The following is a 57,671-nucleotide window of genomic DNA, read 5'->3' as shown; positions in this document are numbered from 1 at the left end:
GATCTTTTGTAGTAAATATTTCTTTTTTATTACACGCCCAACCTTTACGCCGATTAAAAAAATGTAAACAAAATACATTTTTCAGCAATGGATTACTTGATACCTTTATCCATTTTGCTCCTTTTTTTATTATTTGATATACACTTCCATGTTCACTATTTATAACCCAGCCATAATAGGAACTAAAAAAAGAAACAGCCGCTTTACTAGTATTTATTGTTTTATTTGAAATATGCCACGAATTCCCCTTATCAAATGAGTAATTCATTAAAAATACATCATTATTCATTTTAGTTGGTATTACTAACAAGTTATTTTTATAGATTGCTTTATAAGCCATAGAAGTCTCATTATTACTTCCTTCAAGACTTGGAATATCTTTTATAGGCTGCCAACTTGCCCCACCATCTATTGTTTTAAATACCGCTGATGTTTCATATTGTTTGTGTAATGAAATAAATCCAACTAACTCGTTTATAAATGTTATTCCTGAAATACTATCACTAATACTTATATTTTTAATTACTTTCCATACTCTCCCTTTCATTTTCATATAGTATAAATTATGTTCAAATTTATTTGATGCAAGCTTTCTAGACAATACAATCCATATACTATCCATATTCGCGGCATGCAATTGTACTTGAACATCAGTCGATTTCTCCCAATCTTCTTCAACCGGTAAAATAAACTCACTCCACCTTTCTCCTCTATTAACTGTATAAAATATAGCTGGCAATAAATCGTCATTCTTTTTTGTTAAACCATATGCCCAAGAGCTTCGAGCGTTTATTGGATACCCAAATAATACAATTGAATTAAGAGGATTGACAACATCCCATTCTACTCCTCCGTTTCGAGTATATAAGATAGCCTGCTTTTTATTTGTATATTGAATACTAGCCCAACCATATTTATCCGTTCTCATTTGTAAAGAAGTAAATTGAATATCATTATTTTCCAATATATCACCTCATTCTTATTATTTATATATTCGTATGCTATTATTTTCAAAACGTTCTATCATTAGTTGTTAGTACCACTCGTTTTATCTACTATCTTTACACATTTACTTTCTCTTTTCCTCACCAACCAAATATCAATAAATAAAATTCTACTATAAAAAGTGCACCCCAATTGTAAAACTACTTCTAACAATTAGAGTGCACTTTTTATAAAATATAGCTTTAATTTTTAAGCACTTACTACAGCAGCAACTTTATCTAAACAAATAATAAACTGATTCATAAATGCGTCAATTTCCTCTTTCGTAATAATATACGGCGGAAGTAATCGAATAATATTCCCTTGTGTTACATCGACTAACATTCCTTTATTCATTAGCTCAACCTGTAATTTCTTCACATTTTCATTCGTATCATTCAGACTAATTCCAAACATCATACCAGCATGACGTACTTCCTGAATATAATAAGAGTTTTCTTTCTGAATTTCTTGTAATTTATCATTTAAATATAGTGACGTTTCATACGCTTCGTGCATTAAACCATCTTCAATCAATGTGTTTAATACCGTTAACCCTAAAGCTGTTCCCATTGATGAATGAGCAAACGTTGTCCCGTGATCTCCTGGTGAAAATACATCACATAACTTTTTGCCTACAATAATTCCTCCTAGCGGTATCCCGCCTCCTGCTCCTTTACCAATTTGAATAATATCTGGTGTAATATTAAAATTTTGATAAGCAAATAGTTTTCCCGTTCTACCCATACCACTTTGAACTTCATCAACGACAAGAAGTACATTATATTTTTCACATAAATATTGAACACCATGTAAATATTCACTTGATAAAGGATAAATTCCTCCACTTCCTAAAACAGGCTCTAGCATAATCGCAATTGGTTTTTCTTTAATAATAGTCTCCTCTAATTGGTCTATATTTTCGCGCTCTACTTCATATACAGGAATCAATGTTTTAGGGAAATTTTGATATACACTTTCTTGTCTCGTAAAATGAAGTGCCCCTAACGTACGCCCATGGAAACTATTCTTCAGCACTACAATTCCTTCACGTTCTTCATTCGTATTAGCTCTATATTTATCAATTAATTTCAAAGTTGTTTCTGTCGCTTCCGTACCAGAGTTTGTAAAAAAGACTTTTCCGCTTTTTAAAGTACACTCTACTAATTTCTTTGCATACTCAATTGCAACTGGGTTTAAGAAATGAAACGGTAAATGCAACGATTTCACAACTTGCTCCATTGTCGTTTGTACAATTTTAGGATGATTGTATCCTAGTACATTTACTCCTACGCCAGAAAATAAATCTAAATACTCTTTACCATCTACATCATATAGTTTACATCCTTCTCCTCTTTCCATTGCAACCTCTGTCCGACAATATGTAGACATCATATATTCTTTATCTAATTGAAACCAATCCGACATGTTAAATTCCTCCTAGTTATTTTTCCTTTTTTAACGTTCATTCTCTATATAATCGTTTATAAATTAAGTTTTAAGATTGAAACTTTAATAGTGGTTTTCTTCCACATTTTTTATTAAAACGTGTGCTTTCTCTTCCCGATATTCATTTTTCCATAATTTCTTCTATTTCAACAGGTCCACTACATATGTGTTTTTTTCATCTAGCGGTATGTTACTGCTTTGAACTTTGTATGTCATACATAATCGAGACTATAAAATCATATTTAGTAACAATCGACGAAAAAATTTGGAGGCTATATCGATGAATGAAAAATATGATAAACATAGGAAAGAATTATTAGAAGAAGACTTTAATAAACATCGAGAACTTACTGAACCAGCTAAATTTCACTCTCAAACAGTTGGTTCACGTGGACCCGTACTAGAGCAAGATAGTGTACTGCATGAGTCATTACAACAATTTATTCATGAAAAAATTTTAGAAAGACCTGTTCATGTAAAAGGATTTGGTGCGTTCGGTTATTTTCAAACGATATATTCGATGTCTGAACATACTAAATTAAGTTTTTTACAAAATTCTAATGAAAAAGTTCCTGTTATGGTGCGATTTTCGTTAGCTGTTAGTACGAAAGGAACACCGGATACTGCTAGAAATGTACGCGGTTTTTCTACAAAATTTTATACAAAAGAAGGCATTTTTGACCTTTTATGTAATCACATTCCTGTTTTTTCTGTTCGCGATCCGATGCGTTTCCCTGAAACGATTCAAGCATTATTGCCTTCACCTAAAAATAATTTAATAGACCCTAATAGATTTTGGAGTTTTGTCGCTAAAGCACCTGAATCTATTCATTTTGTTGTCCGTTTATACTCTAATAATGGTACGGCCAAAAGTCTTCGCCACATTCCAGGACATAGTGTTAATACATATGTATGGAGAAATGCGGAAGGTAATCGAAAGTATGTAAAGTATCATTGGTACCCGTTTGAAGGTGTACAGTACATTACTAGTAAAGAAGCAATTAAACTAGCTGCCGAAAATCCTGATTATAGCGGGAAAGATTTATATGATGCTATTGAAAATGGTAAACCAGTGGAGTATGGTTTATACGTCCAGCTCATGGATCCGAAAGATGAAGCGCATCTTTCTTATGATCCTTTAGATGACACAAAAGTATGGGATGAACAGACGTATCCTCTCATACCAGTCGGGAAAATGGTATTAAATAAAAATCCTGAAAATTTTATGGAACAAGTAGAAAAAGTCGCCTTCTCTCCTTCTAATTTGCTAGAAGGCGCTGAGTTATCAGATGATAAAATGCTGCAAGGGCGCGCTAACATTTACAGTGATTCACAAAGAAGAAGAATTGGTCCCGAATTTCGCAAATTAACGATTAACCAGCAGCAAGATTGGACACCTGCTAATCAAATTACAACCGGTGAAGGAAGGTACGTTGAAGGTAAACTTGAAAGAACTTCTATAACGAAACAGGATGACTTTACGCAGGCTGGTGAATTTTACACGAAGTTACAGCCGATAGAAAAAGAACATCTCGCTGAAAACTTAGCTAGTGATTTGAAAGTTATATCCGATGATATTAGGAAGATCGTTTTGGGGTATTTCAATCGAGTATCCACTGATTTGAAAACAAAAATCGAGACAAAAATGAAAGAGCATTAAGAAGATTAAAACATGCTTTACGAATGAGAATTCAACTCTATATTAATTATTTTCTTGTCAAAATCCAATGAGGTTATTTAATTTGAAAATATAAAGCCAACATATCCCTGTTCTATAATTAGAACAGGGATATGTTGAATTAGTTTAATGTTTAACATTAAATACTTTATTTCGCTAAAAAATGCGATAAGTAGCCTTTCAAAACAAACTATAGTAAACTATTTTACTTGTACCGTATAATTCCCTGTTCCACCACCATACTTATATACACTTAAGTAATATTTCCCTGGCTTTGCATTATAATTTCCAAGCAATTTGTTTCCATCACGTTTTGTTGCATAAGCTACATAATTATTTAAATCTGATTCAGAATATAATACCCAGTTCAGTCCAAGATTTTGTTCGTTCGTAACAGAAATTTGTAAATCTTTTTGATCCTTTACATCAATAACAAATTTATCCCCCTGATCTTGATCGCTCAAGGTTCCTCTTAACAAAATATTCAAAGATAGTGGGTTTGCTGTTTCAAATGAATTATTTGGTTCTTTTTCTACAGCCGTACCTTCTTCCGTATTCACTCCGCTAAACACAACATCATATTCAAATTGCCCAGCATTATTTACACGGTAATTTACAAAATAAGCAGTCAATGTTTTATATCCTGTCCACTCTTTTCCTGAAAGACGTTTCAACATATCATTTGTTGCTTCATTCATCACTTTCCAGTCCTCAACTTCTCCTTTAGCCGCACTTCCTGTATATGTCCCCTGTAGTGTAAATGTATTAAAGAATTGTGATGTATTCTTTGTTACTTTCACATCTTTTAATTTCGCTTCATTCGTAATATCTGAAGTAACGTCCGAAAGCGATTTTGGATCATGCTGAGTTAAATACTCATCTGATACTTGTGGAATTGTATACTTATCGCGATTATCAATAAGCATTTGCATATAAGATTGATATTCTTCATTTAACTTATTATCTTTGCTTAATGTAGCACGGTATGCATCGTAACTTGAAACATCATTTGCGCGAATTAAATCATGTACTTTATCGAACATTTCTGGGCGCTTATTATACATATATGATTGCAGTGCAAACGAATAATTATAAAAATCCCACGTTCCATATTTCGCATTTAATGTTTGTGATGCTGTATAACGTTTTGCAGGATCATTAGATAACCCACCAATTATACTTTTTCGCGGTACTACACTATCTAATCGCGTTGCACCTGCAAAGAACTCTGCATTCCCTTCTTCAAACCATGTTAAACGTTCATTTTGATACATTTCCCCTTGGCCCCATAATCCCTGAACTTCGTACCTTCCCTGTAAGTAGTGCGTAAATTCATGGCGGAACAATTCTTCCAGACTATAAATACTTTGCTCTGGTGTACGTTCATATGTAAAGAAAGTCCCTGTCCCTTCAATATAAATCCCACCATTATTCGTTTCATATCCGTACAGTTGACGATTAAATTGATACTCATCTGGGCTATTATAAATAACCATCGTTAACACATCATCAGCATGTCCACTTTCAAGTGGTTTATCGCTACCAACTGTACGATAAAATTGAGAACGCACCTCTTTTGCCGCCCAGTATAGACGTTTAATTTTCTCTTCGCTAACTTTATCCCCAGCTTTAAAGACAATTGCTCCATCATCAAACGTATACGTTTTCGGTAAATATTTCTTTTTACCTTCTTCCCGAATTTGATCTAAATTTACAGTTTTTCCATTCGCATCTATTCCTCCATAATTTGTAGTAATTTGTTCTGCCGCAACAAAGTATTGCTCTCCTAAATATGGATAAATTCGCATTGCATCTGTAACAACTTGTTGTCCTTTTGTCGGCGTGCTATGAAGCTTGCCCAATCGGCCAGCATAATAAATTCCATTATTAATTAACCATCCATTTTTATTTGTTACTGTACCAAGTAGTGCAAAACGATTTACTTCATTAATAAAGTTATCGATATTCCGAAACCACATCGTATCTTTTGGCTCTTTTCCAGTCGTGTACATATCCGTCTGAATATCAAAGTCAATTCCCTTCATCAACTCATATATAGCGTCTCCTTTTGTTCGGTCTTCAATGAAAGTTGCAAGATTATCGTTATATTGTTTAAAAATTTCACCTGTATATAAAACCGTTTCAACATCTGCTGATGCATTTCCAATTAATTTTCCATATGATGCAATTACTTTATTTTGTTCTGATGTACCAAGTTTGAAATTTGGATTTTTTGCAATTGTTTTTAAAGCTGGTAAACATTTATCATGGTAGCTACGCTCATTTAGTTTGCTTAATTCATCATGGTAAAAACCTAAATAAAACGCTGCACGTAGAGCTTCTACTAATGTTTCAATCCCTTTTGAATCATCTTGCGTATAAGCTTGTCCTTGTTCTGCTAGTTTATTAATAATCGCTTGCATTCGGCTATCATCTTGATAGAATTTAAGACTATCACTATTAAACTGAAATAATTCCGGAATTTGATACCATTTAATTGTCACAAGAAGATCAGTTAATTGTTTATTATTTAATTGATTTAACTCAGCCATCGAATACTTTTTTTCTTCAGCTAACGGCTTAATATTATCGGTTGGTGCTAGTGGACGCTGCGATAAATCCGCTAATTTTAACCGTTTTGTAAAAGATTCATTTTCTTGTACTTTTGAAGGGTGCGCCAATTCATCAACAGATTTCTGTATTCCTACCGGCTCCATTTGTAATACGTTCTTCACATTTTTCTCTTTTGTCTCTGCTTGAATTTGCAAACCATTACACGTTATTGTCACTAGTCCAACACCAAGAATCCACTTAGAAATTTTCGAATATTTAACCATACCATTGCCCCCTAGTTATTTAAATGAAAATTCAGAATTTTAAAATCAAAAAAACCACTTATTTGTATGTATTTACAGTTCCCCTATAAATACAACTATGATTAATAATGCAATAGTAGCTTGTTTTATACTATTACGAGTACAGATTCCTTACATACAATCTCCCTTCCTTACATGTAATACAAGCAAAAACCGTGCCAATCATATTTCTTATGAATAGCCAACATTCTTTTATAAATACTGTAGAATAAAATATACATAGGTGTTTCGGCAATGTATAAATCATTTGACACAAAATCTAATGTTTATGAAGAACAAATTCATTGAATGTTATAAATTCATTAGGCAGTAAATAATCCCCAATTATTAAATCTCTCAAAAAAAGGTAAACAAACATATTCCATAAAGCTAATATGTTCGTTTACCTTTTTCTATTTCAAATCAACAGCAAAATATCGTTGAATAAAAACAGCATGAATAAGTATTTTGTTATTCATTTCTCTTTTTCATATAATCTTTTTCACATTGCAACGGCTTAAATTTCACTTTTTTCCCTTTCTTCTTTTTCGTTTTTATAACGAGCCATTCCCCTTTTTCAACGTCTAGTTTTAGGCGTTTCATTACATTGATATTATCTTTTTCTTTATAAAGTAAAAATGCTTCTTGTGCCCTCACAAATAAGCTGGGCTGTTCGCTAAATCCACCACTATCATAAATTTTAGTTAGCGAATTATAATAAGAATCATTTTCCTTTCCACCATACATCAAATGAGCAGCCTCCAGATCTCTTTTACTTACTTCCCAAAAACTATGTTCATCAATATTTAAATTAAATGTGGATTTAATGTCCTGTATTATATTCTTCACATGCTTTTCATCTCTAACTTTTCTTTCTTCGAGACAATCCGAAGATAATTCTGGTGCATCTGATTGGGAATGTACAACGTGTTGTATCGATACACACAGAATAAATACGCTTAAAATGTAAAATATTTTTTTCATATTTACATATCACCTCAAATGATTTAGATACTATATCATTTGAGGCTTACAATATTCTTATGCTAATAATAAGAAAGATCCTATAAAATAAAATTTTTATAGGATCTTTCTTTTTAATATTGCTTTATCAAATTCACGGGCGGGGCAACTACCTTACTACTTTTCACATCATATAATCCTATAGGTGTTACTCGTATAAAAGGCAAGTGCGTCGCAGAAAAGAATAAAATTGTAAATGCTGGATCATCATGCGCGTAGCCACGCTCTTGTAGTAATTTCACCATCTGTTTCTCTTCCTGTATTAATTCTCTCATTTTTAAATTAGACATAATCCCGAGCAATGGTAATGCTATTTCGTGTAATACTTCATTCTTTTCAGCTATTACCATTCCCCCGCCAAGCTCTTTTACTCTACGAAAAGCTGTAAGCATATCTTCTTTTCTTTTTCCGATAAGAATGATGTCACCTGTACCAGAATAAGAGCTAGCAAGCCCACCTAGTTCTTTCGCAAAACCTTTCACAGCTATATTCACTTGCCAACTGCCATCACGAGCAATCATCATAAAGAAACATTCATCATGATCTGTGGACAATTCATCACAGTCTATATTGATTTCACTAGTGTATGGTTTTGTAATAACGTTATTTAATAAGTGTATCCCCGTTTTATTAGAGAAAATCATATCCTCTTTTTCTATGGACCAATCTAATGATAATGGAGTTACTTTATGTTTACTCCAGTCTATATGTAATGCTTCATGTGTATTTACACCGTCACGCTTCACCCATTTCCCCTTTGCAAGGACACTGATTGGTACTGGGTTTTCTTTACTTTCTAAAATATTGATATTAGCAATTCTACCTGTCGCAATCGAACCATGTACATGTTCCATATTATAATAGCGAGCAATATTATAACTTGCCATATCGTATGCATCTATTACTGGTACTCCTTGTTTTATCGCGGTAGAAATCATAACGTTTGTCATTCCATTCTCATAAAACGAAGGATGTGAGCCGTCTGTTGTAAAAAAGAATCTATCAAACTGCTTTACGCCTAGTTCCAACAATTCTTTCAGTAAAACTTCTAAATCTGGGCGGATTGAAGAATTTCTTAAGGAAACAGTGTAACCTTGCATAAGACGAGTGAAAGCTTCCTGCCCTGTCATCGCTTCATGATCACAATCTGTACCTAACAGTTTTAACTTCGCTAAAGTCGTTTCAGATGCACCCGGAAAATGTCCTTCTACTTTCTTTTGCAATCGCTTCGTTTCCTGCACCCAAGTTAACATTTCATCATCGCCATGTAATAGTTTTGGCCATGCTGTTAGCTCGCCGCCTTGAAGAACCGCTTCATGCTGCAGCCACTCTATTATTTCTTCACTATTAAACAAAGATTCCCCGTTTTGCAATTCAGTCTGTCCGTCAAAACGGCACCACCAATACACACTTGCTGGAATCTTATTGAATTCATCTAATAAACGAAATGCTTCTTCACGCTTTAATGTGAAAAATAAAGTTAAATTATCATTAATAAAAGTTGTTGTCCCAAACTGCATCGCATGATTCGCTAGCGTCTCTGGGTTATACAACTGATACGGATGTGCATGTGGTTCTATGTAACCGGGTACGACATACTTTCCTTCGCAATCAACAACTTCACACTCCGTTAATTGCTCTGGCAGCTGCTCCCCTACGTATACAATTCGATCATTATATATCCAAATGTTCGCTGTCATCCACTCGCGCATATAAGAATTTAAATATGTTGCATTCTTTAATAATATGTGTGTGCTTCTCTTACCATCTAGTACTTCAACATGTTCTCGTAATTGTTTATTACTCCATTTATAATGATTTTTCCCCATTGTATTCAACTCCAAATCAACTCATAATTATTTTGATTAAAACGAGTAATATTTAACTAACTAAAGTATTTTCCATTCATAACTCCCCAATTGGTGCCCCTATATCCTTCATTATATGTAAAAATTTTAAAAATAACAATTTTCAGAACTGTATGCATACCTCTTTTATCCAAAATAAAAAGAATGTCATGTAACTGACATCCTTTTTTATTTTGTCGTAAGCATTAAGATTGATTTTCACTTTGGAATACACTTGATGTCATATCATAAATGCAACTACTGTCCATAGTTACGAACTTAAAAAAGCACCTCTTTTAAATATAACTATAACAAAATTCCATTCACTTTCTTTTCATCTATTTATTAAATTCAATTTGCATCATTTTATTAAACTGCGGAACAATATCGACCCCACCTATAGAGTTGAGACTGATAGCCAATGTATGTTTGCCTCCAATTACTCCCCCAGCAAAAGTTGTAAATCCAGGAATTCCTCCTCCATGCCCCCAAACTGAAACACCGTTTGGAAGTTTAGTCTCATAGATTCCAAGACCGTATGCGTCACCAACCCCTTTGCCTTCTATAGGAACTGTAGTAAGCATTTCTTTTAGCTCGCGTTCCTTCAGTAACTTACCACCGAGTAAAGATGAAAAGAACTTATTTAAATCATCCGCATTAGAAATCATATCTCCAGCTGCATTAGCTAAACTCGGATTATAATACGTAATGTCTTTCAACTCGCCTGTTCCTTCCATTTTCACATATCCACGAGCATGATTCTTTCCTGGGATGACGGGTGAATTTCCTGGTAAAAACGTATTTGATAGGTCCAAAGGTTCAATAATTCGCTTTTCGATTTCTTCCGCATAACTATTTCCAGTTATTTTTTCAATAAGCATTCCTAGTATTACGTATCCTGTGTTTGAATACAACCAGTCTTTACCCGGCGAGAAATCTGGAGGCAGCGAAAGGCCTATTTTCACTATTTCTTCTGCTGTATACGTTTTTTTCGAATTCATTATGTCCGCGTCTTTTGACTTTAAGTATTCAGCGATACCACTCGTATGATTCAAAAGTTGTCGTATCGTAATTTGATTACCATCATACCCATTTCCTTGCACGAGACCCGGTAGCCACTTTTCAATTGGATCGTCAAGTTGTAAGCGATTTTCTCCTACTAATTGAAGAATAGTCGTGGCAGTAAACGTCTTCGTCACACTACCAATCCGAAAGCGATAATCCGAATTCACCGGTTTCTTTGTACTTAAGTCCGCCACGCCTGCAGTAAAACTATTAGTTTTTCCGTTATTAGACGCCTTAGCTAATATTCCTACAGCACCAAGCTGTACTGTTTCCTGCATTACTTGTTTCCAGCCATTACGATTCTTTTGATCATGTACTTGTGACGAACTAGAAATATTTTGGGTTGACTCTGCAGTCACAGTAAAACCAGGTGTGAATAGAGCAGTACCCGCTAATAAAACTGCAAAACTTGCTAACTTAATTGAATTACATTTTTTCATAAGGCTTTCTCTCCTCCATTAATATCGGATTGATTCAGGCTATACTTTCATCCTATATGATAAATCTCTCTTTTTTCTTATCCATTCCTTACGAAATACTTACGTTTAAATTTAAATAGGGTAAACTGAGGAAGAGTTATGCATGCAAATAAAAAGAGAACATGTTTTCATTTTTTATGTAAACATGTTCTCTTAAACATTTAAAATTCTATATCAACTTTTCATCCTATTCTTTACACAACTAATTTATATGCCTTTTTACCAGCCCGCACTAGCATTCATACCATTTCCAATAATAGAAAGTAATAGCGGCCATAATACTGGTCCCAATGTAAGAAATACATTTAGAAGTATGAGCATTCTATATCCAACGGTGAAATTGTGATTTTTACGATTAACAAATACTAAACTGATTAATGATATTATAGTTGTTAAAAATAATACTAACATTAGCAACCAATACCACACCATTAAACTAAGACTCCATGGTGTTAATAGCTCATGTATGATACAAAATGAGATTCCTAATACAGAAAAACTAAAACTAGTCACCGCTGTTTTTATAAGCCATTTATTTATTTTTTTATCGTATGTATTTTTACAATATAAATCTATTAAAGTATATAGAGATAAATATGCCATTAATACACCTATCCAAGACAATAACCAGTCTCCGTCCCCTTTGAATAATACGTACAGTAACCAACACATACCTACTGCAGAAAAAACAAAGGAAATAAGTATGCTTTTTAATACCGATTTCATTACATTTTCACACCCTTAAAAAACTTAAAAATTAATTATAGTTTATAAAAATTAAGTATAGGTTAACATGTAATAAAGTATAAGTAAATAATGTTAATTTTGTTTACCTATTTAAATACGGTTTCATATAAGAAAATAATTCATGTTAATCAAATTTCCGTATAAAAAAAGAAAAGGTGGATATTTATGTATCCACCTTCCCATCTCCCTCTACCCACTTCATTATTTCTTTCACATCTAAATCCGTATACGTCTTTTCCCCATAACGAACAGACTCATATAACGAGATAATATCCCTTGTTCTACAAATTCTTTTTAACCATTGTTGCATCGTTTCATAGGACCTTCTCTGTTCATGAAATGGTAATGTTCTTTCCCATTCAACTAACGTTTTTCTTATCGTATCTGTCGGTAACGGCTGTTCTAACTGATGAATGACTTTTTCATTCTTTATGCTTCTTACCGCAGTTTGCTTTGTGATCGATTCTTTCTCCTGTACTATTTCTGTTTTCGTCAATTTTTTCCTAATATACTTGTAGATGGCATATATAATTGATATTGCGATTATCACATAAAAAACTATAGTAATCCATACATTTGAAAGAACAGAAAGCACGTCATTCCATAGACTTTCTCTTTCGAAAGGTTGAAATTTTTTACCCGTTTTCGTTCTTATACCTGTATCTTCTACTTCTTCATATTCATCTTCATCTATTTTGGAATCATCAAAATTTTCACCTATACTAGTAAAGTCATAATTTCTTTCCGATATTGTCTTAGTCTTACTGAAAAAACGCTCTTTTACTATGTCTTGTACATACACAACACCTTGTGATAACGTTATCGCACTAATCGCAAAGAAAAGTATGATTAAAGTTCTTACACTCCATAACTTCACTTTCATATGCCGCTTTTTATTCACCATGACATAAGCCCCTTCTTATTCTTTCATTACAATCCATTTATTCGTTCTACTGTATTTCTTTGGTGAAGTACCAATAATTAAAGGAACCGCATCCAGTTCCTTTCGACGAAAGCCTGCTGTGTAAAAGTAAGAAGAAGATATAGGCGTATCTTGGTCTGATATCGAGGCAAGTACCCTTAATACATTTTGCAAATGTTTCCGATTATCCCCATTTTTTATATGTAGCAAACCGTTATCTTTTACACTATTGATCCATACTTCAAACGAACAGTTTTGCATAAGAAGTTGTTTGCATATACCTGCTGTTAATTCAATTAGTTCCTCTATATCATTTCGCAAAGAAACACCACTTTTATTTTGCAAGTTGAGATAAATCGCGTATTTATCACATTGTGTTCGCTCATACTTTTTCGCAATTATCGTCCCTGTTTTCGCTGTTGCACTCCAGTGGATGGAACGAAAATCTTCATTTTCATAAGACTTTACTCCCATTACTTTCGTTTCATCATATAAGGGTGAAGACATCGCTTTTCGAAATCCTCGTGACCATTCTTGTAATTCAGGAACTTGTATTTTCGGAACAGCTGGTAAGACTAAATAAGAGGGCGTATCAACTTGTTTATATGTTATATGGTTCGTTATAAATCCAAAGAGATCAGTAATAACAATTTCAACTTCTTCCCATTTCGCGATGCCTCTTTTTAACGCTACAGCTTGCAAATCAAATGAAACTGACTCCCTTCCTTTTAAATTAAAATTCATATAATAATTTGAACCTGTACTATGATTTTTGTTTATTTCATCATGATTCCAAGTTAGCTTATTTTCACATTTAAATCGAAATACGATATTAAGAATAGGAAATATCGACTTGTTTGAAATTTTCATTTTGCACATATTCGTTTCACCTATAAAAACATTCGAATTCCCTTGACTGTATTCCCATTCAACACGAGATACTTTACGTATATATACATGCATAGCACCTATTAAAATTACATATAAAAATACGAGAGATAAAAACAGTAGATTACTTGAAAATACACTTAAAATAACGGCTACAACTGACATAACCCCCATTACGAAAGGCTCCGCTAAAGGTGTATACACAAGCTGTTGATTCATCGTACATTCTCCACTGGCACACTAATCGTATGAAGAATTTCTTTCATAATTTGTTCTTTCGTCGTTTTCATCTCTCCCTCAATCGTTAACGTTAAACGATGAGCACAAACTGATGCAGCGAGCGTCTTAATATCATCTGGCGTACAGTAATCTCTTTCATTTAATATTGCCCGTGCTTGAATTGCTCTCATAAATGCCAACGTTCCCCGAGGGCTTACACCAATTTCAATTAACTCATGGTTACGAGTTGCTTCAATAATTTCAAGGAGATAATCTTGCACATCATTCCCTACTAACACTTCTCTTGCACGCTTTTGCATCGTAATAATTTCTTCACTTGAAATAATAGAATGTAACGTTTCTAACGGATCATTCATTTGAAACCGATTCATCATTTCCTTTTCAGCTTCTCTCGTAGGATAACCTTGGCGTATTGTGAGTAAAAACCGGTCTAACTGAGCATCTGGTAAAGGAAATGTGCCCGCTGATTCGAGTGGATTTTGCGTTGCTATAACTAAAAAAGGTTCTGGTAATGAATGGGTCTGTTTCGCAATTGTAACAGTACGCTCTTCCATAACCTCAAGTAACGAAGATTGTGTTCTCGGTACAGATCGATTAATTTCATCCACTAATACGATATTTGCAAAAATAGGACCTAACCTCGTTTTAAAATCCGATTCCTTCACATCAAAATATTCAAGGCCAATAACATCTCCAGGCAAAGTATCCGCTGTAAATTGTATTCTTTGAAATTTAGCGTCCACACTTTTAGCCAAACTTTTCGCTAATGTTGTTTTTCCTGTCCCAGGTACATCCTCTAATAAAATGTGTCCTCTTGCTATTAGAGCAATGGCTGCTAGTTCTATCGATTCGTCTTTTCCTATAATAACCTTCGAAATATTATTAGTAATTTTCTTTAATGTACTCATATAGTATCTACCACCTTTTAATTATCTAAAAATTAAGAATATACTTTTTTCCAAATTATAACATGTAATTCGAAGATGAAATAGAGTGAAAATGAATCTTTTATTTTTTCTTCATTGCACGCAAAAAAGCACCTATTGTCGTATATTGACAATGAGGTGCTTAACTCAATCCAACAGCCTTCTTTCCCTCTAATTTTTAGTAACAATACATCCTTTTTTCTGCCACGCATGCATTGTTTTCAATTAACTAGTAAAATGCATTCTAATATTACATATAATAAAAACCATTTCGATTTGTTCGTTATAGAACTTCCTCTACATCGACACTCTCTATCTTCACTTCATACATATTTGGGATGCTTGCTTCTTTTGGTACCCATGCATAATAATTTTGATCATTCTCTAACATAAATTGAACTAACTTTGTCTCTGATCCATTCCAGAAATTTTTAAGATTATCGATGTAGTCCTCTAAATCTTCTTTATAGTCCAATTGTAATATATAATCTCTTACCGTCAGGGCAAACACAATTAAACTTCCTAATAGATTTTTTTGCTCATTTTCTTCTTCATACTCTTGTGGTAAGAACCACACTTGACCTATTCCTATCGTTTTTTTGTATTTTTCATAAAAACTACTATCATCCATATTCTCATAATCATTTATTAATTCATTGACCAATGAATGCCATCTTGGAGGAATAATATTTTCCAATGCAGGATTATGTTCAATTCCTTCTACTATATCCTCTATTTCTTCTGTCTCATCTTCATAGTGATATTCACTTAGGTCTATATGCTTGAATTTCATTTCATTTTTATAATGTGCCAAATCATATGGATAATGATTATTATCTTTTAAACTTGTATCATCAAGTCCGAGTATCTTTACTATTGCAGCTGTCTCAAAGCTCCAATACCCTACATATCCAGGTTCTTTGTGGGCATTTTTCCATTCATAATCATAATGGCCTCTAAACCATTCTTTCTCCATATACGTTTGTAATCTTTTAGACGCTTCTTTTTTATCTATTTGTGCAAGTTCTATAATCTCTCTCGTTTTTGCATATGGATTTTCTTTAAAATAAACATTCGTCATTTTTGTGTATCCAATATCACTAGCGCATAAGAGGAAATCGATTACTGCGTCGTTCATATTTTCCTTCTCAACTAGCTTGGCTAAACTTACAAGATTTTTTTTATCTGTTTCTAATAAAATCCCTAGAGATATCATCCAAATTAGATTTAAATATCCAACTTCATTTTCCCCTATATGCCTCAAATCAATAAGAGCTTTGTCAAAATCTCCTTCTATTGTATGGATAGCTTCTCCTAGGGAATATTTTGCGTTAATATCCTCTAACTCATAATTAAAATTTAATAGATACCTTCCTTCTATAAGACTTTTATTATCTTTAGCCTTTCTTTGAATACCATTCCTTTCATCTTCTTCAAAACTTTTAATCTCCTCTCTATTTTCCTCAATAAACTCTTTATTATATTCTATTCCTTCTCTACATTTTTCTTCTATACATAAAGGATCTCTCATACTATTCAATTCCTCCTAGTGCCTTAAATTATGGCCATTCTCCAATTATGTCTCCCTTTGCATCTATTCTAAATGTTTTCACATTTCCACTACTATCAACCTTTGATAACACTCTCTCAACTTCCTGATCTTGTAATGCTTTCGTAATCTTTGATGCTAATTTTGCATCTCCATCAACTGCCTTCAATATTCTACTTTTTCGGGTCTTCGCACCATTCAACCAATCATTTGACATTTGTCTTCCATCTTTAGTTTTACTTAGTTTAGCACCACCACATAATCAATTTGAACAGACGAAAGGTGAGCCCACATTTCTCGCAAGCCCACCCTGTCTATTTCTGATGCTTCTTCATTCATTTTTGCGCAATTAATTTCTTTATCTCTAAAAATATACATCGAGTACAATCCTTGTTCTTCACAGTATACTTTAATTTCATCTTTTTAATATCTGAAGCTACATCCACCTTTAACTTGCCCTAGTGTTGAAACTGGTTTATCCCTAGAAATTTTTAACTTTCATCTTCCTATTACATAAATTGTAATTTTTGTAACGATTTTTAACAAATATTCGGACATTTACCCTATGGAGTACACTCATAAAAGTTTTCTAAAGAGGGTCACTCTTTTTAATGAGACTACATTTTCGAACTGTAATCACTTCTTAACAACTACTAATCTACCTCTATTATTTATATCCCTTCTTTGGTTTCTGCACAATCATTAATGTTTCTTTTTAATACTCATCTTCAAATAGACAATTATATATAGTAACACCTGTTTCCTTTAACTCTAACGAAACATCCTCCACTTCAATACTTAACGTTTCTTTATCAAGATTCTTTATTCCGTTACTATCTAATAATTTTAAAATACTACTTCCTATTTTCTTAGATTCATCATTGTATGGCGAGGACTCTTCAACTAGCTCGATTGTACCATTAGTATATCTATATCTTAAATATTTAACCACTGCATATGGCGCGATTGCCGAAATCATTAGCATTACACAATTAATTTCTGATTGCTTCCGAACGTACTCACTGAATTCTACACTACCAAAACGAAATTTCACATCTAGTGGTAGAAGAATGTAAGAAAAACATGTTGAATAACTAAAATCAGTAATATTATCAACGTTTATATTTGATATTTTATTAATTTCTCCATCCCAAAAATGTTTATCAACAAATTTCCCCAAAACATATTGGAAATCACCTTGTTTATATAATTTATTAACAACTTTTAGTATCTCATCACTCATAATTATTCTCCTTTATTGTACAGGGTACCCATGTATATTTCCTTTACCATCCATATGAACCTTTACCCTCGTTTCTCCATTTGGACCTATTGGCTTTCCAAAATCATGCACTCTAACACTTCCGTCTGGCTTTACTGGTGTTCCTTTCACCCATGCTTCTTGTGTCTCTACTACTCCATTTTTCCCTGCTCCCCACTGCGATTTGGTTGAGACATTATTCCCATGACCAGGAACATGTTTACCCTGTTTTCCTGCATCAACTTTTGGAGCACCTGAAACGCCAGCATCAACATGCCCTTGACTTGCTAGTTTATCATTTTTTCCAATGTTCCCTGCTACACTGGCTCCCTGACCATCAACACCTGTACCCTTACCTCCACCAGAAGACTGGATTTTTTGAAGAGTATCCTTAGCATTTTGAATCGATTTATTCCAAACAAATCCACCATGCGCAAAAAGACTAGCCCCAGCAGCTGTTGCTGCTATATCTAATGGAATAACAATTGGTGATGCTAACCCACCAGTTCCTACTTCTGCGACGATAGTTAAGAAATTAGATCCGCCTATGAGCGAAATAGCTTCAAACATTTCTACAATGGACCCGGCTATTTAATAATATTGCCCTGTTTTTCTAATGTTTTTTGACATTGAAAAACATACTATATAGCATCAATTAAAGCCTATGTGCCTGTGAAATGCAAGGTACGAAAGTGCATTCGCTCAAATAATAATTTTCAATTGAAATCAACAAAAGAGACCTCAAATGTGAAGTCTCTCTTGTTGATTATTTTCCATAAGTAACTCGCCATTTATTTGTTTATTTTAAGACAGATAACGTGGTTCATTCAAATATATATCTTAAAGAAAAAATTTTTCCTGCCGTCATAATCTAGTAGAATAGATTCAATTAATTCTTATTAATTGCGATAAACTCACTAGGAATCTCATCTGCTAACCAAACTTTTTCATTTCCTAAATAAAATTTAACGCCTTCTTCTCTAGCTTTTTCAGTATTAACTTCTAAAATAATAGGATGCTTATCTTTTCTTTGTTCAAAGCCTTCAGAAGCAAAATCATGAATAAGTTGAACTTTACTTCCTTTGCCGATTTCAAAACATGCAGTATCATCATTATCAACTCTTTTAGCAAAAGGAATCAGCTTACGATTAGGATATCTTTTCTTCATACCAGAGTATATGTTAGTAGCCTGTTCTGATTCCTTTAAAAACCATATATCAAAATTAACTAAATCTAATTTGACTAATAAGGTAACAGTTTAAATGCCACCTATTATTTACACATTTTTCTTTCCCATACTCTTTTTCCGTCAGTTAAAAACACTGCACTTGGCGGATCATCATAGAGAGAAATTTCAACCAATGAACTTTTTTCTTGTTTTAACCAATTATATACAGTACCTTCGTTTGTATTAGGTCGAGATAAAATATTATTTACTCTAAATACAGCTGCATCATATTCTGTATAATTTATATCATCCTCATCTAGTCCATTGTCTGTTTCAAAAACTGTATCTAGTTCTCCAATAATCCTCAATCCACTTTTCCATTCTAGTATCATGTCACTATGTTCATAATTTATTAATGTTCCAATTAAAGAATCGTACCCCATTTGCTTCCTCTTTTCTTATGATTTTTATGGTCTTGATGGTACTATATGAGCGCCATCTTTTCCATAATGGATCAACCCTTTAGTAGTCTCATAGTATTCACCAGTATTGCGGTCATAATATTTTCCTATTGGCTCACCAAAGTCTACTCTTTCTCTACCGTTTTTTAATAGTTCACCTTTCCCGGCGAACTTATCAAGCAATTCTTGCGCTATTTTATTATCGCCATAGAAAATGCTCTTATTTTTTCCATTTGCTAATTCTTGTTTATAGTTCGGTGTATCAGGAATATGCTTTTCTTGAGCTCCTGCTTTCACTTTTATTGGATAACCATTTACTTCACGGTATGGGCCTTTAGGTACAGAATCTTTTCCATAAGAAGGTATTCGATTACTCGCACCCTTACCTCCACCAGAAGACTGGATTTTTTGAATAGTATCCTTAGCATTTTGAATCGATTTATTCCAAACAAATCCACCATGTGCAAAAAGACTAGCCCCAGCAGCTGTTGCTGCTATATCTAATGGAATAACAATTGGTGATGCTAACCCACCAGTTCCTACTTCTGCGACGATAGTTAAGAAATTAGATCCGCCTATGAGCGAAATACCTTCAAATATTTCTACAATGGACCCGGCTATTGATATAACATTTCCAGCCAACCTTCCAGCTTGGTAAGTTGTCTTACTTTCTAATTTATCATTCTCATGCGGTTGTAGTCCAACAAAGTTTTCTAGTGCTGCATCACCAGCACCTTGAAAAAATTCGATAACTCCATGCAAAAATGATTGCGCATAAAGGGCTGTTTTTTCATGCCATGATCTATTGTCTTCCTGCTCTTGTAAGTTCATTTCTTGTTTTTGCAAAGTAATTTCTTTCATCTCGTTTTTTCGAGCTGTTTCTTCTATAATCCCCTGAATCGAACTCACCCAATCCATATTCAACCCTTGTGTACTAAATGTACCACTCACAGGACTAAATCCTTTCCCGCTTTGCACTTCAGCGAGTCCGGCTGTGATGCTAGCTGCTAATTGGAGAGCGGTGCTGTAGTTGTTGCTGGATGAATGATTGAATTCATATAAATGCTCTAGTTTTTCTTCCAGTTTTTTTCTCATTGCACCTAATACCGTTACGATTGCACTTACTCCGGGCATTGGTGTAAGTACTTCTATTGCTTCTATACTTGTAATCGATTGATTAATTCCCCGTATTTGTTCTCTTATTTCTTCTTCAATCACATCTGTCGAAGCAACTTTCGCTTGGAACTCATTTGGAAATGCTTCGTTTTGGCGAATTAATTCTTCACATAAGCATATGATTCCTTGCGCTAGTGGCCGAAATGTTTGGACAAGGTAGGCTTTTGCACTACTGTATGTTTGTCCTTGTAATACTGTGTCTATCGCAAAGGCATCAATAGATTGAATGGCTTGTTCCATACTTTGAATCGTAGCATTACATATAGCGTTCATACTTTGAGTTTGACTTTGTACTTCTCCCAAATACATGTTTAAACTCATGTATTTGCCTCCCTTTGTAGTTGCTGCTGTTCATAGGAAAGGTCGTTTTCTTTCTCACTGAGATGCCGTTTTTCTTTAAGCAACGTCTCTTTTTCATTTTCTAATTCGAATGTAAGTTTTCTTTCATACTGTCCGATTTCTTGCCGCATATTCGTAAAAAGGTGAAACACTTCTTTGTCGCCGTGCCAAGTTTCTAGTATTCGGTTAAATAAACGATTACTTCTATTTTTCCATTCATGAAAACTAACCTCAGCTCGTTCTTGATTTTGCAGCGCAATTCGGTTTTCATTTTGTTCTTCAAATATAATTCGTAATTTTTGATTACATTGACTGATTCTCGTTTCAATTTCTTGACTCATCTTTTCTCCCTACCTTTTCCCCTTTACGTAGGTTGTTACATTATTGAAAAGTCTTTTGAAGTCCTGTATCCATTTTCTCAAATTCATTTGCTACGGAATGGATATTATCAATTGTTTGTTGAAAAGCAGTACAAAATTGTTTCGTGATCTGTAAATTTTGTTGATTTGCCTCTTGTGCTTGGAAGTTCACAGATAGTGTCGTACGCGTTGCCTTATTTATAGAGCGACTAGTAGCACTTTGCATTCTATCTGAAGCATTTCTCATTTTCGTTGCAAGTTGCGTTGCCGTATGCAAATTACTTTGAAATTCTCCCATTACTTACTCCCCTCTACCTTTTATTTACAAGAAAATTATAACACGGAAAAATATCCCAATAAACCAAATGTTCGAATTTAACATACAATTCACCACAGTTACTGAGGATACGAGCAACACTTATCAATCAACATAACTGAGTCCAAAATGGATTCTACTTATACAAAAAAGATGACTTCAGCCATATGCTAAAGTCATCTTTTTCTACCTTATTATTTTACTAACTCTCCATTATAAGCTTTTATATCAAGAGGAGCAGTTAAAAATTGTGCTGCTTTACTAACGAAAGATGTGAAGTGTTCACTCGTATTATGGCTCGCAACTGCTGCTTCATCTTTCCATACTTCTACCATCGTATAAACACTTTCTTTTTCTGTATCTTTATATAAGTCATAAGATACATTTCCACTTTCTTCTCTTGAACCATGAATGAGTGGCTGAATTTCTTCTAAAAATGCTTGTTGTTTCGCTGGATCTACTTGAAATATTGCGTGAATAATAATCATGGTGTTTCCCCTTTCATATTCCACTTATTTCTTTAAAATTACTTCCACTCTGCAACTTTTTCAATTGGAAGACGTACTGATTGGTAACCACTGTCAGCAGCTTTTCCGATTGAAATTAACATAACTGGTACGTGACGGTCTTTATCTAGTCCGAAAGCTTCTGCGATTTGATCTTTCTCAAAACCACCAATTGGACAAGTATCATAACCGTGCGCACGAGCTGCTAGCATAAATTGCATTGCTACAAGACCACCGTCAATTAATACCGTATCTTTCATTACTTCTGGTGTAACCATTGAGAAGTAAGCTGAAAGTTTTTTCATTTGGTCTTCTTTTACTTCTGCTGGCATTAAGCCACGCTCTACTGCTGTACCGTAAATTTCCTCTGCGTTATCAAAATTGTTTAAATCACCAAATAAAGCAATCATTGCTGAAGATGTTTCTACTTGAGATTGATTGAATTTCGCAAGTGGCGCAAGTGTTGCTTTCGCTTCGTCACTTTCAATCACTACGAATCTCCATGGTTGCATGTTTACTGAAGATGGTGCAAGTGTTGCTTCTGTAAGAATTTCTGTCATTTCTTCTTTGCTAATTTTCACTGAAGGGTCGTACTTACGAATTGAACGACGTCCTGTTAAAATTTCGTTAAAATCATTTGTTTTTACTGAGTTAGTCATAGTTGTATTCTCCCTTTTTTATAATTCTTTTATATTTTCTTGAATGTGATTTAACATATTTAAAAGATTATCGCGTTCTTCCTCACTTAATCCTTTAAATGCAGATGCTGCAAAACGTTCTTTTTCTTCTTGAAACGCCTGAATTTTATTTCGCCCCTCTTCAGTAAGAGAAACTAACGTAATTCTGTTATCATCTGGATTTTTACGTCTTACAATCATTTCATTGGCCTCAAGCTGCTTTAAATGCCTTGTTATCGCAGCATTATCAATATTCACTTCTTGCTGAAGTGCTTTTTGACTAATTTCACCTACTTCAAATAATTGAAGTATAAGCTCTAATCGAGACTGGCTCATACCCGTACACCCTTCAAATTTCGAACTTACTTCTTTATTTAGAAAGTGTAATTTATATAAAATAATCGCTTCTTTTGAGCATGAACTTGTCAAATTAACCCTCCTTTACAATCAAAATAAAAACATTTGATGTATCAATAGTTGATATGTCAATTAATATAATCTATATCGATTTAGAATGCAAGCATTTTGTTTTCATTTTATTTTTTCCAAATTAAGGCGCTTTGTAGCGTTACAAATAATGTTAATTGCACTATAATAGTAATAATTTAAATGACTGGAGAGTGATTGATAATGCGGCAATACACAAATAGAAATGAGGAAATGAAAATGGAAAATGAAATGAGGATATTCATAAATGACAACAATAAATATAGGGATTGTCGCGCACGTAGACGCTGGCAAGACGAGTTTGACTGAGCGTATTCTTTATGAAACGAATGTGATTAAAGAAATTGGCCGAGTAGATAGTGGTAATACACAAACTGACTCAATGGAATTAGAAAGACAACGCGGCATTACGATTAAAGCATCTGTCGTTTCTTTCTTTATTGATGATGTAAAAGTAAATGTCATTGATACACCTGGACACGCTGATTTTATCGCTGAAGTGGAGCGATCATTCCGCGTTCTAGACGGTGCGATTTTAGTTATCTCTGCCGTTGAAGGTGTGCAAGCACAAACAAAAATTTTAATGCGAACATTACAGAAACTAAACATACCGACTATTTTATTCGTTAATAAAATTGATCGTAGTGGCGCAAACACTGAAAAAGTTATGAAACAAATAAAAGAGGTTCTTTCAAATGAAGCATTCCCCTTCTACTCTGTTCTAAACGAAGGAACGAAAGAAGCCCGGATCATTGAATACAAATCATATGACGATTGTATGGAATTGTTAGCACCATTTAATGAATCGTTACTTGAATCATATGTAAATAACGAAATAATACAGGACGCACTATTAAGAGAAAAACTAGAACAGCAAATACAGCAAGCAAATGTGTATCCAATCTTTTTCGGTTCAGCAATGACAGGTATAGGAGTAACTGAAATACTTGAAAAACTTCCGGCCCTAATGCCAGCTCTTACATCGGCACAAGAGGAACCATTATCTGGTGTTGTTTTTAAAATTGAACGTGAACCTTTTGGAGAAAAGGTTGCGTATATAAGAGTTTTTTCAGGTAGCTTACATGTTAGAAAATATGTTGATATACAGCGCGATGAGTCTCTACCACATAAAGAAAAGATTAAAAAAATGTGTATGTTTCATAGCGGAAATGCTGTTCAATCTACTATCGTTCCTAGCGGAGAATTTTGCAAAGTGTGGGGACTGAATGATATAAAAATTGGTGATATTATCGGTGAACGTACGGATTATATAAAAGATATTCACTTTGCCGAACCACAAATGGAAGCAGCGATTGATGCGGTACCTAAAGAGCGAATTCATGATTTATACGCTGCACTTATGGAACTCTGTGAAGAAGATCCACTCATTAAAGTGTGGAAAGATGATGTTCATAATGAACTTTATATTCGCCTTTTCGGTGAAGTACAAAAAGAGGTTATCGAAACAACACTTTATGATAAATATAACTTACAGGTTACTTTCTCAAATACGCGAGTTGTATGTATTGAAAAGCCAATTGGCATTGGGAATTCCGTTGAAGTCATGGGTGAAAAAGCGAATCCATTTTACGCAACAATTGGTTTTAAAATTGAACGTGGTGAACTTAACTCTGGCATAACGTATAAATTAGGTGTTGAGCTTGGTTCATTGCCTTTAGCATTTCACAAAGCAATTGAAGATACAGTATTTCAAACGTTAAAACAAGGTTTATATGGTTGGGAAGTTACAGATGTTATGGTCACGTTAACACATACTGGTTATGCTAGTCCTGTTACAACAGCGAGTGACTTTAGAAATTTGACACCGATCGTATTAATGGATGCTTTAAAACAAGCTGAAACATATGTATATGAACCAGTAAATAAGTTTGAATTAACTGTACCGGAGCAGGCAATTAGTACCGCAATGTATAAGCTCGCTGCCATTCCAGCAACTTTTGCAGAACCTATATTATATAATGATTCTTACCAATTAACAGGATCATTACCTGTTGCGAAAACAGAGCATTTTAAACGCATGCTTCATTCATTTACAGAAGGAGAAGGCATATTTACAACGAAGCCAGCTGGTTTCACAAAACTTATGGCTCCCTTCCCTACTCGAAAACGTGTTGATTATAATCCGCTGAATCGTAAGGATTATTTACTGCATGTTTTGAAGGCTTATTAATTAACAAATAGAAAAAGCGCCCTCTTGTATGATATGTTTATTACTAAGGGGCGCTTTTTCTATACAATATTAAGGTAACGCTGGTTCAAACTCTCCTGTAATCGTTTGATATCCACTATTGTTCTCATATTCCTGCTTCCGCTCTAACCCGAATTTTTCTAAAATAGGAAGGTCATTTGTTGAAAATACATAACTATTTTCTAGTGCAACGTGTTCGTGCCATGCCCAGTTTGGTACGACAAAGAAATCTCCTTTAGACCAGTCGAAGCGAACGCCATTAATTATCGTATATCCTGATCCTTCATGCACATGATAGATTGATGCATGTGTATGGCGATGCGCTTTTCCTTTGAATCCCTTTGGCAATTTTTGCATCCAAGCTGCTATTGTTGGACACGCTGTTTCACCATTTGATGGATTTATATATTCAACGGCATAACCATCGTATGCATCGGGGTCAAAACGACTTAATCCGTTAAGTGCCGCTTCCGTCCCTGCCCATTTGTAGGAACTAAGTGGAGCTTTCTTTGCATATCGGTCCGAAACTGGTCGAACCATTCCACCTTCATAACGCTGAGCAGTATAATTGTCAGGCACATTGGGCTGTTCAATTTTTTCTGGATATGGCTCAAAGAACGTACCACCAAGATAATAAATAGTCGGAATATCAAGGCAATCCATCCAAATCATCGGCTTGTCACCTGTATGACCATGTCCATGCCATAGTCCATTTGGAGTTGTTAAGAAATCGCCTCGTTTCATGAAAATACGCTCTCCTTGTACAATTGAGTAAGCCCCTTCTCCTTCCATGACAAAGCGTAATGCATTTTGAACGTGCCTATGTGACGGAGCGGTTTCTCCAGGTTGTATCAATTGAACCGCTGCATATAACGTTTGTGTAGTCGATGCCCATCCCCACGGTTTTCTATAATTAAGTCCCGGGTTTTGTAAGTAGATGGCCCGGCGTTCTCCCCCTCGGTCTGGTGTAAATATTTGCGTTGCTTCCGTTAACTTTTTTTGGAGCAATTCAGATTTCCAAAGGTATGCTTGTGCATGAGGTTCCGGTGTATGTTTCATTAAATCTGGGATTGCGTTCCATAGCGGGCCAAGATGGTATTGTTCGATATCACGATTGAAATCTTGTACAAGGTCACTTTCAAAAAAAGCATTTTTTTCCGCCATTTTATTTGCCTCCTTTATCTTTCATTAAACTTACTTAAATTCCGCTCGATTTGTTTATAATGCTTTTCTGTATGTTCTACGATGAGGTGATTCACAATAAAATCAATCGACTTATTGGTAAAACGAGGATTACGACTCGGAGCCTGAATATGTAACTCTTCGTCTGTTAATGTGCTTAGTACATTTTCTATAGTGAGTGGTATTAAAGAAATTTGCTGAATGATTTCTTCTATAGATTGCTTACGAATATTCTCTTCTGAAACTGCTTGCAGGCGCACTTCATCTGTTAAACCACGGCCCCATAAATTTTCATGATTTACTTTAATATTGCTAATTTCTTTCGCCCAATACGGAATAGCTTCCGCTACATGTGTAATGATCTGCATAATTGACCATTCATCTTCTGAAGGTTTCCAGTAGATGATTTCCTCTGGTAAAGGCTTAACAATCGTTTTTATCTTATTGATTGATTCATGAATAGACTCGGTCGCGTGGACTTGTAAGTTTTTCGTCATAGTACTGGCACCTCTAACTTTTGTCTCACTTTATTTTCTAGTACACCTACTCCATCAACTTCGATTCGAACGATATCTCCATCTTTAAGAAATGCTTGCGGATTACGTGCAACTCCTACACCACCCGGCGTACCTGTTAAAATGACGTCCCCTGGCTCTAGTGTCATTAGACCGGATAAAAACGAAACGAGATATTGTACCGAGAATACTAAATTAGCAGTATTAGACTGTTGACGTTTCTCTCCATTTACCGTTAATACAATTTCTAAACCAGATGGGTTCTTTAATTCATCTGAAGTAATTAACCATGGTCCCATTGGAGCACTTCCTTCAACAGTCTTCCCTTGAAGCCATTGAATTGTACGGCGCTGAATATCACGATAAGTAATATCATTTACAATTGTGTAACCAGCTACATATTGGAGGGCATCTTCTTCTGAAACATTACGAGCACGCTTTCCAATTACAAAAGCAAATTCAGCTTCATAATCTAATTGTTCTGAAATCGGATAAAATGGAATATCATCTTGCGGACCGACTACTGTATTCGCAAACTTTGCAAAGATAACCGGAAAAGCAGGTAATTCTCGTTTCATTTCCAAAATATGTTCACGATAATTGTGACCTACACATATAATTTTTCCTGGCGAAGGTACTGGAGCCTCAATCTTCACTTCACCTTCTTCAAATACCAATTTTTCTTTATGGTTTTTCATAAGTGCATAATCGATTGCCTCTTTTGCTAGATTCATACTTTCTGATCCACCTTGTAAAAACCCATTCATATCCTTTGGTATATACGCCTCTGCAATTTGAGTGGCCCGAAGGTTTCCCTCACTTGTCAGTTTTGCTTTATAAGCAGCATGTAAATCAATCAAATTCCCGTTTTCTAAAGCTGCAACTCTCGTTTCTCCATTATGTGTAAAAGTAACAAGTTTCATAGTAATCTCCCTTTCCTCTAAATAATTGAAAGTTCTACCGTCTCAAATAATCGAGAACAATGATAGCGTATAACTTTCCCGCCCCACTTTTTGTTATAAAAGATAAAAAGTTTTTCGCTCTGGACCAATTGGTATATGTCCCAATTCTAATAACTCTACTATTGGCAGAAACACATTTTTTTCTTCAGCTAATTCAGCAGCACATGCAACAGTACTTATATACATCGCATGCCCAACTAGAAATTTCACTACTTTTTCCTCACTGAAATGTTTGAACGCTTCTTTATAAACACCATGAAAAATTGCTTCTGGCACTTTATCTACAACATCTATAAGAAGTTTTTCGTTACCTACACTTATAATTTTTTCTTTCAACTGATCCGGTACTTCTGCTAGCGTCCCCCATAAATCATTATCCTCAAATGAAATTCGTTCAATTGTCTCACTTAATTGGTTTCTTGAAATCCATTTAATTTCATATTCACTAATGTGTAGAGCACGCATAAATTGATCTATTTTTTTCTCAGCCTCTACATTTTGCTTTCCAATGTCGCTATACCAGTTCATCGTCATGAACCGCTCAATCATTCCATTTGTAGAACGGGCATGGGAACCATACTTTTCTTCATTTATGAATTGAGACAAAGCCATTCCTTATCGCTCCTTTCACATTACTTATTTAATTTTTTTATCATTTTAATATTTTGTTGTCAGTTCAGGAGGTCCAAATTTCGGTCCATATGGTCCTTCGTCAAGCCATCTTCCAAGCCTCGGAACGATAGATACTAGTGAAGCAGCAATGTCACGTTTCATATTCATTTCAGGAGAACTTCCTTGAAGATGATGAAGTGCTGTAGTTGATGCATCGCGGTTCCACTGCGCTGCAATTCGGCGTTCTTTTGCAGCTGCTTCAATTGCTTCTACTCGCTCTTCTTCAGAATGAGAATGTAGTGCTTTTTCAATTCCTCTTGCAGCAAGAACAGCATCTGGAATACCAGAATTTAATCCACGTGCTCCGAATGGGGCAAATAAGTGTGCTGCTTCTCCAGCTAGAAGAACACGACGTTTTTCGTCAGTAAACGAATTTGCCACTACTTGATGGAAACGATAAGAAGACACCCACGTAATTCTCTCCGCATATTTAGCATCCATGACTTTCGGCAACCATTTCTTTACACTTTCCATATTTGTATAATCATCTGGATTATCTGATTCAAGCAGTTGTAAATCGATACGCCACCCGCCTTTAAACGGAACAAACATTACATTTCTTCCTTCCATAGCTGGATGCTGATAATGGAATATTCTTTCTAAAGGAAGTGGATCTGTTTCATCTTCTTTTGCATCCACGACTATAAAAGTATCTGCTGTACGTGGGCCTTCAAACGTTAATCCGGCTTCTTCTCTTACGATGGAACGTGCTCCATCACATCCAATTACATACTGCGCCTTTAAGATTTCGTCATTTGTGATTGTTAGTTCTACTCCAGAATCTGTAATGTGTAACTTATTGACCGGGGCATCCCAAAGGAATTCAACACCTTCTTTTATACACGCCTCATACATATGTTTTTCAATTTCATCTTGATGAAGAGCTGTGAAATGAGGTAATCGGTTAAACTTAAGGTTTTCATCCTTACCGTAATCTCTTACATATACTTCTTTCCCCTTATAAAACGTTCGTTTTACCGGCCAAATAATTCCGTTACGAGCAAGCGCGAAACCGAGGCCTTCTGCAGTTTCCTCTAGTAGTTTTAACGAAGCACTATGCAAATAAATTGCTCTACTTCCTGGACGTGGTCTTCCATATGAATCTGCCTCAATTACTAACGTTGATATCCCTTTCTTTTGTAATGCAAGTCCTGCTACAAGTCCGACTGGTCCCGCCCCAACTACAATGGCATCGTATGTTTTTTCTTTTCCCATCACTATCTCCCCTTTATTAACAATTTCTCGTTACGGTATCCTTACTCGTTCTTCTTTAACTTTCTACAGTTTTTATCTCGGGCATCATCTTCTGCCGAATATATTCAGGTATCGGTTGCGCTTTTACTTTTTCTTTAAAAGAGGTCCATGCACGAGTTTCATAGCCTTCTGCCACAACCTGTTCTCCTTTTACAAAAACATGCTGAATTGTAAAAACTTTATTATGCAATTCGTTCACAGTACTTTTCACAATTACTTGATCTTCAAAACGAAGAGGTGACTTAAATTGACATTTTGCTTCTAATAAGGGCAAACCAATTTGTTGTTCTTCGTAAAGTTCAACCGAAGGAAAACCAATTTTTTTAAAATACTCATGAGTTGCTTCATCCATCCATTTATAAAAATTAGGATAATACACAATGCCTGCCGCATCTGTATCTCCCCATCTCACTTGAAAAGTATACTCTTCCATTATTTCTTCGCCCCTATCTATTAAACTGTCGGACTAATATTTGAAGACACTTGTTCTTTCAGTTTCAATTTTTGAATTTTCCCACTTGCAGTAACAGGAAATTCATCTGTAAAGATCACTTTCTCTGGTAGTTTATAAATTGCCATTCTTTCTTTAAGGTAGATTTTTATTTCTTCTTCCGTACTTATTTCCCCGTTCTTTAATCGTATGACCGCACAGGCAACTTCCCCTAGCACTTTATCTGGAAGACCTATAACAGCTGCTTCGATTACTTTTGGATGTTTCATAATGACTGCTTCAATTTCCTGAGGATAAACGTTAAGTCCACCTCTTATAATCATCTCTTTCTTTCGTCCTACGAACCTTAAATAACCTTGAGAATCAAGTGTGCCTAAATCTCCTGAATAATACCAGTCTTCATTATCTAAAACCTGATTTGTCTGTTCAGGCATATTATAATAACCTTTCATTACTCCAAATCCCTTAACTGCAATTTCTCCTACTTCTCCTGGCGGGAGCGCTACTCTATTTTCATCTACAATTTTCAATGTTACTCCTGGGATTGCCTTTCCGAGAGTTTCTGTTATGTTCTCCTTTGTATCATCATACGAGCTCATCGTAATAGAAACCGTTTCAGTTATCCCAAATGACTGACAAAGGTTAATGCCCATCCGTTCACGAATCTCCGTCACTGTTTTTGCTGGAATAGGTGCTGCGCCAACTAACCCAGCACGTAATGAAGATAAATTATATTTATCAAAGTCCTCTAACTCTAGTTCCTTTATAAACATAGTTGGTACACCTTTTTGGATGGTTACCTTTTCTTGTTCAATTAATTGTAAAGTTTCGCGTGGGTGGAATTTTTCTTGTAATATGAACCGTCCCCCCATCGCTACGGCGCAAAGCATATTAATTGCCATACCGAAAATATGAAATAGTGGTGCTGAAATAATGAATACATCCTTTTGTGTACAATGTAGCTCTGTTCCTATCGTTCTTGCAGATTGTACAACGGCACGATGTGTAACCATTACACCTTTTGGAGTTCCCGTCGTCCCTGACGTATATAAAATGCAAAACAAATCATCGTTCACATTTATATGAGCTGGTTCAATATCCATTTTTCCTGTACGAATTAACTCCTCATATGGACAGTAATTCTCTTGTGAAAACCGTACTGTAATAACCTTTTGTACTTTATTAACGACTTTTTCAAAACCAAAATTCTTTTCAAATTCCCCTGAAGCTATTAATAATTTTGGAGCTGAACTTTCCAATATATACTCAATTTCATATGATTTATATTTTGGGTTAAATGGAACGATGATCGCTCCTAATTTCGCAGCTGCAAAATATATAACTACTGTTTCGGACCAGTTTGGTAGAGATACTGCGATACGGTCTGCTTTACCTACTCCTAGTCTCTTAAATGCCGTAGCCAAACAATCTACTTCATATTTCAATTGTTTATATGTAATACGTCTCGTTAAATCATATATTGCTTCTTTTTCACCGTAAGATGAACTCACTGTTTCTAATAGCTCATACACCGACAATAAGTTTTTATCCTTTTTCATTTTCCCACTCACTTTCTATCGTCTTACCAACTAACCCGAATTTTCCACTTTAAGAAACGATGTAGGTAAAACCAGGAAGGACTCTCCCTGGTTTTATCCTTATTACAAAGCTTCCCAAATCGCTGAAATTCCTTGCCCTCCGCCAATACAAACAGCGGATACTCCATATTTCTTATTTCTTCTTCTTAATTCATAAATTAAGGATAGAGAAATTCTCGTTCCACTCGCAGCAAGTGGATGACCTATCGCAATTGCTCCACCGTTTACATTCGCTTTATTAAGATCGAACCCCAATTCTTTTTGACAAGCTAAGTACTGCGCAGAAAATGCTTCATTAATTTCAATCAAATCTAAGTCTGCCAAAGTTAAATTTGCTTTTTCTAATGCACTTTGAATGGCTGGAACTGGACCGATTCCCATATACTTCGGTTCTACTCCTACAACAGCCCAAGAAACGAGCTTAGCAATTGGTTGTAATCCTCTATCTTTTGCAAAGTCGCTCGATGCTAAAACAACTGCGGCTGCACCGTCCACCATACCGCTTGCGCTACCAGGAGTTACGACACCATTTTCCACAAAACGAGGTTTTAACTTTGCAAGTTTTTCTAGACTCGTATGACGGATATGCTCATCCTCTTCAATGACCTGTTCTCCTTTTCTTCCTTTCACTGTTACTGGAACAATCTCTTCTTTGAAATACCCTTTTTCCCTTGCTAAAAGAGCTCGTTCATGACTCGATAGTGCATGCTGATCTACTTCATCTCTCGTTAAGTTATATTTTGCAGCTAAGTTTTCAGCCGTTTCTCCCATCGTACATTTACCATACGTATCATACAGACCATCCCACAACCAATCTTCTATTACTGGACCGCCGAGTGGACTTCCCCATCTCATTCCAGGTATTACATGTGGAACTTGGCTCATATTCTCTGTTCCTCCGGCAAGCGCAACATCTGCTTCCCCGCTAAGAATATAACGAGCTGCTGTTAAAATAGATTCAACACCAGTTCCGCAAAGACGATTGATCGTCAAAGCTGGTACATGAATAGGCGCTCCGGCTTTTAAACCAACATGTCTTGCCAATAAATGTGCATCTTTACTAGATTGCTGTACATTACCAAATACAACTTGATCAATTTCTTCTGCAGAAATGGCAGCTTTTCGTATTGCTTCCTTAGCAGCAATAGCTCCTAAATCTGTTGCATTTAATCCTCGAAACGATCCAGAAATTTCAGCGAACGGAGTCCTTGCTCCCTCTAATAAAACAATTTCTTTCATATCCTTTTCACCTCATTATTTCCCTAAATAAACTGGTTTTCTTTTTTCAACAAATGCTTGTAATCCTTCTTTACGATCCTCTGTTGCGAAAGCATTCCCAAAGCAGGTACTTTCGATGATTAAGCCTGTTTCAAGGTCAGCATTACTTCCTACATTTACCGCCGTTTTTAACATTTGAAGTGCTACTGGAGGTTTTTTTGCCAATTTATATGCCCATTCCTTTGCTTCTTCAAATAACTCTTCTGCAGGTACTATTTTGTTGATAATATGTAAATCAAACGCACGCTTCGCATCAAACATGTCTCCGAAGTAGAGTAATTCTTTCGCTATACCTTGGCCGACAATCTTTTGAAGACGCTGTGTTCCTCCGCCTCCAGGAATAATTCCAAGTCCTACTTCTGGAAAAGCGAATTTTGCTTGATCCGAGCAGATACGTAAGTCACATGCGAGTGCAAGTTCAAAACCACCGCCAAGAGCTAATCCATTTATCGCAGCAATAACTGGTTTTGACATATTTTCAATTTTGCTAAATACCGTTCGTGAAGTTTTATTCATTTTGTTTACACCGACAAGATCAAGTGCTGCCATTTCATTAATATCAGCGCCTGCGACAAATGCTTTCCTTCCGCTTCCTGTAAGAACAATAACTCGTACCTCTTCATTTGCTTCTAGTTCACTAAATAGACTGGAAAGTTCATGAAACACTTGTGTATTTAGCGGATTTACAGGTGGTCGATTAATCGTAACAATCGCAACTTTATTTTCAATATCACAAATTAAAAACTCGTAATTCATAACTTAATCCCCCATTCTTTATTCATAATCATAAAAACCTGCGCCTGTTTTTTTACCATGTCTGCCTGCTCTAACTAGCTGTTTTAAAAGAAGCGGCGGTGCATATTGATCATTGTTTAATTCTTCTTTAAAGTACTCCATCACATGGTAGCCAATGTCTACACCTGCAAAATCTTGTAGTGTAAACGGTCCCATCGGATAATTAAGACCAAGTGTAACTGCCTTATCAATATCTTCTGCAGATGCAACCCCATCTTCAAGCAATTTAATTGCTTCAATAAACTGCGGAATCATAATTCTATTTACAATAAAACCCGGTGAATCTTTCTTTACTTCAACTGGTTCTTTCGAAAGTTTTTTGGATAGCGCTTTCAATTCTTCCACTGTTTCATCACTCGTTTTATAGCCACGAACAACTTCTACAAGTTTCATAAGTTGTGCCGGATTAAAGAAGTGCATACCTGCTACACGTTCTGGACGATTCGTCGCTGACGCAATTTCTGTTATTGACATAGATGAAGTATTTGTCGCCAATATAACTCCTTCTGGAACGATTCGATCGAGTGCTGCAAATACTTCTCTCTTCAACTCTAATTTTTCTAACACAGCTTCAATAATTACATCCGCATCTTTCATATCTTCTAATGTTGTAGTGAGTCGAATACGGCCAAGCGCCTTTTCTTTATCTTCTTCCGTCATCTTTCCTCTCGTAACACTCTTCGTCATAAAACCATTCATACGTTGCATTGCACTATCTAAATAACGCTCTTCAATATCATGTAATATAACTGTAAATCCATGTAATGCTGCTAAATTTGCAATGCCAGAACCCATAGATCCTGCACCGACAATGCCAATTGTTTGAATTGCCATTTTGCTACCCCCTAAATTCTTTTTAAATATTCTGTAAATAAATTATATCTATATCCAAAAAGTTTTTGTATGTACATAGTGTAGGGAATACATATATTTCTTTCATACATTTTGAGGGTATTCATTCTAATTCAAACGGCTTTATACCTTATCAAGCGAAAAATATAGTTATTTTACATATAAAAAGTGCGCACCTCAAAACACTTGTACTCTATCAGTCGTATGTAATATCGTTTTTCCATGTTTCACTAAATAATACACACCGGCTTCTCTTCTTTCTTCTACTTAGCTCCCTCTGTTTTATTAGATGAACATCCAAACATGGAAGCTGTTAAAGACGCTACTAAACAAAACGATATAATCTTCTTATATTTGTATTTAGCTTTATGTATACTCCTCAAAAAATGTGAGCGTTTTCTTTATGGTTTCAATATAAGCTATGGTCTAAGACTAGTGTCAATATCTTTGTTCATATATTTTCTACAAATCTATTTAAACGTATGTAAAAACATCTTATCACTTCAAAAAAAGCATTTGATTGTTAGACAAAGTCTAACAATCAAATGCTTTTTTTACTTCTATATGCAATTATTCACTTTTAATTATCTTATCACTTCAAAAAAAGCATTTGATTGTTAGATAACAATCAAATGCTTTTTTTACTTCTATATGCAATTATTCACTTTTCGTTTTCATTATAGGAATCACAATAACATACTGTTCAACTGTTTTTTCTTGATTCTTTATTTCACAAACGTATCGACATAAAACATCTCCGTTTAAAGTGTAGCCAAGATCATTCATAATTTGTAACGGTTCATCTAATACCAATGCTGTTAGCGGTTCATTCACACCTTTTTCATATATATAATGTAAACACTCACCCATATCAATACGTAATACTGTTTCATCAACTGGCAATTGGTGCTCGTTCATTTTCAGTTCGGAAATAGCCATGACCCAATAACTATTATCTATATTTTTCATTTTATATTGTTCTAGGGGAATACATAATGCAGGAAACACTGTGGGTAAAAAATCCATCCATTTTTTTAATAGAGGGTTTACACATAACGTGCCTTCATTTAACTGAAAATGCTTAAAAAAACAATACGTTCCAGTCGGTTTAATTATCCATCTCTGTCCTTTTTCTTTATACTCTTTTAATACAATCATAAATTCATTTATTTGTTTTGTTTCTAGTTCTAACTGTTTTATCGCTTCATTTTTTTCAGCTATTTTATCATTACATTTTTTCATTATGTCATCATATTCTAAACCGTTAAAAATCGATCCAATCTCTTTAACATGAAACCCCATTTGTCGAAAACTTCTAATTGCTACAAATACGCCGAAATCTTCATATGTATAAAATCTAAAACCGTTATCTTTATCTTTTTGCGGTTTTAGGAATCCTTTCTTTTCATAAAATCGTAAAGCATCTATTGAGAAACCAAATTCCTTCCCTACTTCTCCTATTTTATATTTCTTCATGCCATATCACCTTCAAATATATAATTCCTACAAATACCTTTATAGTGTAAAAAGTTTTGAAAAACAATTTGATAAAAAGAGATTTCGTATGAATACAATACCTCGTTTTATCAATTTCAAACTAAAAAATTGACTTCAATTCTCCTACTACTTCGCCATGCATATCATAAAGCTTTAACGCCATCATTAAATTAAATCTAACTTCAGCATCATTTAAATCAACTGAAATGAGTGATTCAATCTTTTCGAGCCTGTACAATAGGGAACTTCGATGAATAAAGAGTTCTTCTGCAGCGCTTTTTACATTTCCATTATTTTGTAAGAATACATGTAATGTATGATATAAATCAATATTCTTTCCTTCTGAATAGGCAAGGAGCGGACCAATTTGTTTTTTTACAAAAAGCTCTACCGCTGTTGAATGATTTAAATGATGTAAAATAGCGTACGATCCTAAATCTTCAAATAGTGCATACCCTTTTTTTCTGAAGCGGCTATCTAAAATATTTAGAGCTTGCACGGCTTGCTGGTAACTCATATAGTAATCTTCTAATTGTTTTGTAACGCCACCAATCCCTAACAAAACATGACAACCAATAGGTGATGCCTGTATCCATTTTTGAATACTATGAAACATCAATTCCCAAAATGGATCGGCTCTCTTCTTCTGCTCTTCGATAGGAAAAATTAAAAGTTGCTCATCATTATGGGATACTGCTAAAATGCCTGTCCCTAGTTCAGGAAGACGGGTCTTAATTAAGTCCCATATATGTGATTTTTTCGCTTGTTGTTCAAGTAAGTTTCCTTTTTTCAATTCTTTTTCATCAAGCGATATGGATAATACGGCTACTCGATGTTTTTTGAAGAGATTCCATTGATACACGTTGGCATATTGCAAAATGTTATCTCGATCTTCAATTTTTTCAGTAAGTAATTTACTAATAAAGCTATCTTTCATTTGTTCTTTCGTATCAAGAACGAGCTTTTGTTTAATAAACTGGATGGAACATATATTTCGTGCTAAATCTACTGTTAGTTGATCAAATTCATCCATCCCTCCATTCTTTCTTCGTACTGCTAAATAACCTAAGAAATTACCGCCCCCATTTATAATCCAAAATGAAAAACAATAATCTATATGATTTGGATCAGTAATATGGAACGTATCATACATTCTTTGATTTTTACGTTCTTCTCTTGCTAAATCAGCTAAATGTTCTGCTAAGCGACTATCATTTTCATCATGAAACGCTATTGGTTGCATAAATCTATCAAAAATATACACCGTATCTTGAAACAGACTACCAAGCATTGTTGTAATACCTTCAAAGTTATTATCATCGACCGTTTCTTTTAATAAAGCTTGTTGGTAATCTAATAGAAAATGAAGTCTTTGCTTATGTTCTTTCTCACCATTATATAATCTTGCATTATCTAGTATCGTGGCCAAATGATTCGCTATCATTTCAAGTGATTTTGCATCTGCTTCCGTAAACACCCCTTCGCATTTCTTTTCAACATGTAAAACGCCAATCGGTTTCATATCAATAATGATTGGAGCTGTAAACTGTTCACCACCAACCGTTTCAAAAAACGGAAAGTGCTCTTTTAGTACATATTTATCTTCAACCATAATTTTAAATGGGCGCTTCATTTCTCCATATGATGGTGGTTGAAAAACAAAACAGTTTTCATCTTCGTTATACAGGTAAACACATGAAAAATCAGCATTCGTTTCCATTCCCGCTTTAGAAGTTACCTCCAATACATGCTTTTCTAACGGAACATCTAACGACAGGTTTTTGCTAATCCATCCAAAACCTTCAATTTTTTTCAACTGCGATTCTTTTTGTCTAGCCACAGCTATTGCCACGGCTATATCTCTCCCAAATTCTTCAAATGATATTTCCATATCTAAAAGTGGAACGTAACTTGAAAATGCAACAACACAAAAACCAAAATGCTGTATGTCATCTTTTAATGGGACAGTAAACCAAGTCTCTACACCAGCATTTTTCAGCGTTTCCGCTAGTAGACACACTTCTATTGAATCTGCCGTTTGATCCGTTATACTTTGATACTGGAGTCTTGATGAACATTCATCAGAGTGAAGAGGAAAAGCAGAAGCTAAAGCAGTTAAATTTCCGCTCCAAGCCTTTGGTAAAAATTGTCCTTCTTCATTAAAAATGACAGCTACGAAATTACAATGTAATTCTGAGCAAAAGGAATGAGTTAAATACTGAAGTGCTTCTTCTTCCGTATCAATTTTAATAAGTTGACGTGATGTATTTCGCAAATGATATTCAATTCTTTTCATTAACCGCTCTCTCTTATTACCAGACATGTCCCATCCCTCACTTTATCTTTTCTATCTATTGTATAAGAAGTGTTACATAAAATAAAACTAAATATTAAAATTATTCAGTAGACAATTTGAAATCCCGAAGAAATATATCCCCGGGATTAATTGTTTATTATTTTGCTGTAGTTACGTTACTATCTCCGCTTACTATCTCTTTTTTCTCTTTACAATAAATTCCATGTTCCTCTTTCACAAACAGCATTGCTATACCACCAATTACAGCAGCGCTCGCAATAGCCGCAAAGTTATATTGAGGCATGAAGTGCATAGAAAGGAGAACGCCTACAAAGGTAGGAGCTACAACACCTCCAAGACGTCCAAACGCCATTGTACTTCCTACCGCTGTTGAGCGCATATTGCTAGGATAGTATTGAGAAACAAATGCATTGGACATATTTTGCAGTCCAACTGAAGAAGCACCAATTATAGAAATTAACAAAAATCCAACAAACATGTTATTCGCAAATCCAATTAGGGATAACGCAATCGCTCCACAGAAAAATAATGGAACAAGTACCTTTTTGAATCCAACTTTATCCACGATTGGACCGAAGATGAGTGTTCCAACGATAGCACCAATTTGCATGACAGCTGTAAATGAAAGACTTGATTTCAAATCGTATCCTGACTGCATCATAAGTCGCGGCAGCCATGTATTCATAGAGTAAATGAGCACGAAAGCACTAAAACAGGAAATCCAAAACATAATCGTACTTACAGCACGTTTCTCCTCAAATAACTTAACAACTGGAGAACCAGCTTCTTTAGTTGGTGGTTTTATAAATTCAATTGTCGCATATTCACCTAATTTCGGATTTACTTTCGCTATTACTTTTTTAGCTTCTTCTATTTTTCCTTTCCCTAGAAGAAAACCAACAGACTCTGGAATACTTTTCATTAAAAACGGAAGAAATAATAACGGAAGTCCTGCCAACCAAAAGACAGGTTTCCATCCTGCTGTCATGAGAAGTGATCGACTTGTAAGTGCTGCTGCCATTGCCCCCACCGAATATCCGCAAAAAATAAAAGATACAATAGCAGTTCGAACTCGTTTCGGCGAAAATTCTGTTGCTATAGCAATTACATTCGGCATCACTCCGCCAAGCCCAATACCAGCGATGACGCGGAAGATTGTAAATGTAACAGGATCGTTCGCAAAACCAGATAGAAATGTAAATAGACTAAATAAGATTGTAGTTAGTAGTATAATATTTTTACGACCAATTTTATCAGCTAATAAACCGAAGAAAATCGCACCAACTGCTGTTCCAATAACTGTATAACTACCAATTGCCCCTGCTGTAACATCTGATATCCCCCACTCTTTAATGAGCGACGGTACAGCTGCTCCATAAATAACAACATCATATCCATCAAATGCAATTACGATGAATAGCCAAAATATTAACCAAAGGTGCATGGAATGAATACGACTCTCATCTATCACATTCATTGGGTTAATCGATTTCATCTTAATAACCTCCTTAAATGGGGATTTTTCTTTTCACGCCCTCCAAAACTAGTAAACGCTTTCAATTATCCCTTTCTAATTTTCTGAAAACTCTTCTGAATTTTCCGTATTTAAATTGTAATCATTACTTTTGAAAAATGTTATCCGCTATTTATAGGAAAACGAAAAGTAATATTCCTATAATTAGCGGGCTTCGCTTCATAGGATTTGAATTTCCGCCTAGCGAATTTCTGTAATAAAAGTAGCAAAATCAAATAATAGGAATTGGGGTTGATACATTGAAAAAGTTTATTTCTATTTTCATTAGTCTCACTATGCTTTTTATGTTAGTAGGATTTGAACAGGCGAAAAAAGACACTACAAAACTAGCAGACACCATTTTTATTAACGGTAATGTCTATACGGTAGAAGCAAAGCAACCTTGGGCAGAAGCAGTTGCGATTAAAAACGGGAAAACTATTTATGTGGGTAATACGAAAGGTGCAAAAAAATACAAGAATAAGAATACAAAGATCATTGATTTAGAGGGAAAAATGTTACTTCCAGGATTTGTTGATAGCCATCTCCACGCATCCGAAACGGTAAACTCTCTTTATTCTGTAGACTTAGCAAATGCTAGAACCATTGATGAATATGTTCAGGCAGTTGAACAGTATAGGAAAGAACATAGTGATGTAAAAGTTATTCATGGGGCTGGTTGGAGCAATACCCTCTTCTCATCATCTGGTCCGACAAAAGATTTATTAGATGCTGTTGTGAAAGACATTCCTGTCGCTTTAATTTCCGAGGATTATCATTCAGTTTGGGCAAATTCAAAAGCACTTGAGATAGCTGAAATTACAAAAGATACTCCAAATCCTACCGGCGGCGTAATTGAAAGAAATGAAAACGGTGAACCGTCCGGTACGCTTCGTGATACCGCAACAAATCTTGTACTAGACAAATTGCCAAAGTACAATACGGAACAATATAAAGAAGGTTTAAAAACTTTCCAACAGCTCGCAGCGAGTAATGGATATACGCAAGTAAATGATGTCGTTGTTCCGCAGCAAGATACTGTCATTGAAGCACTAACAATGCTCGAGAAAGAGCAAGCATTATCTATTAGACATAGCCTTGCATTAACGATACAACCAAGTGAAAGCCAGGATCGCATTCCTTATGTAAAAGAACAGCGTGCTAAATTACAAGGCCCACTTGTAAAAATGAATACGGTCAAGTTATTTATGGATGGTGTAATTGAAGGTGGAACTGCCTACTTACATGAACCATATAACAATAAACCAAACTATTACGGCGTTCCTGTTTGGGAAAAACCAGCATTTGAACAAATGGTTCAAACATTAGACAAAGAAAAATTCCAAGTTCATATCCACTCTATCGGTGATGCTGCCACTACAGAAACATTAAATACATTAGCTATCGCTCAAGAACAAAACGGAAAACGAGATAGTCGCCATAAGATTACACATCTACAATTAGTAAAAGAAAATGATATAGCACGTTTTAAAGATTTAGGTGTCATTGGTGTTCCACAACCAACGTGGTTTATTAAAGACGGAGAATACTTTGCACAAGCTGTCGAATTATTAGGAGAAGAGCGTGCAAATGAACAATATCCTATGCGAAGTTTCATAGATAAAGGTGTTGTTATGGCTTCTTCTAGTGATTATCCCATTACACAAGGACCATACTTCTCCCCTCTAGCTGGCATTCAAATGGGGATTACTCGTACAAGTTTACAAGATACAAATTCACAAAACGCTTTAAATCCAAAAGAAAAAGTAAGTTTAGCAGAAATGATTAAGAGTTATACAATAAATGGGGCTTACGCCAATTTTTTAGAGAAAGAAACTGGATCTATTAAAGTCGGCAAAAAAGCAGACCTCGTTGTATTAGATCAAAACTTATTTAAAATTCCAAAACATGATATTCATAAAACGAAAATTTTACTGACTCTATTAGAAGGAAAAGAAACATTTCGTCATACAGAGTTTCGTTAATTTCAAAAAAAAGAGGTGCACGAAGCACCTCTTTTTTTGTTGGAACAATTATAATTCAATTTTACTTGTGCCTATTGTTTCTTTCAGTTTTCTCATTATTTTTGCTATCGCTTCAATTGAATTCTCTGTTTCATATTCCCCAACATTTACAGAATGATTTGCATTTTTGATAACATCGATTTTAAAATTTGTATTAGGTAACTGATCAATTTGACCTGCATTGTATTGGTGGTCTTTGTCTCCAATTACTAAAATCCCTTCATGATTACTATGCAAGATAGAATCAAAAATCGTATCAAACGTCAGTAACGGTGTCATTAATATCATTTTCGACTGTAAAAACTCTTCTCTCTTCATTAAATCATTCGCAATTGGAATTGTTCCGAGTGATTTCCCTAAAAACATCGATTTGCTGTATTGTTCATTTTTCAACACTTCATTTATTACGGGATTAATATCATCCATCATTACTTTCGTTACTTCTTCTATTGGTTTATTCATTAATTGTCCATCATAAGAATAACGAATATGTACAACATCAATTTTATGTTCAAGCATAAGCATCGTTGCATAATAAAATAACGGCTTATCATAATTGTATCCTGAACCTGAAAACATAAAGCAAACCTTACTAGAACCTTTTTCGATATGTGTGTAATAAATTACTTTGTCATTTATATGTATCTCTTTTTTAGTCCCCTTCAACCTTTTCCCCTCCGAATACGTTTATTTTTGTAAAACGATATGTTCTGTATGAACTGCTATATCCTTTACTTTCTCTTTTATAAATGCAGGCTGTAAATTATATGCATGTAACTCTTCTACCGGCACCCACTTAAACAAATATGTTCTACCCTCTTCTTCCAAAATATATTGATCCGCTCCATTCGCAGGTAATTTATGTAGCTCTACTTCATAGTAGAAACTAATTTCATGAAACTTCCGCTCAGAAAGCGTAAAGAAATTTTCTACTGACCATATTAATCTTTTCCTTTTAATAGGAACAGCTAGTTCTTCCGCAAGCTCTCGTTTTAATGCATCCTCACTATTTTCTAGCATTTTCACTCGACCGCCCGGTACGTACCAAAAATCTTCACTGTCCCCTTGCAGAATAAGTATTTTATTATCATGTTTACAAATTGCTCCAACGCGGTAATTAAAACATGTTTCCTCAACTTTGAACGTAAGATCCATCCGTAATACCCCCTTATATAATTAATATCTAATTATTACAAAACGATTATGTAATTACTGTACAAATAAGGTTACTAAATTTATCCACTTCATTCAATCATTTTCGAATTTTCCAAACTCTTATTTTTTATCATTACAAGTGTATATACATATGTTACAATCACAATGCATACTAGAAAAACATAATGGGGGTACGAATGGAAACGTTATTAATCCAACAAAACGAGAAATCCAATAAGTTTTGGAAAATCGTTGTGAAAGAAAAAGACTACGTTGTGTTTTACGGAAAAATCGGCACAGCTGGCAGTGTGAAAGCGAAAGAGTTTGAAACCGAAGAAGAATGTATGAAAGAAGCTAACAAACTAGTTGCTTCCAAACGTAAAAAAGGATATACAGACCCGTTCCCTGGGGAAGATTACATAAAAGAAAAAACGATAACAGAAGAAGAATTTTGGGAACTGCTTAATCGTGCAAAAACGAAAGGTGAAGACCAAGAAGAACAAATAGAATGGCTTACTTCCCACCTTGCTAAACGTACAGTACATGAAATTGTAGCTTTTGATACGCATATGCATCGTCTTTTGAACGAATCCTATACCTCCCGTTTATGGGCAGCAGCCTATATTATTATGGGTGGCTGTTCAGATGATGCTTTCGATTACTTCCGTGGATGGTTATTATATCAAGGAAAAGAGACATACGAAGCTTGTATTGAAAATCCAGAACGATTAATTCCTGTATTAGAAAATTTAAGTGAGTATGACGTTCCAGAGATTGAAGAACTTACTCTATATTTCGGGCAAGAAGTTTACATGGAGAAGACTGGGGATGAAGATGATACATACTTTACACTATACCATGTCTTAACAAATGAAGAGTTTGAGGAAGTTGATATCGAGTTAGATTGGGATGAAGACGATGAAGAAGGTTTAAAAAAGATGTTTCCTAAGCTATGGGAGATGTACGGGGAAGAACCGATTGAGTGGTAGATTCATATTAGGACTCTGTTTAACCAATAAACAGAGTCCTTTTTTCACAAGATTCTTATTTAAACTCTCTTTATTTCATACCACTTATCCAATAACACCTTTTCTCTTCCCCCTGAAATACCTGCTTTTAATTCCCATTCTTCCGTACTCTCCATCCACTCATACACATCTGTAACTGTCTCTTCTATTCTTCTAAAAGTAAGCCCTTCATTAACCGCACTTTCGATACAAATAGAAAACCCGCCTCTCCACGGCTTCGTCTCACCATCTAATGGAAAAGTTTCTGGAATCCACAAAGGCATTTCTGTCCAAGGCTGCACATTATGTTCACTCATAAATGATTCGTCTACCCAAACAAATTCAGCATCGCTATTCGTAACCTTTTTACACGTATTTAATAGCTCTTCCATCGTCAATTCATCATTCGGACCTGTTATATTAAATGTTCCTGCTTTATTATGTTCTGCCATATTTAGCCCCCATCTCGCGACATCTTTTATATCAACTAATTGCACGGGACGAATTTTTCTTCCTGGTACTAATACTTTCCCACCCTTTGCTACACGCCCGATCCAGTATGGAAGTCGATCTGTATAATCAAACATTCCTGAAAGAAGTCCTGCTCTTACGTGTAATACACGCCCCGGCCAATACTTCTCTGCTTCTTTTTCACATAATACTTTCAGTGCACCATAATACTCATAAGGTGAAACTTCACCATTCTCTACAGCCTTTATTTGATCATCCGTCGGTTCAGGTTGTAATATATAGTCTTCTTTTATGTCATGCGGAATCCAATCTTTATATACGGAAAGGCTTGAGATGAATATATAGTGTTCAATATTATCTTTAAGTACTTCTCCAACATTTCTAATGTGATGCGGAGAAAACCCACATGTATCCACAACAACATCCCATTTTCGATTTTCTAAACTTGATACATCGCCATTTCTGTCACCGATCAGCTGCTCCACTTCAGGAAAAACTTCTTTGTTTGTTCCGCGGTTAAATAATGTAACTTCATGCCCTCTTTTCAAAGCCTCTTCTACCACAGCTCTTCCCAAAAATCGTGTACCACCTAGTATTAACATTTTCATGGTTCTCCCCCATTCGTGATAAAAAATCTATTCTTTTGTTTAACGATTTTTTGTTGTGAAAAGTTACGGGGATAATTAAATTTTTTCTACAAGTTCAATATATGCAATTTCGACACTTTTTCTATCTAAAAAACAATAATATGGAAATATTCATTCTGTCGATTTCCATTTCATATATAATTAAAATATCGGATATTCGATTAACCACTTATACATACTTAGGCAGGTGAAAAATATTAATAAACACATAGTTTATCATTCAACATTATGTATTTATTTTCTTACATCACTTGTATATATCATCTTGCTGAACATAGAAAATGGTCGTAATTATTTAGGGTTTACAATGGTTGTTCCGCTTTTAGCAGTTACTTCATATCAAACATTATATAAGAAACAAAAAATAGTTCATACACTAGGAATTTCACGTCCAAAAATAAAAACACTAATTTTCTCCATATTATTTCCACTACTTCTAGGGCTATGTCTCCATTTTTATTTTTATATTTATGATATAAAGTTCTTATATCATCATTGGAATGAAGTAGGATTTCTCTTGCTCGTTGGTCTTACAGTTGGATCTTTATCTGCATTATTAGAAGAGATTATATGGCGAGGGAATTTTCATTACTATTTACGAAAAAAATATACATTCATACAAACAGCTATTATTATAGCTTCAATTTGGTCTTCATGGCATTTACCAATAGCAATCTTTTATAAAAATTATGAGTTTCAGTTTGTAGGAATATTAAGTTATCTCTCTTTATTATTTATATTATCTATAATTTTAACGTACACGAGAGAATATGGCGGTTCTGTAATATCACCCGCATTTTCACATGGTATGTTTAATGTATTTTATTTAACAGATATAGTACAAAACAAGTGGGATGCCAGCCTAATAGAATTAATTAAATTTACCTTACTAGCAATTGTGCTGGGCACGATGTATCTCATACTTCACAAAGTTAAAAAATAGTTAAACAGCTAAGAAAAAAGATGTTTCTTCTTTTAGTTGAAAGCAGCTTTAATAGATTAAAAAGTACTTCAACACCTTGCAATTATTTAATAATGGTATAGGTGTTGAAGTTTTATAATCTTAGTTACATAACTTTGTTAACACAACACTTTTTTCTATCATGGAGAACAAAACAAGTTTAACTAAACCTTTCATTCTTATTTTTATAAAAATAACCATATTAATCTTTTAAATAAGGAAGTATGCACCCTTTAATTAATTCCCATCTATCCCGTGCATTCGGCTTAGCTTCAGAAGCAATTACTACAACCAAATCCTGCTTCGGAATACAACAAATCATATTCCCACCATCACCCATTGCACAATACGAATAGACACCCTCTTCTTCTCGTAACCACCATAAGTAACCATATTGATTTGAATTCATCGCTATTGATTCTTTTATCCATGATTTTGATAGAACTTGTTTTCCATTATGAATACCTTCATTCAAATACATCTGTCCAAACTTAGCCATATCCCTAACCGTTAACGTTACTCCCCAGCCGCCCGTCGAAATACCATTTGGATCGTGAACCCATCCTTTCACATCTTTTCCGAATAAGTCATCGAATCCAAATGCTTTCATATTGTAGTTTGGAATTTCGCTCATGCCGAGTGGTTGAAATAAGTACTCATTCGCAAATTCACGTGCACTTTTCCCTGTTGCATTCGTAATCATTGCTGATAGTACATGCGCTCCTGCAGATGAATATTTAAAAGCTCCAATCTCTCCACCGTTCCCCATTCTATGAAGTGTATACTGTACCCAATCCTCTTGTGTACATAGTTCTTCTAACGGTTCCTGCCAGTCTACAAAAGGATATGGCGCTGTCATTGTTAGAAGATGGCGTACGGTTACTTCAGATTCCTTACATTTATATTCCGGGAAAAATTCTATTACTTTTTGATCAACACTTTTTATATAGCCCTTATCTATACATATCCCAATTAACGCAGAGATTATCGTTTTTGTAACTGACGCTACATGAAACGCATTATCTGGACTGTAACCATTATAATAATTTTCAAAAACAACATTACCTTTCTGCACTACTAACATGCCATTCATATTTTTATATTCTTCTTGTATAATTTGATCTAACTTTTCAGCAGTTTTCATTATTCCTTCCCCTTTAACCTATAATTAAAAAGGTTCGATAGGTACATATATATCAACTATATGTTTATTTTCCGGGTGCTGCTTTGGATCATTTCTATATACTTCAAAAGGATACGAGTCTCTCGGTTTATATCCGCTATTTGGCAGCCATTCACCGTATAAGAAATCCCATGCTCCTTTATATTCATTTTGAAATATTTCAAAATGTCCTACTACATACTTGCCTGAAGGTATTACCATTATTCCTATGTCGTTCGTTTCTATTGCGGACGCCTCCGGAATTGTTATACATAAACTTGTTCTTAAATGATAGTCCTCAGTAAATTCATGATGATCGTGGTAAATGGTTAATACTTTAATATCATCAAATACATGATAGTTTTGCTTAGCTGCGTAATGAAATAGTTTTTCTATCATTTTTGGAAAAGCTATAGTTAACTCTCCATATGTACCGATATGTCTTATGTATGCGACGTTTATATCGTCCGCTGTTACAATTTCAACATTTCCTCGAACCTTCTTACATTCATTGTATTGAGAAGTTCTTCTTACGTCTTTGCAATTCTTGCTATTGTCGTTTCGATATTGAGATGGACTTACGCCGTAATAATTTTTAAATGTTCGGGAGAAAACTGCTGAATCTGTGAATCCGAAGTGATACGCAATATCTGTAATCGTCATATCTGTCCGATATGTAAGTAGATGTGTTGCCCTTTCTAACTTCAATCGGTTTACATACCGTGATAATGACTCGTTTACTATCCCCTTAAAAATCCGATGAAAATGAAACTTTGAAAATCCTGCTACATCCGCTAACTCTTCAATTGAAAGTGAATCATTTATGTTTGATTCTATATAATCTTGCACTTTATAAATGCGTCGTAAGTATTCATTTCTACTTTGTTTACTCTCCATATTTCTAGCTCCTCACAACAAAAAGGCTAACTTTTCGCTAGCCTACTTTTACACATGTTTCAAAAATAAAACTCTACTACCGCCGTTCCCATCATAATTTGTATGTACCGATACACCCTCTATCTCATCATCCCCAGCCTCAATTCGAAAACCGATTTCTTGATGAAACTGTATCGATTTTTTATTAACTGGTGACGTAATTGCTTTTACAACTTTACAATTATTTGCACGTGCGACATCAAAGAAATACGAATACAATGTCGATGCAATTCCTCTTCTTCTATACTTCGGATTTACCCCGATAAAATGAACGTACGCTTCCTCTTTATGCGTTTGCGAAAAGAATCCGCATAAGAAACCTAACGTTTCGCCATCTTCTTCAATGATAAAACTCGTTTCTTGAAAGTGAACGAAAAACAATTTTGGCAACATGGCAGCCATGTCTCTCCCGCCCCACCAATCATTTAAAACAGAATGAATCTTTACATAATCTTCCCCTTGGATGTTTCTTACTCGCATATGTTTCTCCCTCTCACTCACTTCATTTTTTCATAAATTTTAATGACTGTTTCTACTAAAAGGATTAATACCCATATCCCGCAAAATACAAGAACAGACTGGAATAAAGAACCTAGCATAACAACACTTATTAAACCTAATTCTGGGCCTGAAATGGACATTTCATCAAATCCTATATTATGTATAAATGGACCGGTTGAAAAAGCCATTAAAATAGATGCTATTAAATAAATCACACTCATTATTTTTAATATTTTTATAGAAAGATACGAAGTTTGTTCTTGCTCCATTTGTGATAATTCGATTTCACCGCTCGCAATTCCTTTTTGTAAACAGTCCTCACATAGAAATTCTTCCTTAATTTTTTTACCACCGTGCAATGTACCTGTAATTTCTTTACAGCGCGAACACTTTCGATTTATCATTTTGTTATCACTCCAATCTCGTAAGATTATACTTATACAATTCTATTTTTACCTTATTATTCTTTTTGTGTATTTTATAGAGAGGTGACGTATTTTATGATATCTAAACTTATTTTTGGTTATAAAAAGCCTACTGAGCAATATGTATTACGACCTAGTTGTTATGCAATTATTTTTAACTCAACTTCTTCAAACATTGCTATTATCCAAAAAGGAGACCGTTATTTTTTACCTGGTGGCGGTATGGAAGGTACCGAAACAAAAGATGAATGCTTACATCGTGAACTACTAGAGGAATTAGGATGGGCAATTGAAATTAATCAATATATCGGTAATGCAATGCGATATTTTTATGCGGAAAAAGAAGATACATATTATTTAAACGATGGATTTTTTTATATTGCGAACATGGTGCAGACACAAACTGAAAACTGTGAGGAAGATCATGTTTTGCGGTGGATGTCTCCATTACATGCTATAGAATATTTACTTCATGATCATCAAAAATGGGCTGTTGAACAAGCGCTTTTATTACGAAACAAAAAATGATCTCCTTCTATATGAAAGAGATCATTTTTACTGTTAGCTTACCTTTTTCAAATTGAGAGCTGGCTTTTTGATTCCACCTTTTTTTACAACATATAGACCCACAAAGATAATAAGTCCGCCAACCAGTTGCATCATATTGATTTGCTCTCCAATAGTTACTGCCGCAAAGATAACTGCGAACAATGGTACAAGATACATATAAACCATTACTTTCGTTGAGCCTATTTTACTAATACCGACATACCACATTGCAAGTCCGAAGATTGTCGCGAAGACAATTGAATATGCTAGAGACCCCCAGCTTGGCATGTCTACTGGCCACGTTAATGTGTTTACGTTGAATAAACAATATACAACGAGAGGTACAATTCCAATTAAAGTTGACCAAGATGTGACTCTCATTGCGGAATATTTTGTTATAAGAGGTTGCGCTAATATTGGGTACCATCCCCACGCAATCGCTGCGACTAATCCAATTATGTTTCCGAGCCACGCATATTCGTAAGTAGCTCCTCCTGTATGCCCTGTTAATAAAACGAATGCTGCACCAACAAAGGCCACTATTGAACCAATTTGTACTTTCATCGAAAAACGTTCTTGTTTGTGCAATACTGCTAATATCCCTGTAAAAATAGGTGACATTGCAATTAATAATGAGGCGTTCGTTGCTGAAGTATATTTCACAGATAGCATAAACATCGTTTGATACATTGTCGTACCAACGATACCGACTGCTACTAATCGTAGCCAATCTTTTCTTTCAATACGTAATGAGCGTTCCATCATAAAAGTGATAAGTAATAATACCGGTGATGCTACTAAAAATCGTAAACTATTAAATTGAATGGATGACATAAATGCCACTCCATACTTTCCTATTGTATAATTTGCTCCCCATACTAATGCAACTGATACTAGGAGCCATTCCATTTGCCATCGTTTCATCCGAATCTCCCCTTCCCTATTTAGCATAGTAAAATTGGCTGGATATAACACCGTCCAATTGGCTGTTTTTTTACCCAGCCAATTTGCTATACTTGATGTATATAAGAGATACGGAGGCGTTTTTTATGGAATGGAAACTAGATAGTGACAGTAAAATCCCTATTTATCAGCAAGTTGTTGACTTTATTGAAAAACGCATTACATACGGAGAACTTCCTCCAGGAAGCTTCCTACCTTCAGAACGGAAATTAGCTACGCAATTAAATGTAAACCGAAGTACAGTAACGACTGCTTATAATGAACTTCGTGCGATGGGAATTGTAGAAAGTACCACTGGTAAAGGTACACGTGTAAGTACACATATGTGGGGCGTTTCTCCAACATTAACACCCAACTGGAGAAATTTCGTAGAAGGTGGTACGTTTTTACCAAACTTACCGTTACTTCGCCATATTCGGGCAGAAGTACAACAAAATGAAAACATTATTGATTTTGCAAACGGAGAGCTCGGTTGTAATCTTTATCCCCACGATCAACTACAAGCGATTTTACGTGAACAACCGTTAACGCATTCATTAAGTTACGATCATCCGCAAGGCTATCTCCCGCTAAGACAAGCGGTCGTAAAATATATGAAGGAATATTTAAAAGTTGAGGCGACTGAACAATCCATTATGATTACATCTGGCGCACAGCAAGCACTTCACCTTATCGTGCAATGTTTATTAAATCCAGGTGATGCTGTTGCTTTCGAAAGTCCTTCACACTGTTATTCCTTGCCGTTATTCCAATCAGCAGGTATTCGTATTTTCCCATTACCTGTCGATGAACACGGCATTAATCCAGACGATGTACAGGAGTTATATAGAAAACACCGTATTAAAATGATCTTTTTAAATCCAAATTTCCAAAACCCTACGGGAACGATGCTTCATCCAAACCGTAGAAAAAAACTATTATCACTTTGTGCAGACTTACGAATTGCGATTGTGGAAGATGATCCGTCTAGTTTACTTACGCTAGAAAAGAAACAACCTTGCCCTACTTTGAAATCAATTGATGAAAATGGAACTGTCATTTATGTACATTCTTTATCAAAAATGATTGCACCAGGCTTACGAGTTGGTTGGCTCGTTGCCCCGCAGTCTGTAGTAGAAAGATTATCCGACGCAAGGCACCAAATGGAATTAGGTATGAGCATATTCCCGCAGTGGCTTATGCAACAATTTTTTGAAACTGTACCATTTCAGTCGCATATCGTACCGTTACGAAAACAACTAGTAGAAAAAAGAGACGTTATCGTTCGCGCCTTAAACGAGCAACTTCATGATAAAATCTCTTTTTCAAATCCGACCGGTGGAATATACATATGGGGAAAATTAAAAGAACCGATAAACGAAAAACAACTTATTATGCAAAGTTTAAAACAAGAAATTGCTTTTATGCCAGGTAGTATTTTCGGCGCAAAAGATGGTTATATACGCTTATCTTATGGAAAAGTGAATATTAATCAAATTGAGGAAGGTATTTCTCGTTTGCGGGAGGCTATTTTGGTTTGTGAAAATAACTTTAAATAAAGCTTTCTCGTTTGACAAAACCTAAATCTACCATTATTATCAACACGAACCTATTTATAGGAGTGATAAAAATGAAAATTTACGTTGATGCAGATGCTTGTCCTGTAAAAGATGTAATTATTTTTGAAGCTACGAATGCGGAAATTCCTGTTACACTCGTTACTAGTTTTTCTCATTATTCTAATGCAGAGCAGCCGAAAGGTGTGGAAACAATATATGTTGATTCCGGAGCAGATGCTGCTGATTACCGAATTATGCAGTTAGCAAAAAAAGAAGATTTAATCGTAACACAAGATTACGGTCTTGCTTCGCTCGCTTTAGCAAAAGGCTGTATCGTACTACACCATAAAGGCTATAAGTATACGAATGATAACATTGAACAATTGTTACAAACACGATATTTAAGTGCAATGGTTCGAAAAAGTGGTAAGCGTACAAAAGGACCGAAACCATTTACAGCAGAAGATAAAGAGAAATTTAGAGCGCTCTTTAAAAGTATGATCGCACTTTAAAAATGAATCGTCTATTTGCTAGGAAAACTTCGCAAAACAAAGAAGAGAATATCCAAATGAACATTCTCTTCTTGAGGTTTACCCGTTTAAAATGAAGGTAAATTATCTAAGTTATTTTCTTTTATTCCATCCGGTTCACTACGTATAATATCTCTGCCATACTTATGAAATACGTCCACATGAGCTAACTTCCCTGATTTCGCTTCATTAAGAGCAGTCATATAATCTAACTCTCTCCCGCTACTTGTTTTAAAAGCAATCAAATCACCTTCATCATTTTTACGAACAGCAACAATTTGTTCTGCTCCTGAAGTAACTTCCTGAGCTATTTCAAATTGAGCTTGCTCTTCCCCTTGATGTAAATAATCATTATACACTTTTTCAAAATCTTTTTTGTCCATTAAACTCACCTCCAACACATTTTATTAGTATGGTTGGGAGGTATTGGTTTTATGTAATTTTCTCTAAACTTTAGTATTTTCAAATGAAAACATTGTCCCCTCACTATTTGATTGTAAAGTGTATTTTATATCAAACATCTTTGATATATCTTCAATATTTTTCAAACCAAGTCCTGTTCCTTTACTATTTATATCGAACCCAATCCCATTATCTCTAAAATAAACAATATCTTCATCTATAATGATTTTAAGTTTTTTAGCTTTTGAATGTTTAAGGATATTTTGAAAAATATTATCAAATAGCCTTTGAATCCATAACTCATTACTATTCCATATCAACTCTTTATCTTGTGGATTATATACTAATTCAATTTTATGAATGTTATACAAATAGCTCCATTTTTTAATCATATTTTCTATTAAATTATGTATATTCACTTCATCATGCACAATATAAGTATTCTCTAAGGTTTCGGTAGATTGCATATTAAATTCGTTAGTTAAATCACTTATATATTGTATCTGCTCATACAGTGATTCAAGTACTGGTGCTTGTTCCTTGTACTCACCTTCTAAATAATATAATTGTAATCTGACCGCTGTTAAGGGTGTATTAATATCATGCCGTAATTTATTTAATAGTTCCTTTTTTATTTGTTCCTGTTGTTGTAGTTCCAATTCTCGATAAGTTGTTCTTTCTATAAGCAAGTTTACTGATTTAATCAGTTCTCCCATTTCATCATCGCTTTTAACATCTATTATATTAGGGATTTTTTTATCACTCGCCAAATCTCGAATTGTTTGATTTAATATATTAATTTTATTTAATACGGTGTTAATCGACCTTGAAAATACAAAAGCTAATACTAATAATGATAACAAAAATATGATTAACATAGTAGGATATGCATAGGATTCGTGAAAAGGGATGTTCTTATTTTTAGTTTTAAAGACAGCATTATAAATAACTGATACAAAGATACTAATCAACAACAATAACAGTGGTACGCTAATAATAGCGGAGAATAATAGTAACTGATATTTTTTCTTTAAGTTCATTTCTTCATATAGGTATTTAATCTATACCCTTCTCCATATATGTTCTGAATAATATCACCTGTTTTATCATCAATTTTGGTTCTGATTTTCTTTATATGTACGTTCATGATATTTTGATTTCTATCTTCGAGTTGCCATAGGTAATCATAGAAGTGCTCTTTCGATAAAATTCTATCTCTATTTTCATATAAATAGAAGAATATTTTACGTTCAATTGCTGTAAAAGCAACTTCATTACGCAAACCATTTATAAAAACTCTTTTATATTCTGCATCTATAAATAAATGGTTAATTTGCGTGAAGGTACCATATTGATTATCTAACATTTTCTGAATCCTTAACAACAGCTCTCTAGGGTCAAAAGGTTTTATCATGTATTCTTCCCCAATAGTCAAACCTTTTAGTTTACTATCCATATCACTCCGAGCTGATAGAAATATAATCGGAATATTTAATCCTAGATTTTTTATTTTCTTTGTAATTTGATAACCATCTTCTCCCGATAACATAACATCCATTATGACTAAATCAATTTCATGAATTACATCAAGAACTTTCCTTCCCTCTTTCTCCCAATACACATTATACTTCTCGCGCTGCAAAATTTTTTGTAATAAATCCCCTATAATTAAATCGTCTTCAACAATTAATATGTTATATACTTTCATTATGTAGACCTTTCATCGCTATAATAGCAATAGCTTAGTTCTTAACTACTTTATTATTAATAAAATCCATAGCAAATTTGTATATTTCATCAGGAGCGTATAAATAAATACTATGTGTGCCTTCAATTATTTTCACATCTGCTCTTAATAACTCGCTAGCAAACTCCTTATAATCTTTATTTTTTTGCTTTGTATACTTTGAATCTTTATTTTGCCTAGCAATTGCATCTATAAATAAAATAGGTGTTTCTTTTGGGATTGATAAGGAATTTGATTTTTTACTGTTATTATAGCTTTGTAAAAGTTCTTGCTTCATATCATCATTAAAAGCCCTTTTGTATGTAAGCGCTTTATAAATTTCTTTTTCTTGTTCGTTTAAAAAGGATTGCTTAATGACCTGGGGATTATAAGTAATAGAGGGAGCTAATCTCTGAAAACCAATTTTCGTTAAAATATTCATCCCTTTTATTTTTAATGAATCCACCATGCCTATTTTATGAGTTACGTACTGTTTAGGTAAACCAATATCTAATGCAATAATCCCTTTTACTTCACCCGGATATTTTTGTGCCCAATAAATAGCCTCTATACCCGATAGAGAGTGTGGTACTAAGATGTATGGTGGTTTATTTCCACTTCGAATAAGCGCTTCTCTTGTTTGTTCTAATATCGTATCAATATCTCTCTCATCTTGAAAAACATCACTGTATCCATAACCAGCTCTCTCAATTACAGAAATCTTGTTTTCTTTCGAAAATTCACTATATAAGCCTTTCAATTCATAAACAGGAGCGGCAATTCCAGATCCGGCCATAAATACAAACGTATCCTCCCCGCTCCCCTCATTATAAACATTCAATTTTTTATTATCGAAATTAACAAGTTCGCCTTCATTGTTCATTAATTCCGATTCCATTTTTAATTGATAGTTATGATATATAAATACAGCTCCTGTTCCAAAGAAAATCATACTAATACATATTAAAAATATTATTTTCACTGACTTTAATAATTTTTTCATTTGACACCCCTTTCAGCCTACACTAAAAGGGTACAATGTAAAAATAAATTTCTAATAAATTTTTCAAAATGAACATGTATTCTTTGTTTCTAATTATGGATTATTTTAATACCTACGCAACCCCCTCAAAGTCTCCAATATATCATCTGTAAAGGCTGTACTACCCTCTGTCTCTAAAACTCTGAAATATAAACTTCTTAAGAACGATCTAATATTTTGTACTAAAATAGCATGCTGCGGATGTCGGATGTCCTCAACAGTTGCTATACTATGTAGCCAATTGCTCCACTCTTCTTCAGTTAAAAGCTTTTGGTTATGTAACGACATAATTGGCTTTACTAATCTCTCATCCTCAAAGTGTACATATACGTAATCACTCAATCGAACCTTCTGACGAACAGCCGCAAGAATCGCATATGAAAACTCACGATTTTGAATTGTACGTGCTAACGCATCGAGCGCATCTGCTGCATGTGCAGTAGAGTGTGCCCAGCCTTTTCCTTCTACGTAGCCCCTTACATCTTCTTCTAAATATACATATTCCAACACTTGTTCTGCCACACTGTACAATTGTTCTTCCGATAACAACGGTTCTCTTTCATGAACAGATAAAATAAGTGGTGGAATTAATACGGAGAATGCACGTTTAAATACAGAGTCTGTTCCCTTTTCACCAATTTTATAAAATAAATAATCAGGACTAATTGCTTGTAGCATTAACCCTCGTAATTCTTTTTGTCTAAACACATCATTTGTAATCCATGTATGAAGCGTACTATAAATTAAATCATCACGTAATTCAGCATCTGGTGATCCGATATAATCTAGCATCCACTGCGCATATGGATATGCATCTACGTCTTCTGGTACAGCATAATTATTATTTTTAATTTGTAGTAGTTCTTCTTTTAGTTCTAGTACTTCTGTCATTTTTTTATCCCCTTTAAATTTCTCTTCCTAAATTATTCCCTATTAGTATCATAAAATTAAACCCATTCTTAACGCAATATAAAATGGAATCATTAATTATCTTCACTATGTAACAGTTCTTCCAATGTTGCTTTAACTTCTTCTTCTAATTCATTAATCGTTCCGCTATAAAGTGTTCCTATGCTACTACTTTTTCGATATCCTTGGTAATAATACCAAAGCGAAATAGTACAGACTTCCCATGATTTTGAAGCATCATATTCAAAATTAATTTCTGATCTATA

Annotated in this window: 56 protein-coding genes and 1 pseudogene (2 of these 57 cut by a window edge); 8 read left to right on the top strand and 49 right to left on the bottom strand. The window is 34.6% G+C overall.

What is annotated here, in order from left to right; translation table 11 throughout:
* Together DN404_RS26550 and DN404_RS26545 are read right to left on the bottom strand one after the other, a co-directional pair.
* A protein-coding gene (locus DN404_RS26550) for a hypothetical protein (RefSeq protein ID WP_000429619.1) crosses the window boundary here: on the bottom strand, nucleotides 1-964 show its 5' portion. Its footprint begins 59 nt before the window's first position; the window shows 964 of its 1,023 coding nt (coding positions 1-964); its start codon is at nucleotides 962-964; the stop codon falls past the left edge of the window.
* Nucleotides 965-1,194: 230 nt separating this feature from the next.
* A complete protein-coding gene (locus tag DN404_RS26545) occupies nucleotides 1,195-2,412 on the bottom strand; it encodes an aspartate aminotransferase family protein (protein ID WP_001286471.1) in 1,218 nt (405 codons plus the stop codon).
* 301 nt (nucleotides 2,413-2,713) lie between these two features.
* Here DN404_RS26545 and DN404_RS26540 point away from each other — a divergent pair, with 301 nt between their 5' ends.
* Complete coding sequence (locus DN404_RS26540; protein WP_006917939.1) at nucleotides 2,714-4,093, top strand: catalase; 1,380 nt, start codon at nucleotides 2,714-2,716, stop codon at nucleotides 4,091-4,093.
* Between the two features lie 218 nt (nucleotides 4,094-4,311).
* Here DN404_RS26540 and colA read toward each other — a convergent pair whose 3' ends face one another.
* The 20 genes and pseudogenes from colA to DN404_RS26440 form a co-directional block, all read right to left on the bottom strand.
* Nucleotides 4,312-6,948: a collagenase ColA gene (gene colA, locus DN404_RS26535; protein ID WP_149215654.1), complete on the bottom strand. Its 2,637-nt coding sequence runs from the start codon at nucleotides 6,946-6,948 to the stop codon at nucleotides 4,312-4,314.
* A gap of 489 nt (nucleotides 6,949-7,437) precedes the next feature.
* Nucleotides 7,438-7,950 (bottom strand): hypothetical protein, encoded by a 513-nt coding sequence (locus DN404_RS26530; protein ID WP_000719373.1) that lies wholly within the window; start codon nucleotides 7,948-7,950, stop codon nucleotides 7,438-7,440.
* A 113-nt stretch (nucleotides 7,951-8,063) separates the two neighbouring features.
* Nucleotides 8,064-9,818 carry an adenine deaminase gene (locus DN404_RS26525; RefSeq protein WP_144596302.1) on the bottom strand — a complete coding sequence of 585 codons (1,755 nt, stop codon included), beginning with the start codon at nucleotides 9,816-9,818 and terminating at the stop codon, nucleotides 8,064-8,066.
* A gap of 356 nt (nucleotides 9,819-10,174) precedes the next feature.
* Nucleotides 10,175-11,341 carry a serine hydrolase domain-containing protein gene (locus DN404_RS26520; RefSeq protein WP_000710628.1) on the bottom strand — a complete coding sequence of 389 codons (1,167 nt, stop codon included), beginning with the start codon at nucleotides 11,339-11,341 and terminating at the stop codon, nucleotides 10,175-10,177.
* Nucleotides 11,342-11,599: 258 nt separating this feature from the next.
* Nucleotides 11,600-12,106: a DUF3902 family protein gene (locus DN404_RS26515; RefSeq protein WP_000843833.1), complete on the bottom strand. Its 507-nt coding sequence runs from the start codon at nucleotides 12,104-12,106 to the stop codon at nucleotides 11,600-11,602.
* A gap of 184 nt (nucleotides 12,107-12,290) precedes the next feature.
* Nucleotides 12,291-13,031 carry a signal peptidase II gene (locus DN404_RS26510; protein ID WP_149215653.1) on the bottom strand — a complete coding sequence of 247 codons (741 nt, stop codon included), beginning with the start codon at nucleotides 13,029-13,031 and terminating at the stop codon, nucleotides 12,291-12,293.
* A gap of 15 nt (nucleotides 13,032-13,046) precedes the next feature.
* Nucleotides 13,047-14,156, bottom strand: a complete 1,110-nt coding sequence (locus tag DN404_RS26505; RefSeq protein ID WP_001075941.1) for a DUF58 domain-containing protein — start codon at nucleotides 14,154-14,156, stop codon at nucleotides 13,047-13,049.
* The gene (locus DN404_RS26500; protein ID WP_149215652.1) at nucleotides 14,153-15,085 is read right to left on the bottom strand and encodes an AAA family ATPase; all 933 of its coding nucleotides are present in this window, start codon (nucleotides 15,083-15,085) and stop codon (nucleotides 14,153-14,155) included. The genes DN404_RS26505 and DN404_RS26500 overlap by 4 nt, the downstream gene beginning before the upstream one ends.
* Nucleotides 15,086-15,386: 301 nt before the next feature.
* Complete coding sequence (locus DN404_RS26495; RefSeq protein ID WP_149215651.1) at nucleotides 15,387-16,634, bottom strand: PoNi-like cognate immunity protein; 1,248 nt, start codon at nucleotides 16,632-16,634, stop codon at nucleotides 15,387-15,389.
* Nucleotides 16,635-16,662: 28 nt separating this feature from the next.
* Nucleotides 16,663-16,869: a hypothetical protein gene (locus tag DN404_RS26490; RefSeq protein ID WP_000063993.1), complete on the bottom strand. Its 207-nt coding sequence runs from the start codon at nucleotides 16,867-16,869 to the stop codon at nucleotides 16,663-16,665.
* Between the two features lie 498 nt (nucleotides 16,870-17,367).
* The gene (locus DN404_RS26485; RefSeq protein WP_001278748.1) at nucleotides 17,368-17,895 is read right to left on the bottom strand and encodes a hypothetical protein; all 528 of its coding nucleotides are present in this window, start codon (nucleotides 17,893-17,895) and stop codon (nucleotides 17,368-17,370) included.
* A gap of 12 nt (nucleotides 17,896-17,907) precedes the next feature.
* Nucleotides 17,908-18,504, bottom strand: a pseudogene (locus DN404_RS26480) (hypothetical protein); the annotation flags it as partial.
* Between the two features lie 298 nt (nucleotides 18,505-18,802).
* On the bottom strand, nucleotides 18,803-19,129 hold the full coding sequence (locus DN404_RS26475) for an RNA 2'-phosphotransferase family protein (protein WP_336458635.1): 327 nt from the start codon (nucleotides 19,127-19,129) through the stop codon (nucleotides 18,803-18,805).
* A gap of 56 nt (nucleotides 19,130-19,185) precedes the next feature.
* Complete coding sequence (locus DN404_RS26470) at nucleotides 19,186-19,524, bottom strand: hypothetical protein (protein ID WP_000540189.1); 339 nt, start codon at nucleotides 19,522-19,524, stop codon at nucleotides 19,186-19,188.
* A gap of 24 nt (nucleotides 19,525-19,548) precedes the next feature.
* Nucleotides 19,549-21,039, bottom strand: a complete 1,491-nt coding sequence (locus tag DN404_RS26465) for a polymorphic toxin type 50 domain-containing protein (RefSeq protein WP_149215649.1) — start codon at nucleotides 21,037-21,039, stop codon at nucleotides 19,549-19,551.
* Entirely contained in the window at nucleotides 21,036-21,398 is a 363-nt protein-coding gene (locus DN404_RS26460) for a DUF3958 family protein (RefSeq protein ID WP_000076595.1), read from the bottom strand. Before DN404_RS26460 ends, DN404_RS26465 begins: the two co-directional genes overlap by 4 nt.
* 40 nt (nucleotides 21,399-21,438) lie before the next feature.
* Nucleotides 21,439-21,714: a TIGR04197 family type VII secretion effector gene (locus DN404_RS26455; protein ID WP_000503641.1), complete on the bottom strand. Its 276-nt coding sequence runs from the start codon at nucleotides 21,712-21,714 to the stop codon at nucleotides 21,439-21,441.
* A gap of 212 nt (nucleotides 21,715-21,926) precedes the next feature.
* Nucleotides 21,927-22,220: a putative quinol monooxygenase gene (locus tag DN404_RS26450; RefSeq protein ID WP_000583804.1), complete on the bottom strand. Its 294-nt coding sequence runs from the start codon at nucleotides 22,218-22,220 to the stop codon at nucleotides 21,927-21,929.
* A 38-nt stretch (nucleotides 22,221-22,258) separates the two neighbouring features.
* Nucleotides 22,259-22,897 (bottom strand): nitroreductase family protein, encoded by a 639-nt coding sequence (locus DN404_RS26445; RefSeq protein ID WP_016122744.1) that lies wholly within the window; start codon nucleotides 22,895-22,897, stop codon nucleotides 22,259-22,261.
* Nucleotides 22,898-22,915: 18 nt separating this feature from the next.
* Complete coding sequence (locus DN404_RS26440; RefSeq protein WP_000204162.1) at nucleotides 22,916-23,344, bottom strand: MarR family winged helix-turn-helix transcriptional regulator; 429 nt, start codon at nucleotides 23,342-23,344, stop codon at nucleotides 22,916-22,918.
* A gap of 265 nt (nucleotides 23,345-23,609) precedes the next feature.
* Here DN404_RS26440 and DN404_RS26430 point away from each other — a divergent pair, with 265 nt between their 5' ends.
* The gene (locus DN404_RS26430; RefSeq protein WP_149215648.1) at nucleotides 23,610-25,553 is read left to right on the top strand and encodes an elongation factor G; all 1,944 of its coding nucleotides are present in this window, start codon (nucleotides 23,610-23,612) and stop codon (nucleotides 25,551-25,553) included.
* A gap of 69 nt (nucleotides 25,554-25,622) precedes the next feature.
* Here the strand turns inward: DN404_RS26430 and DN404_RS26425 are convergent, their stop codons facing one another.
* The 13 genes from DN404_RS26425 to DN404_RS26360 form a co-directional block, all read right to left on the bottom strand.
* Nucleotides 25,623-26,735, bottom strand: coding sequence for a cupin domain-containing protein (locus DN404_RS26425; protein ID WP_149215647.1), 1,113 nt, complete (start codon nucleotides 26,733-26,735; stop codon nucleotides 25,623-25,625).
* A gap of 14 nt (nucleotides 26,736-26,749) precedes the next feature.
* Nucleotides 26,750-27,250: a DinB family protein gene (locus DN404_RS26420; RefSeq protein WP_000164873.1), complete on the bottom strand. Its 501-nt coding sequence runs from the start codon at nucleotides 27,248-27,250 to the stop codon at nucleotides 26,750-26,752.
* On the bottom strand, nucleotides 27,247-28,191 hold the full coding sequence (locus tag DN404_RS26415; RefSeq protein WP_000780335.1) for a fumarylacetoacetate hydrolase family protein: 945 nt from the start codon (nucleotides 28,189-28,191) through the stop codon (nucleotides 27,247-27,249). The genes DN404_RS26420 and DN404_RS26415 overlap by 4 nt, the downstream gene beginning before the upstream one ends.
* A 93-nt stretch (nucleotides 28,192-28,284) precedes the next feature.
* Nucleotides 28,285-28,842: a hypothetical protein gene (locus tag DN404_RS26410; protein ID WP_149215646.1), complete on the bottom strand. Its 558-nt coding sequence runs from the start codon at nucleotides 28,840-28,842 to the stop codon at nucleotides 28,285-28,287.
* Between the two features lie 45 nt (nucleotides 28,843-28,887).
* A complete protein-coding gene (locus DN404_RS26405; RefSeq protein ID WP_149215645.1) occupies nucleotides 28,888-30,117 on the bottom strand; it encodes an FAD-dependent oxidoreductase in 1,230 nt (409 codons plus the stop codon).
* A gap of 55 nt (nucleotides 30,118-30,172) precedes the next feature.
* On the bottom strand, nucleotides 30,173-30,589 hold the full coding sequence (locus DN404_RS26400) for an acyl-CoA thioesterase (RefSeq protein WP_048526209.1): 417 nt from the start codon (nucleotides 30,587-30,589) through the stop codon (nucleotides 30,173-30,175).
* Nucleotides 30,590-30,609: 20 nt separating this feature from the next.
* Nucleotides 30,610-32,166, bottom strand: coding sequence for a class I adenylate-forming enzyme family protein (locus DN404_RS26395; protein ID WP_149215644.1), 1,557 nt, complete (start codon nucleotides 32,164-32,166; stop codon nucleotides 30,610-30,612).
* A gap of 102 nt (nucleotides 32,167-32,268) precedes the next feature.
* Nucleotides 32,269-33,444, bottom strand: a complete 1,176-nt coding sequence (locus DN404_RS26390) for an acetyl-CoA C-acetyltransferase (RefSeq protein ID WP_149215643.1) — start codon at nucleotides 33,442-33,444, stop codon at nucleotides 32,269-32,271.
* 15 nt (nucleotides 33,445-33,459) lie between these two features.
* Nucleotides 33,460-34,239 (bottom strand): enoyl-CoA hydratase/isomerase family protein, encoded by a 780-nt coding sequence (locus DN404_RS26385; protein ID WP_149215642.1) that lies wholly within the window; start codon nucleotides 34,237-34,239, stop codon nucleotides 33,460-33,462.
* Between the two features lie 18 nt (nucleotides 34,240-34,257).
* On the bottom strand, nucleotides 34,258-35,112 hold the full coding sequence (locus tag DN404_RS26380) for a 3-hydroxyacyl-CoA dehydrogenase family protein (protein ID WP_001007576.1): 855 nt from the start codon (nucleotides 35,110-35,112) through the stop codon (nucleotides 34,258-34,260).
* Nucleotides 35,113-35,787: 675 nt separating this feature from the next.
* Nucleotides 35,788-36,606 carry a MerR family transcriptional regulator gene (locus tag DN404_RS26370; RefSeq protein WP_149215641.1) on the bottom strand — a complete coding sequence of 273 codons (819 nt, stop codon included), beginning with the start codon at nucleotides 36,604-36,606 and terminating at the stop codon, nucleotides 35,788-35,790.
* A gap of 121 nt (nucleotides 36,607-36,727) precedes the next feature.
* A complete protein-coding gene (locus tag DN404_RS26365; RefSeq protein ID WP_149215640.1) occupies nucleotides 36,728-38,950 on the bottom strand; it encodes a helix-turn-helix domain-containing protein in 2,223 nt (740 codons plus the stop codon).
* Between the two features lie 130 nt (nucleotides 38,951-39,080).
* A complete protein-coding gene (locus tag DN404_RS26360; protein ID WP_063536722.1) occupies nucleotides 39,081-40,439 on the bottom strand; it encodes an MFS transporter in 1,359 nt (452 codons plus the stop codon).
* Between the two features lie 314 nt (nucleotides 40,440-40,753).
* On the opposite strand from DN404_RS26360, the gene DN404_RS26355 reads away from it, so the two are divergent.
* Nucleotides 40,754-42,442, top strand: a complete 1,689-nt coding sequence (locus DN404_RS26355; protein ID WP_179951877.1) for an amidohydrolase — start codon at nucleotides 40,754-40,756, stop codon at nucleotides 42,440-42,442.
* Nucleotides 42,443-42,490: 48 nt separating this feature from the next.
* Here the strand turns inward: DN404_RS26355 and DN404_RS26350 are convergent, their stop codons facing one another.
* The gene (locus DN404_RS26350) at nucleotides 42,491-43,147 is read right to left on the bottom strand and encodes an alpha/beta hydrolase (protein ID WP_149215639.1); all 657 of its coding nucleotides are present in this window, start codon (nucleotides 43,145-43,147) and stop codon (nucleotides 42,491-42,493) included.
* 21 nt (nucleotides 43,148-43,168) lie between these two features.
* Nucleotides 43,169-43,636, bottom strand: a complete 468-nt coding sequence (locus tag DN404_RS26345; protein ID WP_149215638.1) for an NUDIX hydrolase — start codon at nucleotides 43,634-43,636, stop codon at nucleotides 43,169-43,171.
* Nucleotides 43,637-43,833: 197 nt separating this feature from the next.
* Between DN404_RS26345 and DN404_RS26340 the strand changes: the two genes are divergently transcribed.
* On the top strand, nucleotides 43,834-44,625 hold the full coding sequence (locus DN404_RS26340) for a DUF4240 domain-containing protein (protein WP_149215637.1): 792 nt from the start codon (nucleotides 43,834-43,836) through the stop codon (nucleotides 44,623-44,625).
* A gap of 59 nt (nucleotides 44,626-44,684) precedes the next feature.
* On the opposite strand, the gene DN404_RS26335 is transcribed toward DN404_RS26340, so the two are convergent.
* Entirely contained in the window at nucleotides 44,685-45,722 is a 1,038-nt protein-coding gene (locus DN404_RS26335; RefSeq protein WP_000783059.1) for an SDR family oxidoreductase, read from the bottom strand.
* 226 nt (nucleotides 45,723-45,948) lie between these two features.
* On the opposite strand from DN404_RS26335, the gene DN404_RS26330 reads away from it, so the two are divergent.
* Nucleotides 45,949-46,704, top strand: a complete 756-nt coding sequence (locus DN404_RS26330; RefSeq protein ID WP_071732461.1) for a CPBP family intramembrane glutamic endopeptidase — start codon at nucleotides 45,949-45,951, stop codon at nucleotides 46,702-46,704.
* Between the two features lie 220 nt (nucleotides 46,705-46,924).
* Here the strand turns inward: DN404_RS26330 and DN404_RS26325 are convergent, their stop codons facing one another.
* From DN404_RS26325 to DN404_RS26310, 4 genes are read right to left on the bottom strand one after another with little or no spacing between them, the layout of a single operon-like run.
* Nucleotides 46,925-47,866, bottom strand: coding sequence for a serine hydrolase domain-containing protein (locus DN404_RS26325; protein ID WP_149215636.1), 942 nt, complete (start codon nucleotides 47,864-47,866; stop codon nucleotides 46,925-46,927).
* Nucleotides 47,867-47,890: 24 nt separating this feature from the next.
* Nucleotides 47,891-48,781 (bottom strand): AraC family transcriptional regulator, encoded by an 891-nt coding sequence (locus tag DN404_RS26320; protein WP_061113180.1) that lies wholly within the window; start codon nucleotides 48,779-48,781, stop codon nucleotides 47,891-47,893.
* 48 nt (nucleotides 48,782-48,829) lie between these two features.
* Entirely contained in the window at nucleotides 48,830-49,300 is a 471-nt protein-coding gene (locus tag DN404_RS26315) for a GNAT family N-acetyltransferase (RefSeq protein WP_016122751.1), read from the bottom strand.
* Between the two features lie 17 nt (nucleotides 49,301-49,317).
* Entirely contained in the window at nucleotides 49,318-49,725 is a 408-nt protein-coding gene (locus DN404_RS26310; RefSeq protein ID WP_048535723.1) for a DUF3980 domain-containing protein, read from the bottom strand.
* 96 nt (nucleotides 49,726-49,821) lie between these two features.
* Here DN404_RS26310 and DN404_RS26305 point away from each other — a divergent pair, with 96 nt between their 5' ends.
* Nucleotides 49,822-50,274, top strand: a complete 453-nt coding sequence (locus DN404_RS26305; protein ID WP_074047552.1) for an NUDIX hydrolase — start codon at nucleotides 49,822-49,824, stop codon at nucleotides 50,272-50,274.
* 33 nt (nucleotides 50,275-50,307) lie between these two features.
* Here the strand turns inward: DN404_RS26305 and DN404_RS26300 are convergent, their stop codons facing one another.
* A complete protein-coding gene (locus tag DN404_RS26300) occupies nucleotides 50,308-51,219 on the bottom strand; it encodes a DMT family transporter (protein ID WP_149215635.1) in 912 nt (303 codons plus the stop codon).
* A gap of 125 nt (nucleotides 51,220-51,344) precedes the next feature.
* On the opposite strand from DN404_RS26300, the gene pdxR reads away from it, so the two are divergent.
* Both pdxR and DN404_RS26290 read left to right on the top strand, forming a co-directional pair.
* A complete protein-coding gene (pdxR, locus tag DN404_RS26295) occupies nucleotides 51,345-52,796 on the top strand; it encodes a MocR-like pyridoxine biosynthesis transcription factor PdxR (RefSeq protein WP_006927573.1) in 1,452 nt (483 codons plus the stop codon).
* A gap of 71 nt (nucleotides 52,797-52,867) precedes the next feature.
* Nucleotides 52,868-53,308 (top strand): YaiI/YqxD family protein, encoded by a 441-nt coding sequence (locus DN404_RS26290; RefSeq protein WP_000708761.1) that lies wholly within the window; start codon nucleotides 52,868-52,870, stop codon nucleotides 53,306-53,308.
* Nucleotides 53,309-53,394: 86 nt separating this feature from the next.
* Here DN404_RS26290 and DN404_RS26285 read toward each other — a convergent pair whose 3' ends face one another.
* The 6 genes from DN404_RS26285 to DN404_RS26260 form a co-directional block, all read right to left on the bottom strand.
* A complete protein-coding gene (locus DN404_RS26285) occupies nucleotides 53,395-53,709 on the bottom strand; it encodes a DUF3892 domain-containing protein (protein WP_000358161.1) in 315 nt (104 codons plus the stop codon).
* A gap of 63 nt (nucleotides 53,710-53,772) precedes the next feature.
* Entirely contained in the window at nucleotides 53,773-54,768 is a 996-nt protein-coding gene (locus tag DN404_RS26280) for a sensor histidine kinase (protein ID WP_139849552.1), read from the bottom strand.
* The gene (locus DN404_RS26275; RefSeq protein WP_048535716.1) at nucleotides 54,765-55,436 is read right to left on the bottom strand and encodes a response regulator transcription factor; all 672 of its coding nucleotides are present in this window, start codon (nucleotides 55,434-55,436) and stop codon (nucleotides 54,765-54,767) included. Before DN404_RS26275 ends, DN404_RS26280 begins: the two co-directional genes overlap by 4 nt.
* 34 nt (nucleotides 55,437-55,470) lie before the next feature.
* Entirely contained in the window at nucleotides 55,471-56,457 is a 987-nt protein-coding gene (locus tag DN404_RS26270) for an alpha/beta fold hydrolase (RefSeq protein ID WP_048535713.1), read from the bottom strand.
* Between the two features lie 105 nt (nucleotides 56,458-56,562).
* The gene (locus tag DN404_RS26265) at nucleotides 56,563-57,387 is read right to left on the bottom strand and encodes a DUF2785 domain-containing protein (protein ID WP_048535712.1); all 825 of its coding nucleotides are present in this window, start codon (nucleotides 57,385-57,387) and stop codon (nucleotides 56,563-56,565) included.
* Between the two features lie 92 nt (nucleotides 57,388-57,479).
* On the bottom strand, nucleotides 57,480-57,671 hold the final stretch of the coding sequence (locus DN404_RS26260) for a hypothetical protein (RefSeq protein WP_000490271.1). 270 nt of this gene lie beyond the right edge of the window; the window shows 192 of its 462 coding nt (coding positions 271-462); its start codon lies beyond the right edge, outside the window; it ends in the stop codon at nucleotides 57,480-57,482.

Source organism: Bacillus sp. TE8-1 (genome assembly GCF_008368855.1).
Lineage (GTDB): Bacteria > Bacillota > Bacilli > Bacillales > Bacillaceae_G > Bacillus_A > Bacillus_A cereus.
Note: the sequence above shows the minus strand (reverse complement) of the source record. Positions and strands in the feature narration are given on the sequence as shown.

Excerpts from the sequence above, each read along its gene's own strand:
- DN404_RS26545 (WP_001286471.1), bottom strand. The coding sequence starts at position 2,412 with ATGTCGGATTGGTTTCAATTAGATAAAGAATATATGATGTCTACATAT.
- DN404_RS26540 (WP_006917939.1), top strand. The coding sequence starts at position 2,714 with ATGAATGAAAAATATGATAAACATAGGAAAGAATTATTAGAAGAAGAC.
- colA (WP_149215654.1), bottom strand. The coding sequence starts at position 6,948 with ATGGTTAAATATTCGAAAATTTCTAAGTGGATTCTTGGTGTTGGACTA.
- DN404_RS26530 (WP_000719373.1), bottom strand. The coding sequence starts at position 7,950 with ATGAAAAAAATATTTTACATTTTAAGCGTATTTATTCTGTGTGTATCG.
- DN404_RS26525 (WP_144596302.1), bottom strand. The coding sequence starts at position 9,818 with ATGGGGAAAAATCATTATAAATGGAGTAATAAACAATTACGAGAACAT.
- DN404_RS26520 (WP_000710628.1), bottom strand. The coding sequence starts at position 11,341 with ATGAAAAAATGTAATTCAATTAAGTTAGCAAGTTTTGCAGTTTTATTA.
- DN404_RS26515 (WP_000843833.1), bottom strand. The coding sequence starts at position 12,106 with ATGAAATCGGTATTAAAAAGCATACTTATTTCCTTTGTTTTTTCTGCA.
- DN404_RS26510 (WP_149215653.1), bottom strand. The coding sequence starts at position 13,031 with ATGGTGAATAAAAAGCGGCATATGAAAGTGAAGTTATGGAGTGTAAGA.
- DN404_RS26505 (WP_001075941.1), bottom strand. The coding sequence starts at position 14,156 with ATGAATCAACAGCTTGTGTATACACCTTTAGCGGAGCCTTTCGTAATG.
- DN404_RS26500 (WP_149215652.1), bottom strand. The coding sequence starts at position 15,085 with ATGAGTACATTAAAGAAAATTACTAATAATATTTCGAAGGTTATTATA.
- DN404_RS26495 (WP_149215651.1), bottom strand. The coding sequence starts at position 16,634 with ATGAGAGATCCTTTATGTATAGAAGAAAAATGTAGAGAAGGAATAGAA.
- DN404_RS26490 (WP_000063993.1), bottom strand. The coding sequence starts at position 16,869 with ATGTCAAATGATTGGTTGAATGGTGCGAAGACCCGAAAAAGTAGAATA.
- DN404_RS26485 (WP_001278748.1), bottom strand. The coding sequence starts at position 17,895 with ATGAGTGATGAGATACTAAAAGTTGTTAATAAATTATATAAACAAGGT.
- DN404_RS26470 (WP_000540189.1), bottom strand. The coding sequence starts at position 19,524 with ATGGGGTACGATTCTTTAATTGGAACATTAATAAATTATGAACATAGT.
- DN404_RS26465 (WP_149215649.1), bottom strand. The coding sequence starts at position 21,039 with ATGAGTTTAAACATGTATTTGGGAGAAGTACAAAGTCAAACTCAAAGT.
- DN404_RS26460 (WP_000076595.1), bottom strand. The coding sequence starts at position 21,398 with ATGAGTCAAGAAATTGAAACGAGAATCAGTCAATGTAATCAAAAATTA.
- DN404_RS26455 (WP_000503641.1), bottom strand. The coding sequence starts at position 21,714 with ATGGGAGAATTTCAAAGTAATTTGCATACGGCAACGCAACTTGCAACG.
- DN404_RS26450 (WP_000583804.1), bottom strand. The coding sequence starts at position 22,220 with ATGATTATTATTCACGCAATATTTCAAGTAGATCCAGCGAAACAACAA.
- DN404_RS26445 (WP_016122744.1), bottom strand. The coding sequence starts at position 22,897 with ATGACTAACTCAGTAAAAACAAATGATTTTAACGAAATTTTAACAGGA.
- DN404_RS26430 (WP_149215648.1), top strand. The coding sequence starts at position 23,610 with ATGACAACAATAAATATAGGGATTGTCGCGCACGTAGACGCTGGCAAG.
- DN404_RS26425 (WP_149215647.1), bottom strand. The coding sequence starts at position 26,735 with ATGGCGGAAAAAAATGCTTTTTTTGAAAGTGACCTTGTACAAGATTTC.
- DN404_RS26420 (WP_000164873.1), bottom strand. The coding sequence starts at position 27,250 with ATGACGAAAAACTTACAAGTCCACGCGACCGAGTCTATTCATGAATCA.
- DN404_RS26415 (WP_000780335.1), bottom strand. The coding sequence starts at position 28,191 with ATGAAACTTGTTACTTTTACACATAATGGAGAAACGAGAGTTGCAGCT.
- DN404_RS26410 (WP_149215646.1), bottom strand. The coding sequence starts at position 28,842 with ATGGCTTTGTCTCAATTCATAAATGAAGAAAAGTATGGTTCCCATGCC.
- DN404_RS26405 (WP_149215645.1), bottom strand. The coding sequence starts at position 30,117 with ATGGGAAAAGAAAAAACATACGATGCCATTGTAGTTGGGGCGGGACCA.
- DN404_RS26400 (WP_048526209.1), bottom strand. The coding sequence starts at position 30,589 with ATGGAAGAGTATACTTTTCAAGTGAGATGGGGAGATACAGATGCGGCA.
- DN404_RS26395 (WP_149215644.1), bottom strand. The coding sequence starts at position 32,166 with ATGAAAAAGGATAAAAACTTATTGTCGGTGTATGAGCTATTAGAAACA.
- DN404_RS26390 (WP_149215643.1), bottom strand. The coding sequence starts at position 33,444 with ATGAAAGAAATTGTTTTATTAGAGGGAGCAAGGACTCCGTTCGCTGAA.
- DN404_RS26385 (WP_149215642.1), bottom strand. The coding sequence starts at position 34,239 with ATGAATTACGAGTTTTTAATTTGTGATATTGAAAATAAAGTTGCGATT.
- DN404_RS26380 (WP_001007576.1), bottom strand. The coding sequence starts at position 35,112 with ATGGCAATTCAAACAATTGGCATTGTCGGTGCAGGATCTATGGGTTCT.
- DN404_RS26370 (WP_149215641.1), bottom strand. The coding sequence starts at position 36,606 with ATGAAGAAATATAAAATAGGAGAAGTAGGGAAGGAATTTGGTTTCTCA.
- DN404_RS26365 (WP_149215640.1), bottom strand. The coding sequence starts at position 38,950 with ATGTCTGGTAATAAGAGAGAGCGGTTAATGAAAAGAATTGAATATCAT.
- DN404_RS26360 (WP_063536722.1), bottom strand. The coding sequence starts at position 40,439 with ATGAAATCGATTAACCCAATGAATGTGATAGATGAGAGTCGTATTCAT.
- DN404_RS26355 (WP_179951877.1), top strand. The coding sequence starts at position 40,754 with ATGCTTTTTATGTTAGTAGGATTTGAACAGGCGAAAAAAGACACTACA.
- DN404_RS26345 (WP_149215638.1), bottom strand. The coding sequence starts at position 43,636 with ATGGATCTTACGTTCAAAGTTGAGGAAACATGTTTTAATTACCGCGTT.
- DN404_RS26340 (WP_149215637.1), top strand. The coding sequence starts at position 43,834 with ATGGAAACGTTATTAATCCAACAAAACGAGAAATCCAATAAGTTTTGG.
- DN404_RS26335 (WP_000783059.1), bottom strand. The coding sequence starts at position 45,722 with ATGAAAATGTTAATACTAGGTGGTACACGATTTTTGGGAAGAGCTGTG.
- DN404_RS26325 (WP_149215636.1), bottom strand. The coding sequence starts at position 47,866 with ATGAAAACTGCTGAAAAGTTAGATCAAATTATACAAGAAGAATATAAA.
- DN404_RS26320 (WP_061113180.1), bottom strand. The coding sequence starts at position 48,781 with ATGGAGAGTAAACAAAGTAGAAATGAATACTTACGACGCATTTATAAA.
- DN404_RS26315 (WP_016122751.1), bottom strand. The coding sequence starts at position 49,300 with ATGCGAGTAAGAAACATCCAAGGGGAAGATTATGTAAAGATTCATTCT.
- DN404_RS26310 (WP_048535723.1), bottom strand. The coding sequence starts at position 49,725 with ATGATAAATCGAAAGTGTTCGCGCTGTAAAGAAATTACAGGTACATTG.
- DN404_RS26305 (WP_074047552.1), top strand. The coding sequence starts at position 49,822 with ATGATATCTAAACTTATTTTTGGTTATAAAAAGCCTACTGAGCAATAT.
- DN404_RS26300 (WP_149215635.1), bottom strand. The coding sequence starts at position 51,219 with ATGAAACGATGGCAAATGGAATGGCTCCTAGTATCAGTTGCATTAGTA.
- pdxR (WP_006927573.1), top strand. The coding sequence starts at position 51,345 with ATGGAATGGAAACTAGATAGTGACAGTAAAATCCCTATTTATCAGCAA.
- DN404_RS26290 (WP_000708761.1), top strand. The coding sequence starts at position 52,868 with ATGAAAATTTACGTTGATGCAGATGCTTGTCCTGTAAAAGATGTAATT.
- DN404_RS26285 (WP_000358161.1), bottom strand. The coding sequence starts at position 53,709 with ATGGACAAAAAAGATTTTGAAAAAGTGTATAATGATTATTTACATCAA.
- DN404_RS26280 (WP_139849552.1), bottom strand. The coding sequence starts at position 54,768 with ATGAACTTAAAGAAAAAATATCAGTTACTATTATTCTCCGCTATTATT.
- DN404_RS26275 (WP_048535716.1), bottom strand. The coding sequence starts at position 55,436 with ATGAAAGTATATAACATATTAATTGTTGAAGACGATTTAATTATAGGG.
- DN404_RS26270 (WP_048535713.1), bottom strand. The coding sequence starts at position 56,457 with ATGAAAAAATTATTAAAGTCAGTGAAAATAATATTTTTAATATGTATT.
- DN404_RS26265 (WP_048535712.1), bottom strand. The coding sequence starts at position 57,387 with ATGACAGAAGTACTAGAACTAAAAGAAGAACTACTACAAATTAAAAAT.